Consider the following 56,681-nt stretch of genomic DNA (forward strand, 5'->3'; position numbering starts at 1 on the left):
ATCCGCTCCATCGCGTCGCCGTCGAGCCGGAGCAGCGTCTGGAGCTGCCCGAGCACCATCTCCTTGTTGTGCAGGCGGTCGGGAATGAGGTCGATGCGGAGCGAAACGCGATTGTTCGCAAGCGCGGTGCCATGGCGGTCGACGATCCAGCCGCGGCGCGGAGGCACCAGCGTCAGATTGACGCGATTGCTTTCCGATTCGAGGACATAGCGATCATTGTCGATCACCGAAATATAGGTCATGCGCGCCGCGAGCGCGACGCCGACCGCCGCCTGCGCTCCGCCGACGACGAGGGCGCGGCGGGTGAAGGTTATGCCTCTCCAGGCTTCGGTGATCGGCGGACTCTTCTTCTTCGGCATTGGCGGATTGGAACCAGTTTATCGGCGTTTCAGGCGGAAATTGTCAAACTTGCCGGTCAGGCGCATGAACAGCGGCACGAGCAGCGCCGAGATGATGATTTGCGGCACGACGAGGCCAAGCACCAGGCGGGTGTCCGCCTGCGGATGGGTGATCAGCGCCGCGAGCGACTGGATGATCGCGATCAGCAGCGCTGCGATCGCCCAATCGTGCAGAAAGCCGCGCCAATAGATGCGCTGCGACGAATAGGCGATCGCGATGCTGGCAAGCGTCCACAGCCCGACCGCGGTGCCGATCGGGGCGCCGCTGAACAGATCGTCCCACAGGCCGAGCGGCAAGCCGATCCACACCGGCCACATTTCGGAGCGCAGCAACTGCCAGCACAGGAAAAAGAGCAGGCCGAGCGGCGGCAGCACCGGCGAGTTGGCGATCAGCGGCAGCATCAGCGGCAGCGCCGAGGCGAACATCACGCTCGCTATCGGAACGATGCGCATCCGCCACAGCGATGCCGGTTCGCCGAGGCGCGGCCCCTTCTGTTTCATGGCGCGCTGGCGGGGGCGGGGAGGGGCGCGGGCGCGGGCCGGCCCTGGGCCTCGATATTGTCGGGCGTATAGGGGCGCAGCACCGCCACCGCATCGACTTTTCCGGGATCGGCGAGCGGGCGCGCGAGCGCGCCGTCGTGCTGGCGCCGCACGACGATCGCGACCGGGATGTTCGGCGGATAAAGCCCGCCGGTGCCCGAGGTCACGAGAATGTCGCCCGGCTTGAACGGGTTATTCGCGATGTTGAGCGTGCGGACGTCGAGGTCGCCGTTGCCGCGGCCGCTGGCGAGCGCCGGCAGCCCGTCGCGTGCGCGCCGGACGGGGACGATATTGTCGACGTCGGCAAGCAGAAGCACCTGCGACACCGACGGCCCGCTCGACAGGATGCGGCCGATCAATCCGTCGGCGCCGCGCACCGGTTGGCCCGCGGCGACGCCGAGATTGCGTCCGATGCTGAGCAGCGCGATACGCTTGGCGCTCGTCGAGGTCGAGGTGAGCAGATAGCCGTTGGCGAGCGCGGTCTTGTCGGTTTCCTGCAGTTTGAGCAGGGCCTTCAATTGGCGGTTCTCTTCCTGCAGCGAGCTGGTCGCGACGAGTTGGCGGCGGGTGTCGGCGAGTTCCTTGCGCAGCCGCCGGTTTTGCGTGCCCGCGCCGACATAGGCGCCAACACTGTCGTCGATGCCCGAGAGCGATCCGGTCACCGAACGCGTCACGCGTGCGATCGGTGCGGCGATTTCCTGGCTCGCCACGCGCAGCTGGGCGAAGCCGACGGGGTCAACGACCGAGAGGATCGCCAACAGCAGACCCGCCACCGCCCCCGTCACCGCGATGACATAGGCAGCGAACAGGCCATATTGGGCCTTTCGGGATTGCCCCGGACGTCGATGTGCCGGGCGGACCATGGTTAAACGCTACCGTCCGATCAGGCTTGCTGGAGCACGCCGCGGAAAGCGGGGTCTTCCATCGCGCGGCCGGTGCCGATCGCGACGCAGGTCAGCGGGTCTTCGGCGACGGTGACGGGCAGGCCGGTCGCGTCGCGCAGCAGTTCGTCGAGTTCGGCGATCAGCGCGCCACCACCGGTGAGCACGATGCCTTGGTCGACGATGTCGGCGGCGAGTTCCGGCGCGGTGTTCTCGAGCGCGATGCGCACGCCCTCGACGATCGTGCCGATCGGCTCGGACAAGGCCTCGGCGATCTGCGCCTGGTTGATCGAGATTTCCTTGGGCACGCCGTTGACGAGGTCGCGGCCCTTGATGTGGATCGTCAGGCCGGTGCCGTCGGCGGGGATGCGCGCGATGCCGAAATCCTTCTTGATCCGCTCGGCGGTCGATTCCCCGATCAGCAGATTATGGTGGCGGCGGACGTAGGAGACGATCGCTTCGTCCATCTTGTCGCCGCCGGCGCGGACCGAGGTGGTGTAGGCGAGACCGCGCAAGCTGAGCACCGCGACTTCGGTGGTGCCGCCGCCGATGTCGACGACCATCGATCCGATCGGCTCGGTCACCGGCATGTCGGCGCCGATCGCAGCGGCCATCGGTTCCTCGATAAGCCACACTTCGCTCGCGCCGGCGTTCGACGCGGCGTCGCGGATCGCGCGGCGTTCGACGCTGGTCGAGCCCGAGGGGACGCAGATCACGATTTCGGGGCTGCGGAACGCGTTGGGCTTGCCGCCGTGCACCTTGGTGATGAAGTGTTTGATCATCTGTTCGGCGACGTCGATGTCGGCGATGACGCCGTCGCGCAGCGGGCGGATCGCTTCGATGCTGTCGGGGGTCTTGCCCATCATCAGCTTCGCGTCGTCGCCGACCGCCTTCACCCGCTTGATCCCGTTCAGCGTCTCGACCGCGACGACCGAGGGTTCGTTCAGCACGATGCCCTTGCCGCGCACATAGACCACCGTGTTAGCGGTGCCCAGGTCGATAGCCATGTCTTGCGAGTTGAATTTAAGCCAGCGAGAAAAGAAGGACATCGATACTGCTTCCTGTCATCGAAGCCGCGCCCCTGACGGACACGCCCCCTGTCGTGATTTCACCCGCGCGTCCGGCCGGCGACAGCTACAATCAGGGGGAGATTCCGGCTCGTCCACGGGGGGTGGCTGGACAAAATGATCAGGGCTGTGCGGATGGGTCGCGATTTGCGTTCGACTGCGCTAGGAGAGCGGCCATGTCAATACGTCGCCTGCCGGAAAAGCTCGTAAATCGGATCGCAGCGGGTGAAGTGGTTGAAAGACCCGCCGCGGCGCTCAAGGAACTGGTTGAAAACGCCATCGACGCCGGTTCGACTCGCATATCGGTGCGAATCGCCGAGGGCGGGATTTCGCGCCTCGAAGTCGAGGACGACGGCTGCGGAATGGCCGCCGCCGACATGGCGCTCGCGCTCGAACGCCATGCGACCTCGAAGCTGCCGACCGACGCGATCGAGGATGTCATAACGATGGGCTTTCGCGGCGAGGCGCTGCCCTCGATCGCGAGCGTCGCGCGGCTGACGCTCGAAAGCCGCGTGGCGGGCGGCGACGGCTGGAAACGCGTCGTCGACAATGGCGCGGTGGTCGCCGAAGGGCCCGCCGCGCTCGCCAGGGGCACGCGCGTGCTGGTCGAGGATCTGTTCGCGCGCGTTCCGGCGCGGCGCAAGTTCCTGCGCAGCGGGCGGAGCGAATATGCCGCCTGCCTCGACGCCGTGCGACGGCTCGCGATGGCGCGGCCCGACATCGCTTTCGTGGTCGAGCATGATGGGCGCCGCGTGCTCGACGTGCAAGGCGGGCAGGATCGGCTTGCGCGCGTCGCGGCGCTGACCCAGCGCGAGCTCGCCGCGAACAGCATCGGGGTCGATCTCGATCGCGGCGAGGTGCATCTGGGCGGTGTGATCAGCCTGCCGACCTACAATCGCGGCATCGCCGACCATCAATATCTGTTCGTCAACGGGCGCCCGGTGAAGGACCGGCTGCTCGTCGGCGCGCTGCGCGGCGCCTATGCCGACCTGCTCGCGCGTGATCGCCATCCGGTCGTCGCGCTGTTCCTCGACGTGCCGACGAGTGAGGTCGACGTCAACGTCCATCCGGCGAAGACCGAAGTGCGCTTTCGCGACCCGCAGCTCATTCGCGGGATGATCGTCGGGGGCCTCCGCCGCGCGCTCGACGAGCATGGCTTCCGCAGCGTCCAGCGCCCCGCCGAGGCCGCGCTCGCCGCATGGCAGCAGGAACCGGTCGCGCCGCAGCCGCCGACCTTGTTCGCCCCGTATCTGGCACCCTCGCAAAGCCCGGCTGCGCCCATATTCGGCGCTGCCGATGCCGGGACGACGGCGCTGCTGCACGACCGCATCGTCGATTTCGCGCCGTCGCGCGATGCACTACCGATGGGCCGCGCCGAGCCTGCGGTCGCCCCGGTGCCCGGCGTCGAGGCGCATCCGCTCGGCATCGCGCGCGGCCAGATCGCGAAAACCTATATCGTCGCCGAAGCCGAAGACGGGCTGGTCATCGTCGACCAGCACGCCGCGCACGAACGGCTCGTGCTCGAACAACTCCGCCGCGGGATGAGCGGGCAGGCGGTGCCGTCGCAAGGCCTGCTGCTGCCCGAGGTCGTCGAACTCGACGAACCCGCATGCGACCGGCTCGAAGCCGCCGCGCCGCAACTCGCCGCGCTCGGCGTCGAGCTCGAACGCTTCGGCCCCGCTGCGGTGATGGTGCGCGCGACGCCGGCGATGCTCGGCGCGATCGACTGCCACAAGCTGGTCACCGACATCGCCGACGATCTCGCGGGCTATGACGCCGCGCTGGGGCTCAGCGAACGGCTCGAGCTCGTCGCCGCGACGATGGCGTGCCACGGGTCGGTGCGGGCAGGGCGAACGCTCAGCGTCGCCGAGATGAACGCGTTGCTCCGCACGATGGAGATCACGCCGCATTCGGGCCAGTGCAACCACGGGCGCCCGACGTGGGTGAAGCTCGCGATGGACGACGTCGAAAAACTGTTCGGGAGGAAATAGGATGGGGATCCGGATCATTGCTGCCGCATTGACGTCCATTGCGTTTGCCGCGTCCGTGTCGGCCGCGCCGCCGGCGAAGGAAGGGGGCTGTCCCGCCGCGCCGGTGCTGCCGGACGATCTGGTGGATTGGTCGCGCGATGCATCGGGCAAGACGATCTATGCCTATGGCGACGACCTCGGCGCCGACTGGTTGCCGCTCGGCGCGGCGCGGACCGCATTGCCGCTGCACAGGTTCGAAAGCCTGCGTTACGGCGTCGCCCCCGAGCGCAAGCCCGACGTTCACAAGTTCGGCGGCATGATCCCGATCGAAGTAAAGCGGGCGGGGCGGCTGATCGTCGCGCTCGACGCGGGTGCGTGGATCGACCTGGTGCGCGATGGCGCCGCCGTGAAATCGGTCACGCACGGCCATGGTCCCGCCTGTTCGGGCATCCGCAAGATGGTCGAATTCGATGTGACGCAGGGGCGCTACCAGCTCCAGATCGTCAACGCGCCGGCGGCTTCGATCCACGCGATGGCAGTGGTGCGTTAGGCCATTTTGATCCCGGCTACCCCGTTCTCGACCACCCCCGTCGCGCGCTTCGACAGCGTATTCACCGGCGTCGTCACCTTGTCGACCACCATGAAATGCGTCTGCCACGCCTCGCGGCCGACTTCGCATACGACATAGCCGCGCTGGTCGTTCGCGAATTTGAGTTCGGGGTTCAGCTTCAGCCAGTCGTCGGTGCCGCTGCGCTTGTCGCTGCCGTCGCCGCCGCTCGAAATCGAGGTCGCGACGAACTCGGCGCCGACGACCTTGTCTTGTCGCACGAGGTCCCCGCAGAAATTCTGGTGCTCGTCGCCGGTCAGCACGACGACATTCTTGAGCCCGCCGAACCGCGACAACATGCGTTCGCGCGGCGCCTCATAGCCCGCCCAGCTATCGAGGTTGAGGATCTTCTTGGGCTCGTCGGGCCGCCGCCGCCGGTCGAGCGACATCATCGTCACCTGCTGCGCCAGCGTGTTCCACGTCGCGCCGCCTTCGCCCAGATTGCGGTTCAGCCAATCCTCCTGCGCCTTGCCCAGCACCTCGGCCTTCTTGTCATAGACGCCCGGACAGGCGGGTTTGAAGCCGTCCTCGCACGGCTGGTCATCGCGATATTGCCGCGTGTCGAGCAGTTGCATCGCCATGAGGTCGCCGTAGCGAAGCTCGCGGTTCAGCGCGACCATGCCGCCGCGCGGCAGCATCGAGCGGCGCACCGGCATATGTTCGTACCACGCCTGCATCGCCGCCTGCTTCTTCAGCATGAAAACTTCGGGCGGGGCCGCGTCGGGGTCGTTACCGTCGAGCCCGAGCTTCCAATTGTCGATGTCCGACACCCAGTCGTTGCGGATCTCGTGATCGTCGAAGCTCGACAGGAAGGCGTGGGTGCAGCGCGCCGCCTGCAGGTCGATGTCGCCGAGCTGCTGCGCATAGGCGAGGCGGAAGTCGCCGAGGTCGATCAGGTTGCGGAACGCGTGCTTGCGCACCGGCCGGGTCGGAAGGCCGGCGTCGAACAGGTAATCCTGGCTATATTCATAGATGAAGTCGCCATAATGATAGACGAAGGCAAGGTCCTCGCGCGCGAGGTGGCGGTAGGCACCGAAAAAGCCCGCTTCGAAATGCTGGCAGCCGCAGACGCCGAACTTCAACGCCTCGGTAGGAGCGCCGACCCGGGGGAGCGTGCGCGCGCGGCCGCGCAGGCTGCGTTCGCCGCCCGCGGTGAAGCGGTAATAATAGGGACGGTCGGGCTGGAGTCCCGTGACCTCGACATGGACGCTATGCCCGAGTTCGGGGCGCGCGAGTTCGGTGCCCTTGGCGACCACATCGCGAAATCCGGTGTCGCTCGCGACCTCCCAATCGACGGGAAAGTTTGCCAGCGGCATCCCGCCGTGGCGCTCCATCGGTTCGGGGGCGAGGCGCGTCCAGATGACGAAGCCGTCGCTTGCCGGATCGCCCGCCGCGACGCCGAGGCTGAACGGGAACTCACGGAAGATGCCGCCCTCGGCGCGCAGGATCGCCGGGGCGGCAAGGCCGGCGAGCGTGGCCCCGGCGAGGAAGTGGCGGCGGTCGAACATGGCTGGGCTCCCTGGGGCGAATCGAAGCCCCTGATAGCCCAGCTATATGTTTCATCAATGACCGATAGGAGTGCGCCTCAGAACCACATCCGCGCCATCCACAGCGCCATCGCAATCATCATCAGATTCTCGGTGAGCGAAACGAAGCCCAGCGGCACCTTGCTGCTCCCACCGACGCACGCGCATTTGATGTCACGCTTGTCGATATAGACCGCCTTGAACACCGATACCGCTCCGATGCCGCCGATAAACAGCGCGACCGGGATCGACAGCCAGTCGAGCGCGTGTGCGGTCATCAGCACCCCCGCGAGCCCCTCGGCGAAGGGGTAGATGCTCGCATAGGGCACCCAGCGCTTGGCGAGCAGATCATAGTTCAGGAACATCGTCGCGAATTTGTCGACATCCTGCAATTTCAGCAGCGCCAGCACGATCATGCTGAACGAGATGAACCATTCGGCGGCGCGCAACGTAAAGGCGTTACCCTCGACCGCGAAGCTCGCGGCGAGCGCCATCAGCGCCGTCATCGCGAACAGCGCGATGACGGGGGTGTAGCTTGTGGCGTCGGGATCGGCGACCTTCAGCCCGAAATGACGGCGCAGGTCGTCATATCCCCCGATACGCTCGCCGTCGATGAATGTCTGCGGCGTCGTCTTGACACCATGCTCGGCCTTGAATGCGTCGGTCTCTTCGCGCGTTGTCAGCCAGCGGTCGTCGACCGCGAAGCCGCGGCTTTCGAGCAGATGTTTTGCCTTGAGGCCATAGGGGCAGATGTGCCCGGGCATGACCATGCGATGGAGGGTTGCCTGTTTCGTCATGCGCCCCATATAGCGTCCGTACCATGGTACGGAGTCAAGCAATGCAATTGACGATCGGAAAATTGGCAGCGGCGGGCGACGTTGGGGTCGAGACGGTGCGCTATTACCAGCGCCGCGGGCTGATAGATACGCCCGCGCGCAGCGGCGGCGACGGCTGGGGCGGCGGAATCCGCCGCTATGACGAGGATGACCTGCGGCGTCTGAAATTCATCCGTTCGGCGCAGGCGTCGGGCTTCACCCTCGACGAGATAGCCGAACTGCTGGCGCTCGAGGCGAGCGACGACCGCGTGCGGGTGCGCACGCTGGCGCGCCAGCGGATCGAGGTGCTCGACGAAAAGATCGCGCAGATGACCCAAACACGCGCCGCGCTCGCGCGGCTGGCCGACCAATGCGCGGCGAGCGACAAGGGACCGTGCCCGATATTGGCAGCGTTCGAGGCAAACTGAACCCCTTCCGCTTGTGGGAGGGGCAGCGAGACTTGCGAGCTTGCTCGCTAGTCGCAGCGGGGAGGGGGTGACGTCACAGGCCCTCCCCCGACCCCTCCCGCAAGCGGGAAGGGAGAGATTCAGCTGTGCAGGAAATGCATGACGTCGCCGTCGCTCACGACATAGGCCTTGCCTTCGGCGCGCAGCTTGCCCGCCTCGCGCGCCTTCGCTTCGCCGCCGAGCGTGACATAATCGTCATAGGCGATGGTTTCGGCGCGGATGAAGCCCTTCTGGAAATCGCTGTGGATCTCGCCCGCCGCCTCGGGAGCGGTGGCGCCGGTGTGGACGGTCCAGGCGCGCGCTTCCTGCGGACCGACGGTGAAGAAGGTGATGAGGTGGAGCAGTTCGTAGCCGGCGCGGATGACGCGGGCGAGGCCGGTTTCATGCAGGCCCATCTCTTCGAGGAACTCGAGCCGGTCGGCCATGTCCATCGTGACGAGCTCGCTCTCGATCGCCGCCGAAACGACCACCGCCTGCGCACCCTCGGCCGCCGCCTTGGCGAAGACCTTTTCGGAGAAGGCGTTGCCGTTCGCGGCACTGCCTTCGTCGACGTTGCAGACATAGAGGACGGGTTTCGAGGTCAGGAGCTGCGCGGTGCGCAGCACGCGGGCTTCCTCGTCGTCCTTCGGTTCGACGAGCCGCGCGGGCTTGCCGTCGCGGAGCAGGTCGAGCGCCTGCCGGAGCACCGATGCGGCGATCTTCGCTTCCTTGTCGCCCTGCGCCGCTTTCTTGGCGAAAGCCGGAACGCGCTTTTCGAGGCTTTCGAGGTCGGCGAGTAGCAGCTCGGTTTCGACCGTTTCGGCGTCGGCGACGGGGTCGACCTTGTTCTCGACATGCTGGATGTCGTCATCCTCGAAGCAGCGCAGGACGTGGACGATCGCATCGACCTCGCGGATATTGCCGAGGAACTGGTTGCCGAGTCCTTCGCCCTTCGACGCGCCGCGGACAAGGCCGGCGATGTCGACGAAGGCGAGCTGCGTCGCGATGATCTTCTTGCTGCTCGCGATTCCGGCGAGTTTCTCCAGCCGGTCGTCGGGCACCGCGACATTGCCGATATTCGGCTCGATCGTGCAGAAGGGATAGTTCGCCGCCTGCGCCGCCGCGGTTTCGGTCAGCGCGTTGAACAGGGTGGACTTGCCGACGTTGGGCAGGCCGACGATCCCGCATTTGAAACCCATAAAAACTCCGTGAGGTTCGGCCTGCCGTGAATGAGGGGCCGGTGTTGCTGCGCCCCCTAGCGCCAAGTCGCGCCCGATGCCAGTCTTTGCCGTTGCGCGCCGTTCAGACTTGGCGCTTTATCGCGCGAGCCATGACGAAACCCCGCCTTCTCGCCGCCGGCATGCTTCTGGCCTTTGGCGTGACCGCCGCCGTCGCCGCGCAGAGCCGGTTCGAGGAAGGCGTCTTCGCCGAACTCAACCGCTTCCGCAGCGATCCCGCGGGCTACGCCGACTATCTTGGCGACTATCGCCCGCGTTTCGAGGGCAAGCTGCTGATCGGCGAAGACGACAGCGAGATCGACATCATGACGCGCGAAGGCGTCGCCGCGGTCGACGAGGCGATCCGCGACCTGCGCCGTGAAAAACCACTGCCCGAACTTGAGTGGAGCGATCCGCTCGCCCGCGCCGCCGCGGACCACGTCGCGGTCCAGTCGCGCTCGGGGGCGGTGGGCCATTATACGCGGGGCAGCGGGCCCGGCGAACGGATGCGCGCGCGCGGCGGCGGCCCCTATGTCAGCGAAGTCATCACCTATGGCCATCACACGCCCGAAGGCGTCGTCGACCAGCTGCTGATCGACGACGGCGTGCCCGATCGCGGCCATCGCCACAGCCTGCTTCGCCCGGCGCACCGCTATGCCGGGATCGCCTGCGGCCGCCATCCGGTGCATCGGACGATGTGCGTGACGCTGATGTCGCAAACGCGCGACGGCTCTCCGCCGCCCCCGCCGAAGCGGGCGGCGACGAAGGCCGAGTAAGCGGGGCCAGCCGCGCGCGACCGGCCCCAAGCGTTGTCAGTTGCCGACCGGCTGGCTGTCGGTCCGCCGCACCACGATCGTCGACGATCGCGGCTGCTCGCCCGCGACCGGCCAGTCGCCAGTCGGGTGCTGGATGTTGACGAAGAAGGTCGTGAGGTCGGGCGTATAAGCCAGGCCCGTGATCTCGCAGCCGAGCGGCCCGACGAGGAAGCGTTTCGACTGCTTGTTCTGCTGATCGACATAGAACATCGCGTTATGGCCGAAGGCCTGGTCGATCGTCGTGCCGTCGAGGCCCGAATTGCCCGGAACGCTGTGATCGGTCTGCACCCACATGCGGCCCTCGGGGTCGATGCGCAGCCCGTCGGGGCTGGAGAAGGTGTCGCCTTCGATATCGCCGACGAGGTTGCTGCCGCCCGCCGCCAGCGCAGGATCGCCCGCGCTCAGGAAGATTTCCCAGCTGAACTTGGTTGCCAGCGGCGAATTGCCTTCCTCGCTGAACTTCAGGATATGGCCGTGCAGGTTGCGGATCCGCGGGTTGGCGGGGTCGGCGACGCGGCGGCCGCTGTTGTTGGTCAGCGTGCAGAACACCGCGCTGTTGTCGGGCGCGACGGTCAGCCATTCGGGGCGGTCCATCACCGTGCCGCCGGCGACGCGCGCCGCGCGCTGGCAATTGATCAGCACGTCGGCCTGATTGTTGAAATCGACCGTCGTCGGCGTCAGCGGCGTTTCGCTCTGGCTGACATTGCCCGGGTCCGAGGCGCCGGCGGTCAGGCCGTTCTCGCCGACGGCCAGCGCGCGCCATTCGCCCGTGCCGTCGCCGTTGAAGCGCGCCACATAGAGCGTGCCATAGTCGAGCAGGTCGGTGTTCGCCGCACGGTTCGTATCGCTATAGGCGCGGTCGGGGACGAATTTATAGATGCAGCCCGGGGTCGTGTCGTCGCCCATATAGAAAGCGACGCGGCGATCGGCATTCGCCATGAAGGCCACATTCTCGTGGTTGAAGCGGCCCATCGCGGTGCGTTTCGTCGGCTGGGCGAGTTCGCGTAGCGGGTCGATCTCGACCACCCAGCCATAGTTGGTTTCGGGCTGCGCCGGGTCGAGATAATTGTCCATCGTCTCTTCGCAGGTGAGGTAGGTGTTCCACGGCGTCCGCCCGCTCGAACAATTGTTGAGCATGCCCGTTATGCTGCCCGAGAGCAGCCCTGCGGCGGGACCGCCGGCGCGGTAGCTGCTGTTGCCCGTATAGCGGCGGTTATAGGTCGATCCCGCCTGCACGGTCCATTTGCCGTCGCTGCCCTTGGCGACCTCGACGACGCCGATGCCGACCGCCGACAGCGCGATGGCCTTCTGGTCGGCGCTCGCCGCCGCGGGGTCGTAGTCGTCCGCCATCAGGATGTTGAAGTCGGGATATTCATAGTTCATCGCGAGCAGGCCGCGGGTGTTGGCGTCGACGTCGGGGAGCGCGAAATATTCCATGCCGTCATGGCCGCCGCCCGCCCATTTCTCGGCGACCGCGGGGCTCGCGGGGAAACTGCCCGAATAGGCGGTGCCAGTTTCGACCGAATCGCCCGCTTTCAGTAGCACGTCGACGGTATAGCCCTCGGGCACCGTTACCCGGTCGTCCTGGTTCGCGGCGACCGCGGCAAAGGTGGCGGCGAAGCTCGGCGGCGGGGTCGGGGTGGGGGTCGGCGTCGGGGTCGGCGTCGGCGGGACGGTCACGATCGGTTCGCCATCGTCGTCACACGCCGCCAGCGCCATCGCGGGGATCACGGACAGGCCGAACAGGCCGTTCCGCAGCAGCGTGCGGCGCGTCGGATTTTCGGCGACGATCGCCTCGAGGCTGTCGGGGCCGGGAAGGCCGCCGGTTTCGCCACGATAAGGCGCACGGGCTTTGTCGGTAAGATGTGACATGCAGTTCCCCTGTTTTTCGGTTGAGCCCCGGGACTCGATTGTCCCGGTTTGGAGGTGGCGCACCGATTGCAGAGGATGATGTCAGCCGCGTTGCTCGAACGCGTCGGAATGCAATGACTTATATGACGGACATGTGACGGCGGTCGGGGCCGGCCGTGGGCGTGTAGGGTTGATCACCCCTGCAAGCGCAGCGCCAAGTCACTCTGGAAACGCACATCGTCGCCGTCGGCGAGCCATTTCGCTTCGGCGGCGATCGCGCCGAGCAGGTCGATGAGCGGCTCCATCTCGCTCTTGTGATAATTGCCGAGGACGTGGCCGGTCACGCGGTCCTTGTGTCCCGGATGCCCGATGCCGATGCGCACGCGACGGAAATCCTCGCCGATGTGGCTGATCATGCTGCGGATGCCGTTATGGCCCGCCGCGCCGCCGCCTTGCTTCACCTTGACCTTCATCGGCGCGAGATCGAGCTCGTCATAAAAGGCGGTGACGTCCTGCGGCGTCAATTTGTAGAAATCGAGCGCGGCGCGCACGCTGCGGCCGCTTTCGTTCATGAAGGTGCCGGGTTTGAGCAGCAGGATGCGCTGCGATCCGATGCGGCCTTCCTGGATCCAGCCCTGGAATTTCTTGGCGGGCGGAGGGAAGTCGTGGACTTCGGCGATGACGTCGGCGGCCATGAAGCCGACATTGTGACGGTGCATCGCATATTTGGGCCCGGGATTGCCGAGGCCGACCCAGAGCTGCATGATACTGCCTTTCCCGGGGTCTGTCGTTGGCGGCCCCCTTCCGCGTGGAAAGGGGCCGTCCGAACGATATTAGGCTTCGTCGCCTTCGGCGGCCGGAGCTTCGCCTTCGGCGGCAGCGCCTTCGGCAGCTTCGCCTTCGTCCTTCGTCGTGTCGCCGTCGCTCGACTTGAGCGCCGACGGGGCGACGATGGTGGCGATGGTGAAGTCGCGGTCGGTGATCGCGCTTTCGACGCCCTTCGGCAGGGTGACGTTGCTGATGTGGATCGAATCGCCGACGTCGAAGCCGGTGACGTCGATCGCGATCTCGTCGGGGATCTTGTCCGCGTCGCAGACGAGTTCGAGTTCGTGGCGAACGATGTTCAGCACGCCGCCGCGCTTCAGGCCGGGCGAGGCTTCTTCGTTCAGGAACGAGACCGGCACGGCGACCTGGACGGTCGCGCCCTTGGCGATGCGCAGGAAGTCGGCGTGGATCGGGCGATCCTTGACCGGGTGGAAAGCGACGTCCTTGGGCAGCGTGCGGATTTGCTTGCCGCCGACGTCGATCATCACGACCGAGTTCATGAAGTGACCCGTCATCAGCTGCTTCATCAGCAGCTTTTCTTCGACGTGGATCATCAGGGGTTCTTCCTTGCCGCCATAGACGACGGCGGGGACACGGCCTTCACGACGCAGTTCACGCGAGGCTCCCTTGCCTCCGCGTTCGCGCGTCTCGGCCGTCAGCACCAGCTGATCGCTCATAATATTTCTCCGAGAAACAGTTACACAGTTCCGCCACGCCTCCAGGGATGACCATGACGGAAGCCGCGGCGCTTAGCGGGGAAGCGGCGGAATTGCAAGCGCTACGGCGCTCATTGCACGCGCGTCACCGTCAGCCCGTCGGCCGCGACCAAAGCCGGCACGCCGTCGGAGCCAACCAGATGCCCGGCACCCACCGCCACGAGCACGGTCCCCGGCTGCGCCATCCGCCGCTCGATCCATGCGCTCCAGCGCCGGTTGCGGTCGGTGATAATCGCTTTGCGCGCCGCGGGCACGCTGTCGATATCCTCGTTGATCACTTTTTCGAGCGCCGCGACGTCGCCGCGGCCCCACGCCGCGGTCAGCGCGCCGACCTCCTTTACCGCACCCTCCGCTTCCTCGGCGGCGCGCGTCAGCAGGATGCGCTGGGTCTGCGGGTCGAGCGTTTCGAACAGGGTCAGCTGTTCGCGCGCGGTCTCGAAGCCTCCGATCGGCTTGCCCGCGGCCTTGAATTTTTCGGTGAGACCCGTTTCGACGCCGTCGGCCGGCGACAGGCCGGCATTTTGCGCGACGCGCTGGCCCATCAGGACCATCACCGCCCAATCGTCGAGTCCGTCCTCGCCGAAGCTGCGGCCGCTCGCTTCGAGCGCGCGAAAACCTGTCAGGGCCTTGCCCGAGAGGCGCGCTTCGATTGCAAGTGGTGTGTCGCGCGGCGCGAGTTTCCGGAACATCTCGCCCGCGGCCGCGAGTTCGGCGGGCGGCAGCTCCAGCATCAGCGCGTCGGAGGCCTCGATCGCGCTCGCCACCCGGCCCTCGTCCCAATCTGTGCCGCGCGGCAGCGCGTGCATCGTGCCGAGAATATAGATTTTCGTGTCGGCATCCTCGACCAGCCACATCGCCGGCCGCGCTTCAGGCCCCGCCTCGGCGGTCCCGCAGGCGGTCAGCAGCAATGGCGAAAGGGCCGCCGCGATGCGGCGACCCCTTCGTCCGGATCGAGACGCCGGTCGCCTCAATATTCGACTCGTTTCACCATGAGGCCGCGTTCCTTGAGATAATCCTGCACGCTATGCTCGCCCGCGAGATGCCCGGCGCCGACCGCGACGAACACGGTCCCCGGCTGGTCCATCCGTGCCTCGAGCTGGCCCGCCCAGCGCGCGTTGCGATCCCAGAGCAAGGTCTTCGCGAGTTCGGGCGTCGCCGCCAGGCTCTCGTTCATCGCGGTGGCGAGGCCGTCCGGGTCGCCCTTTGCCCACAGCAGCACCATCTTGTCGAGCTGCGGCCCCAGCTTGTCGAGGTCGTCCACCACCGCGTTGAGGAAGGCGACCTGTTGCGTTTCGGGCAGCGTGTCGAAGAAGCCGAGCTGTTCAGGGAGCGTTTCGAGCCCCGCCACCGGCTTCCCCGCCGCCTTTGCAAAACCGGTCAGCAGCTTTTCGGCGCCCTGTTCGGGATCATAGCCAAGCTTGGTCAGCGGCAGCACCGACAAGGTGATCGCGGGGAACCAGGGTTCGAACATGTCGAACTGCGCGGCGGGCAAGCCGACGCTCGCCATCGCGGCCTGATAGGCCTTGAGCTCTTCGGGATCGAGCCGCGACGACAGCGTCTTGCCGCTCTGGTCGATCGCCAACGGCATCATCACCTTGGCCACTTCGGCCTGATCCTCGGGCATCACTATTTCGAGCATCAGCTGATCGGATTTGTCGAAGGCGGTCTTCACCGCTTCGTCGAACCAGCCGAGCCCGGGCTTCAGCACATGGACGGTGCCGAACAGATAGATCGTCGTATCCTCGTCCTTCACCACCCACAGCGCGGGGTCGGCGTCGGTTGTGGCGGCTGGCGAGGTCTGCGTCTCCGGTTCGGCCGCGACGCTTTTCCCGGGGACCAGTGCGCACTGCGCCAGCGGAATGACCGCGCAACTGGTGGCGAGCGTCTTGAACCATTTTGTCATGGGAGAAGCCTTTCTTTGTTTATGTTTATCTTTGTTTATGTTTAGCGGTTGGTTGGAAAGTGAAAAGGGAGCTCAACGGAACTTGAGCCAGAAATAGACCGCGGCGTTGGCGATAACGGCGAACAGGACAAGCAGCATGGCATCGACCGGGGGCAGGATGCTCGCGCGCGCCAACGCCCACCACGCGGGAGCGGGAATGATAAAGGCGTAGAAACCCGCGAGCCCGGCCCACAAATAGGCTCGCTCTTCGTGGTCGTCGATGACGCGTTGATAGAAAAAGGCGGTGACTGCGAGACCGCCGATCCACAACAGCGCAAGGATGATGGCAATCGTCGGCGACAGCGCACTGTTGCTGAAAAAGGGGTCGCCGCCAACTTCGACCCGGCCGCTGTGCAGCAGCGTTGCGGCGAGGGCGCCGATCAATCCGGCTCCGATCAGGCTGGCCCAATAGAGCCGCTTGCGCCGCGACCAGTCGCGCCAGAAGGCGCCGACGCGGCGCAAGTAAAGTCCCATCGCGACGGCGCCGGCGAGCACCACCAGCCCCGCCCCGAGCGGCGTGGGCATGATCGGATGGCCTGCCCCGGCGGTCCCGTCGAGATAGCCCGCGACGAACGCGGCCAGAAAAATGGTCGCAAGGCTTATCGCGATCGGCCAGCCGATGCCGGGACGCTTGCCAGACGCTTCGCCAGTCTCACGCATCGTCGCGGTGTCCTTCGAAACCATCATCGAAAATCTCCTCGATCGGCATGGCGAACAGCCGTGCCAGTTTGAACGCGAGCGGCAGCGAGGGGTCGTATTTTCCCGTTTCGATCGCATTCACCGCCTGCCGCGAGACATCGAGCCGGTCGGCAAGCTCCGCCTGGCTCCAGTTTCGCATCGCGCGCAGTACTTTGAGCTGGTTGTTCATCGACCAATCCGTCACGCGTCCCTGACCGAATGTCAGGTGTTATTGACTAAATGACATGAGTCACTGACCGTGTCAACAAGACCTGACATTTTGCGATGCGCGGTGGCGGGGAGGGCGCGAACGCGCGTAGCAACGGCTTGACCCTTTGCCGTCGCTGGGCCAATGCGGCGGCGATTTTTTGCACCTGCGAAGGGATTGCGGCCGTGGCCGACGGGGCGGACAAGACACCACTCAGCTTTCAGGACATGATCCTGACGCTGCATAATTACTGGAGCGCGCGCGGCTGCGCGATTTTGCAGCCCTACGACATGCGCGTGGGGGCCGGCACGTTTCACCCCGCGACAACGCTGCGCAGCCTTGGTCCCGAGCCGTGGAACGTCGCCTATGTCCAACCGAGCCGCCGTCCGACCGATGGCCGCTATGGCGAGAACCCGAACCGCCTCCAGCATTATTACCAATATCAGGTCATATTGAAGCCGTCGCCCGCCGACCTGCAGGAACAATATCTGGGCAGCCTCGCCGCGATCGGCATCGATCCGCTGCTCCACGACATCCGCTTCGTCGAGGACGATTGGGAATCGCCCACGTTAGGCGCGTGGGGGCTGGGCTGGGAAGTCTGGTGCGACGGAATGGAAGTCACCCAGTTCACTTACTTCCAGCAGATGGGCGGCTTCGACTGCAAGCCCGTCGCGGGCGAGCTGACCTACGGGCTCGAACGCCTCGCCATGTATATCCAGAATGTCGACAATGTTTACGACCTGCGCTTCTCCGACGCGGTCGGCGATGTCGCGGCGGTGAGCTATGGCGACGTGTTCCTTGAAAACGAACGCCAATTCTCGAAATGGAATTTCGAGGTTGCCGACACCGACAGTTTGTTCGCGGGCTTCAAGGCCGCCGAAGAAGAGTGCAAGCGCGCGATCGCGGCGAACGTCCCGCTCGCCGCCTATGATCAGGCGATCGAGGCGAGCCATCTCTTTAACCTGCTCCAGGCGCGCGGCGTAATCAGCGTGCAGGAACGCGCCAATTATATGGCGCGCGTCCGCGACCTCGCGAAGGGCAGCTGCAAAGCGTGGATCGACAGCCAGTCCGAGCGCTGGACCCAAAACCATCCGGGGTGGACGCTGTGACCGACTTTCTTCTCGAACTGCGCAGCGAGGAAATCCCGGCGCGGATGCAGGCCGGCGCGCGCGCTGAACTGGAAAAGCTGTTCCGACAGGAATTGATCCGGCGAGCTTTTGAAGTCCCCAAGGACGGTTTGACTATCTGGTCGACGCCTCGACGTCTCACGCTGATTGCCCGAGGTCTTCCTGACCAGACCGATTCCGCCACTGTTGAAGTCAAAGGGCCTAAAGCCGACGCCCCCGCACAAGCGTTGGAAGGCTTTTTGCGTAAGCATAACACGACGCGCGATCAGTTAACTGAGCGGAATGGCATTCTGTTTCTGGATAAGGTCGAGCCCGGCTTGGCGATGACCGAGGTTCTCGCCGAGGCGATCCCCGCGATCGTCCGCGGCTTTGCCTGGCCCAAGTCGATGCGCTGGGGCAAGGAGAGCGCGAGCAGCGAAAGCCTGCGCTGGGTGCGCCCGCTGTCGGGCATCGTCGCGATCTTCGGCGAAGAGCTTGTTGCGTGTGAAGTTAGCGGGATTTTGGCGGGTTTCGCGACGCGCGGCCACCGCTTCCACTGCCCGGGCGAGATCACCATCGGCTCTGCATCGGACTATGCCGAGAAGCTGCGCGCCTGTCATGTCATCGTCGACCATGAGGAACGTCAGGCGATCATCCGCGACGGCGCTGCGAAGGCCGCGGCCGACGCCGGGCTGACGCTCGTCGAGGATGAGGGGCTGGTGATCGAGAACGCCGGCCTCACCGAATGGCCAGTGCCCTTGCTCGGCCGCTTCGACGAAGCGTTTCTGGAGGTGCCGCCCGAGGTCATCCAGCTGACGGCGCGCGTGAACCAGAAATATTTCGTCGTGAACGGCGCCGACGGCAAGCTCGCGAACGGTTTCGTCTGCACCGCGAACATCGACGCGAAGGATGGCGGCGCGGAGATCGTCGCGGGCAACCGCAAGGTCCTCGCCGCGCGCCTGTCCGACGCGCGCTTCTTCTGGGAACAGGACCAGAGGAAGACGCTCGCCGAGCACGCTGAGAAGCTCGCGAACATCACCTTCCATGAAAAGCTCGGCACCGTAGCCGACAAGGTCGAGCGCGTCGCGAAGCTCGCCGAATGGCTGGCGAGCGAAGGCATCGTCCCGAACTGCGACCCCGCGCTCGCGCGGCAGGCGGCGGAGCTGGCAAAGGCCGACCTCGTCACCGAAATGGTCGGCGAATTCCCCGAATTGCAGGGCCTGATGGGCGGCTATTACGCCCGCGCCGAAGCCCTGCCGCAATCCGTTGCCGACGCGATCCGCGACCATTACAAACCGGTCGGGCAGGGCGATGACGTTCCGACCGCGCCGGTGACGGTGGCCGTGGCGTTAGCGGATAAGCTGGATACTCTCTTCGAGTTTTATGCGATCAATGAAAAGCCGACGGGTTCGAAGGATCCGTTCGCTCTTCGCCGAGCGGCGCTTGGCGTGCTGCAAATCCTCACGACTAACAGCTTGAGACTGCCTCTGCTCGATCCCATGACTGTTGTGAGTCGGCGTCTTGTGACCGGTAACCCCAAACAGATTCTGGTGTTCGAAGATGGCTTCAGAACCGCGCTACAAGATCGAAATGCTGAGGGGTTTTCCGCGCTCAGCAGCTTGCTGCTGCAAGGTCAGGGCTTTGCGCTTCTCGACTTCTTCGCTGACCGCCTGAAAGTCCAGCAACGCGAGGCCGGCGTTCGCCATGACCTCATCGACGCCGTGTTCGCGCTCGGCGGTGAGGATGATCTTGTTCGTCTGCTCGCACGCGTGAAGGCGCTGCAGGCCTTCATGGCGACCGAGGACGGTACCAACCTGCTCGCGGGTTACAAGCGTGCGGCGAATATCCTGAAGCAGGCGGGCGAGGTGAGCGGCGCCGCCGCCGCGACGCCGCCGACCGACGCCGACGCAGCTTTGCTCGCCGCGCTCGATGCCGCCGAACCCGCCGCCTCCGCTGCGGTCGCCGAGGAGCGCTTTACCGACGCGATGGCCGCGCTCGCGTCGCTTCGCGCTCCGATCGATGCTTTCTTCGACGGCGTCATGGTCAACGACCCCGACGAGGCGGTCCGCGCTTACCGTCTCGGCCTGCTGTCGCGCTTCACCGGCGCGGTGCATGGGGTTGCCGATTTCTCGAAGATCGAGGGATAGGCGCGGCAGCGCGCGGGAAGGGGTGCCATGAACGAAACGCATCTCGTCTGGATCTTCGCAGTCGGTTTTCCGCTGTTCTTTGTCGCGATGTGGCTGCTCGTCACGCGCGTCCTCTCGTTCGTGGGGTGGTCGAAATATCTGCCCGCCTTTGCGTGGAATCACCCGATCCCCGCCGATGCGCGGCGTTTTTCGTGGACGACGATGGTTATCGGCAGGTTCCCCGGCGGGGTCAGCTACAAGAATGCGATGAACGTCTGGCTCGACCAGCGGGGCATCTATCTTCGTCCGCCCGTCTTCTTTCGCCTCTTCCACCCGCCGCTGCATATCGGCTGGGAGCAGATCGCGTCGATCGAGCCGCGCAAGGCGCTGTGGATCAAGGCCTGCTCGCTCGCCTTTCGCCGCGACGTACCGATCCTGACTTTCGGCGGCGGCGCGGGGCAGGCGATTTTCGATCATTGGCAGGCCCGTCATGGAGGCAGGCCAGCCTGACACCGCTAAAGCAAAACTGAGTCGACCCGGTCGCGGTTCGACCCTATTTCCCCGCCCACCTCCTCCCCGGGGCAGCAGGAGCATATGATGACGAAGATGGTGCATTTGTTCGGCGGCGCGGCCACGACGGCCGAGCGCTCGAAGGAATTGCTGGGCGGCAAGGGGTCGAATCTCGCCGAGATGGCCTCGATCGGCCTGCCGGTGCCCCCGGGCTTTACGATCACCACCGACGTCTGCACCGCTTATTATACCAACGGCGAACAGTTTCCGGCCGGGCTGGTCGAGGATGTCGCCGCGGGTATCGCCCACATCGAAGGCATCACCGGCAAACGCTTCGGCGACGCCGCCGACCCGCTGCTCGTCTCGGTGCGCTCGGGCGCGCGCGTTTCGATGCCGGGAATGATGGACACCGTCCTCAATCTCGGGCTCAACGACGCGACCGTCGTCGGCCTGTCCGAAGCCTCGGGCGACCCGCGCTTCGCGTGGGACAGCTACCGCCGCTTCGTCCAGATGTATGCCGACGTCGTTATGGGCCTCGACCATGCCGAGTTCGAAGAGGCGCTCGAAATCGCGAAGGAAGACAAGGGCTTCTACCTCGACACCGAGATGTCGGCCGAAGACTGGCGGGCGCTGGTCAAGGAGTATCAGGCGATCGTCGAGCGCGAGACTGGCGCGCCCTTCCCGCAGGAACCGAACGACCAGCTGTGGGGTGCGGTCGGTGCGGTCTTCGCGAGCTGGGAAAGCGACCGCGCGAAAGTCTATCGCCGCCTGAACTCGATCCCCGGCGAGTGGGGCACCGCGGTCAATGTGCAGGCGATGGTGTTCGGCAATATGGGCGACACCTCGGCAACGGGCGTTGCCTTCACGCGCGACCCCGCGACCGGCGAGCGCGCCTGGTACGGCGAGTGGCTGATCAACGCGCAAGGCGAAGATGTGGTCGCGGGCATCCGCACGCCGCAATATCTGACCAAGATCGCACGCGAGACCGCGGGCGCCAAGCCGGCGTCGATGGAAGAGGCGATGCCCGAGACCTTCGGCGAACTCGGCCGCGTCTTCGACACGCTCGAAACGCATTATCGCGACATGCAGGATATCGAGTTCACCGTCGAACGCGGGACTTTGTGGATGCTGCAGACGCGTTCGGGCAAGCGCACCGCCAAGGCGGCGCTGCGCATCGCGGTCGAAATGGCCGCCGAGGGGCTGATTTCGGAAGAAGAAGCCGTCGGCCGCGTCGATCCGGGCGCGCTCGACCAGCTGCTCCACCCGACGCTTGACCCGAATGCGCCGCGCGACGTGCTGACCAAGGGGCTCCCCGCGAGCCCCGGCGCGGCATCGGGCATGATCATGTTCGACGCCGACAGCGCGGAAAAGGCGGCAGGCATGGGCGAGGCGGTGATCCTCGTCCGCGTCGAGACCTCGCCCGAGGACATCCACGGCATGCACGCGGCGAAGGGCATTTTGACCGCGCGCGGCGGTATGACCAGCCACGCCGCGGTCGTCGCACGCGGCATGGGGCGCCCCTGCGTTTCGGGCGCGGGTGGATTGTCGATCGACGGCGCCGCGCGCGTGCTGCGCGTCGGCGGGCGTGAGCTGCGCGAGGGCGATATCCTGACGCTCGACGGCTCGACCGGCGAGGTGATGGCGGGCGAGGTTCCGACCCTGCTCCCCGAACTGGTCGGCGATTTCGGTACGCTGATGGGTTGGGCCGACAAGGTGCGCCGCATGAAGGTGCGCACCAACGCCGAAACGCCGCAGGACGCACAGGTCGCGCGCGATTTCGGTGCCGAGGGCATCGGGCTCTGCCGCACCGAGCATATGTTTTTCGACGCCGCGCGCATCACCGCGGTACGCGAGATGATCCTCGCCGACAGCGAGGACGGCCGGCGTGCCGCGCTCGCCAAGCTGCTTCCCGAGCAGCGCGGCGACTTTGCCGCGATCTTCGGCGTGATGGCGGGGCTGCCGGTGACGATCCGCTTGCTCGATCCGCCGCTCCACGAATTCCTGCCGACGCGCGAGGAGGATTTCGCAGACGTCGCTGCCGCTGCGGGGGTGGGGATCGAGGCGCTCAAGGCGCGCGCCAATGAGCTGCACGAATTCAACCCGATGCTCGGCCATCGCGGGTGCCGCCTCGGCGTCACCTATCCCGAAATCTACGAGATGCAGGCGCGCGCGATCTTCGAGGCGGCGTGCGACGTCGCCGCCGAAACCGGCGCTGCGCCGATCCCCGAGGTGATGATCCCGCTCGTCGCGACGCGCCGCGAATTCGACCTGATGAAGGCGGTCGTCGATGCCCAAGCCAAGGCGGTGTTCGCCGAAAAGGGCCGCGAGATCGCCTATCTTGTCGGTACGATGATCGAACTGCCGCGCGCCGCGCTGATGGCGGGCGAGATCGCCGGGTCGGCGGAATTCTTCAGCTTCGGCACCAACGATTTGACGCAGACGACGATCGGTATCAGCCGCGACGACGCCGGCCGCTTCCTGACCCAATATGTCGACAAGGGCATCTTCGTCACCGACCCCTTCGTCAGCCTCGACGTCGAGGGCGTCGGTCAGCTGATCGAACTGGCGGCGGAGCGCGGGCGCGGTACGCGCGCGGGCATCAAGCTCGGCATCTGCGGCGAGCATGGCGGCGACGCCCCGAGCATCCACTTCTGCGAAAAGACCGGCCTCGATTATGTCAGCGCCTCGCCCTACCGCGTGCCGATCGCGCGGTTGGCGGCGGCGCAGGCGGCGCTGAAGGCGAAATAGCGCGCCCTTGCATGACGGGATGATTGTGGCCGGGGGACGCTTCTCCCGGCCACGGCAGCAACGCGAAAATGGTCCGCGGGCGCTTGCGGTTTCGAATCATCGCCGCGCGTAGGGCGCGGCTTGTGTCCGCCGACGGCAAATCATGCGCATAGGCAAGATAGGCGGTATCGCGCCGACCCGGCTGCGATTGCGGAGCTCCGCGGAAATCGTTCCCTGAACGCTCTCCGCAACCAATAATCCGGCCAAGCGGTCATAAAGCTGAAATAGGGGGTTGCGCCCCCGGGCACTGGCCCTTAAAGGCGCCTCTCCACGCACCCGTAGCTCAGCTGGATAGAGCATCAGACTACGAATCTGAGGGTCGGGCGTTCGAATCGCTCCGGGTGCGCCATTCCCTCCTTCCGGCCAGTGGCTGGACAGGTATCGGGAATTTTCCTCCGAAGATCGACGAATTCTTAAAGCTGCTTCTCGCGGCGGATTCTGCGCTGCTCGCGCTTGTAAACCGACATGGGTCAAGGGGCCTGGGGGCGCCTGATCATCAGTGTTGCAGCAACTTAACATGGGTGAATGTCCGCGCGGCGCGTAACGCGCATCTGGTCTCTCGAATCCAAGGGGGACGCATGGGGCTGGCTGAAATCGTAAACGCGCTGCTGACCCCGCGGGAGCGGCTGGTCTGGGAAGCCAGCTTGGCGCGCAACGCGCGCGATTATATGAAGGGCGCCGACCTCGCCCGCGAAGGCGAAAAGCCCATGGCGCTGCGGATCGTTTTGGCGGGCTGGGCACAAAAATATAAGCAGATGCCCGACGGCCGGCGGCAAATCCTGGGAGTGGTCCTGCCGGGCGAGCTCTGCGACCTCGATCTCTTCACCGTCGCGCGCACCGATCATTCGATCGCCGCGGTGCGCCGCCTGTCGGTTGCCGAGATCGGAAGGGCGGACGCGCAGCGGCTTTTCGAGCAATGTCCGAATCTGGCGTCGGCGCTGTGCTGGGCCGCGATCCTCGGCGCGGCGGTGCAGCGCGAATGGACGATCAATATCGGGCAGCGAAGCGCGCTCGAGCGCGTGGCCCAGCTTCTTTGCGAAATCTATGTGCGACAGCACGACATCCCCTCCGTCGGCGGCGGCTCATGCGACTTTCTGCTGACTCAGGGACAGATGGCGGAAGCGATGGGCCTGACGCAGGTGCATGTGAACCGTATCGTCCAGCAACTGCGTCTTCGCTGCGCGGTGGAGATACGCAATATGCGGCTGGAAATTCCGGATTTCCAGCAGTTGGCAGCTTTGGCATCGTTCAACGCAACCTATCTTCATCTGGGCGAAGCAGCCACATTGGTCGAACGGGTAAGGATGCTGTTCCTGTCGGACTTCGACAGGCCCGACCGGCGGAACGGCGACGGTGCGATTTTGCCGACTATCTGACGGTGACAAAACTCGTCGCGTCGACCAAATCGGCGGGGGGCTGAAATGCAAGAAGGGCCCTGCCTTGCGGCAGAGCCCTTCAGTCCTCTTGTATATGGCTACGCAAGAGGATGCTCATTAACCGCCCGGGTCGCAGGTCGGCGTATGCGAAGCGATTATTAGCCGAGATGCGGCCGTTCGCCTGCAACATAGATTATAGCCGGCGCGAAAAGGCAGCGGCGAGGCAAGGGAGAGGCGTTCAAATGGAGGCCTTCCAGCTTCCTTTGCCGGATGGCGCCGCATGCCATTTCGCAGGGTGGCACGAAATTGCCGAAAATGGGAGTGGCGGAGCGGGAGGGATTCGAACCCTCGATACGCTTTTGACGTATACTCACTTTCCAGGCGAGCGCCTTCGACCACTCGGCCACCGCTCCGCATGCACCCCGGTCGTTTCGTGCGAAGCACGAAGCGTGAATCGGGTGCTCAACCAATTCGCACTGGAAGGGGCGCCCTAATCGCTTGGCAGGGCTTTCGCAAGCCGATTGGGCGTGGCAGACATCGGCCATGAAACATCTGTTGCTGGCGGCAACCGCAGCCGCGTCGTTCACCCTTCCCGTCACCGCTTCGGAGCCGGCTCCGACCCCCTCACCCGGCGAAATCGCCGCGGCGGCGCCGGCGAGCGACTGGATCGCCATCGCGCCATCCGACCTGTTGGTGATGGACCTTGCGCCCGATGCAAAGGGCAAGCCGCGGCGCGTCGTCATCCAGTTGACGCCCGCGCCGTTCAGTCAGGGCTGGATCGGCAATATCCGCAAGCTTGCGGCCGCGCACTGGTGGGATGGGACGAGCATCAACCGCGTGCAGGACAATTATGTCGTGCAATGGGGCGATGCGACCGAGAAAAAGCCGCTGCCAGAGGGATTGGCGGCGGTGCCCGAGAGTGAGTATGTCGTCAGCCGCACGGGCGCCGCTGGATGGGACGCCGCGAGAGCGATGAAACGTTCGGCGCCGATCATCTCAGACCCCTATGCGTCCAGTCAGGCGCTTTGGGGTTGGCCGGTCGGGCGTGGCAAGGATGGCGAATTATGGCCCGTCCATTGCTATGGCGCCGTTGGCGTGGGCCGCAATATGTCTCCTGATACGGGGTCGGGGGCAGAACTTTATACTGTTATCGGCCACGCACCGCGCCACCTCGATCGCAACATCGCTGTCGTCGGCCGCGTCATCGGCGGGATCGAGCATCTGTCGAGCCTGCCGCGCGGGACCGAAGCGCTCGGCTTCTATAAAACCGAGGGCGAGCGCACGCCCATCGCGTCGATCCGCATCGCGAGCGAATTGCCCGCTGCCGACCAACCCAAATTCGAATATCTGTCGACCGAAGGCGACAGCTTCGCGCGCTATGCCGATGCGCGCGCCAACCGGCGCGATCCCTTCTTCATTCGCCCCGCGGGCGGCGCCGACATCTGCAATATCCCGGTCCCCGTGCGTCCGGTCGCCGCGAAATAGGACCGGTGGAGGATTTTACGGTCACAACGCCGCTTTGGCGTTGGCAATCGGCGACCGCGCCCGCCGCCTGGTTCTTCGTGACGATCGCCGGCGATGAAGCCGACGGGATTCGCATGGCCGCGTTGACCGGGCAGTGGCTGGACGGGCGAAAAGGTTTCGGTTCGGCGCGCGTCGAAGCGAGAATCGGCGACACCCGATGGAGAACGTCGGTGTTCCCGCACAAGGAAAGCGGCGGCTGGCTGCTGCCGGTCAAGGCGATGGTGCGCAAGGCGGAGGGCCTTGCCGAGGGCGACGAGGTGACCGTGACGGTCAGTCTTTAGGCGGCGTTTCGGCCTTTGCGTCGCGGGCCTGCGCCTTGCGCTTGCGCAGATTGGCCCGCAACGCTTCGGCTAGGCGGCTTTCGCGCTCCAAGTCGGCGGGGGAGGGTGTTTTGGTCACGAACGCGGCCATGCCCGCGAAATCGCCGCATCGTCAAGCCTCACGTCTTGACACGCGAGGGACGCCCCGCCATAGGCCGCGCCTGCCCAGCGAACATGCGTTGGCGGGCGGTCCGGTTGCTGCTGTAGCTCAGTGGTAGAGCGCGTCATTGGTAATGACGAGGTCGACAGTTCAATCCTGTCCAGCAGCACCATTTTCCCACATTCGAGACGAGCAGCGCGTCAGATTCTGGCGGCGAGCAGCCAGTCGTGGAACAGCTTGACCGCCGGCTGGCGGAGCGCGCGCGGGCGGCACACGAACCAGTAGCTGTACGGGCTGTCGACATCGAAGTCGAACAGGCGGACGAGGCGCGGGTCGTGCGCGTCGTCGAAGTGGTGGCCGTGCATGAATGCAACGCCGATGCCCTGTGCGGCCGCCTCCAGCATCAGCGGACCCGAATCGAAATAGTCGGTCCCGGCGGGCTCGAGATAAGGCATGCCGATCGCCTTCTTCCACTCGAGGAAGGTCTCGGGCATTTCCCTGTGGAGCAGCACGGTCATCCGCTGCATTTGTTCGGGCACGGTTATCGGGCGGTCGCCGTCGGCCAGCGTCCGCGAGGCGATCGGGAACACCTTGTCCTGATCGAGACGCGCGGCGTAAAGCATCGGATCGATCGAACGGGCGAGCGCGATCGCCGCGTCGATGCCTTCGCCGAGGCGCGCTTCGCCGTGCGACATGGTGTCGATATCGATATGCAGTTCGGGATGCTGGCGCCTCAGCTCGGGCAGGCGCGGGAACAGCCGCTGCTGGGCGAACAGCGGCAGGACGTTGAGATGGAGGCGGAGTGAAGCGTCGGGGCTGCCGGCCTGGCCGATCACCGCGCGCAGTTCATCGACAAGCGGCGATAACTGCTCGTGCAGCGCCCGCCCGGTCTCGGTGAGGCTGAGCCCGTGGTGATGGCGGTTGAACAGCGGGCGCCCCACCGCATGCTCGAGCGTTTGGATGCGGCGCGACAGCGCGGGCATCGACAGGCCGAGTTCGATCGCCGCCGCCTTGACCGTGCCGTGGCGGGCGACCTCGAGAAAGGCTTCCATGCTGCTGAGGGGAGGGAGGCGTGGCATAGCGGTCGCCGATGATGACATGAGCCCGGCCGACATGCCAGAATTTTGTGCAGTGCGTCATAGATTGACCGAGAAGCGGGGTCGCAAATCGGGAACGACAACCTATGTTTCGCATTCTGACCTTTTTGAGGGAGACGCGCATTGGCCGACGCAGCGGTGAAAGAAAAACAGGTGAAACTGCAGGTGGCGAATTCGCGCGCCGAGGAAAGCGGCGGCGGCATCGCCCGCATTCCGCGCTCGGCGATGGCCGAACTCGGCGTGACCGAGGGCGATATCATCCAGATCAGCGGCAAGCGGCAAACCGCGTCGCGCATCGTCGCGCCCTATGCCGAGGATGAGGGGCTGGAGGTCATCCGGCTCGACGGCTTGCAGCGCGCCAATGCCGGTGCGGGCGCGGGCGATATGGTGATCCTGAGCCGCGTCGAAACGCGCCCCGCGACCCGCGTGGTGTTCGCGCCAGCGCAGGAAAATCTTCGGCTTCAGGGCTCGGCGAACGCGCTGAAGCGCAGCTTCTTTGGTCGCCCGGTCGTTGCGGGCGACACGGTCGCGACCGCGGGGCAACAACGACTGCCGTCGGGCGACATGCCGCCGCAGCTCCGCCAGATGCTCAACGCGCCGGCCTATGCGCTCGCCGAAGTGCGCCTGCTCGTCGTCTCCGCGATCCCCAAGGGTGTCGTCTTCATCGACGAGAATACCGAAATCGAACTGCTTCCCGAATATCAGGAGCCGCACGACGCGCGCCGCACCGACGTCACCTATGACGATCTCGGCGGGCTGGGCGAGACGATCGACCAGCTGCGTGAGATGGTCGAGCTGCCGCTGCGCTATCCCGAACTGTTTCGCCGCCTGGGCGTCGACCCGCCGCGCGGGGTGCTGCTCCACGGCCCGCCGGGAACGGGCAAGACGCGGCTCGCGCGCGCGGTCGCCAATGAAAGCGAAGCGCAATTCTTCCTGATCAACGGGCCCGAGATCATGGGCAGCACCTATGGCGAGTCCGAAAAGCGGCTGCGCGATATTTTCGAGCAGGCGGCCAAGGCGGCGCCGTCGATCCTGTTCATCGACGAGATCGATTCGATCGCGCCGAAGCGCGGGCAGGTGCAGGGCGAGGCGGAAAAGCGGCTCGTGGCGCAGCTTCTGACGCTGATGGACGGGCTCGAACCGCGGACGAACCTGGTGGTCATCGCCGCGACCAATCGCCCCGACGCGATCGACGAGGCGCTGCGTCGTCCCGGTCGTTTCGACCGTGAGATCGTGATCGGCGTCCCCGACGAAAAGGGGCGCCGCGAGATATTGGGGATCCACACCCGCGGCATGCCGCTCGCCGACAATGTCGATCTGGACGAGCTGTCGCGCACGACCTTCGGCTTCGTCGGTGCCGATATGGCGGCGCTGACGCGCGAAGCGGCGATCGAAGCCGTTCGCCGGATCATGCCCAAACTCAATCTCGAGGAAGGGACGATTCCGCCCGAGGTGCTCGAGGAATTGCGCGTGACGCGCGAAGACTTCAACAATGCGCTGAAACGCGTCCAGCCGTCGGCGATGCGCGAGGTGATGGTGCAGGCGCCCAAGACGCGCTGGAGCGACATCGGCGGCCTCGACGCTGCGCGCGACAAGCTGATCGAGGGGATCGAGCTGCCGCTGAAGAATCCAGCGGCGTTCCGGCGCCTTGGCATCCGTCCGGCCAAGGGCTTCCTGCTCTATGGTCCGCCGGGGACCGGCAAGACCCTGCTCGCAAAGGCGGCAGCGCGCGAATCGGACGCCAACTTCATTTCGATCAAATCGTCGGATCTCTTGTCGAAATGGTATGGCGAGAGCGAACAGCAGATCGCGCGCCTGTTCCAGCGCGCGCGCGCCGTCGCGCCGACGATCGTCTTCATCGACGAACTCGACAGCCTCGTCCCCGCGCGCGGCAGCGGAACCTCGGGTGAGCCGCAGGTGACCGAGCGCGTCGTCAACACGATCCTCGCCGAGATGGACGGGATCGAGGAGATGCAGTCGGTGGTCGTGATCGGCGCGACGAACCGCCCGAACCTGATCGACCCGGCGCTGCTGCGCCCGGGGCGGCTTGACGAGCTCATCTATGTCTCGGTGCCGAACGCCGAGGGACGCCAGCGCATCCTCGAAATCCAGACGGCGAAGATGCCGCTTGCGAGCGACGTCGACCTTGGCGTTCTTGCCCAAAAGAGCGATCGCTTCACTGGCGCCGACCTCGAGGATCTGACGCGGCGCGCGGGGCTCGCCGCGCTCAAGCGTTCGATGGGCAGCGAGACGGTGACGATGGAGGACTTCGAGACCGCGCTCAAGGACACGCGCGCGTCGGTGACCGAGGCGATGGAGCGCGATTATGAAAAGATCCAGGGCGAGATCAAGCAGGCCGCGATGAGCGTCGACCCGATCGGCTTCTTCGCGCCCGGCATGCTCAAGCCGGTTCGCGAGCGCAAGCATGAGGAGCCGAAGGACTAGCTTCGCCGGAATTCAGCCTTGGGGCTGGCCCGGCTTGAGCGCCGACCAGCCCCACAGGAGCAGCCAGCCACAGAAGCCCGCCATCAGGCCATAAGCCACCATCGGATGCCAATTATAGAGCAGCACGCCGATTGCCGGCGACACGATATAGGCCGATCCGTTGATCGAAGCGGTCATGCCGGCGACGCTGCCCTGGTCGCGGCGCGGCACCGATAGCGAAGCGCCCGCCGTAAAACCCGGGCGGAACAGCCCGAAGCCGAGCGAGGCGAGGGCAAAGCCGATGATAATACCGTGAAAATCATGCGACAGGCCGGTCAGCACGGTGCCGAGCCCTCCGAGCGCCGCGCCGCAGAGCACTGCGGTTCGCGGCGACATTTTGAGCAGGGGGATCAAGCCCCATTGCGAAAGCAATGTCGCGAACGCACCGGCCATCAGCACGATCCCCGTCATCGCGGCGCCTTCGTCGGGGCGCAGGCGAAGATTCAGGCGGTCGAGGATCAGGAAGCCGATCACCCCGAGCATCATCGCTTGCGCCTGTCCGCCGTGGAAGCCGGCGAACAGCCACGGACGCACGCGCTTGTCGGTCCAGCGCAGCGCTGGCGGTGCGACCTCGGGCTGATCGAGGATCTGCTCTTCGGCCTCTTCGGTGGCGGTCTGCGGCGAGGCGCCGGTGGTGGGATAGGACATGATCGCGCCGCGCGCCGCGAACCGCGGGACGTCGTCGGGCAAGCGCCAGCGCAGCGCAATGAGCACGCCGATGCCGATCAGCGCAAAGACGAGCAGCGGTCCGGCAAGACCGACGACCGGCAAGATGAAGAAGGGCGCGATGGCGGGGCCGATGACGGTACCGAGCCCGAACGAGGAGGATACGAGCGACAGCGCCTGCGTGCGCTGTTCGGGGTCGGTGCGCGCGGCGACATAGGCCTGCACCGCGGGCGGCGCGGCCGAACCGAGCCCGCCGTAAAGGCTGCGGAACAGCGCAAAGAGGATGAAGGTCGTTCCCGCCGCCAGCCAGCCTTCGAGGCCCGACCACAGCACGAAGCCGCACAGTGCCATCGACGAAAGGAAACCGATGACGCCGAGCGCCATCAGCGCTTTGCGCCCGCGCTTGTCCGACTGGCGCGCCCAATGCGGTGCGGTGAGCACCCAGAGCAGCGCCGACCAACTGAAAGCGAGGCTGACCCATACGTCGGGGATGTGCAATTTGGCGCCGATGGCGGGCAGGATCGACTGCATCGCGGTATTGCCCGCCGCCGCGACCAGCATCACCGCAAAGAGCACCGCCATGCGATCGGAGGGGATGGAATGCGATGCCGTCGCCATGTCCGCTCCCCCCTTGTTCGTTGATGGTTTCGCCTTTGATAACGCGGCTTCTCCCTACACGCGAGCGCTCCGCTGTCCAGAGTCAAGACAGACTCTTTCCTTGCGCGACCGTCATGATTTTGCCACGCCTTTGCCAACCGCAACAACGCGAAAGCCAACATGACCAATCCGCGGGCGCAGGCCCAACAAACGAAAGCCCCGCTGGGCCGCCGGCTGCGCGAGGGCCTCAAACGCTTTTTTGGACCATGGGGCATGTTCGTCCGTGGCTTCATCAAGCATCCGGTCATGGTGGGATCGATCGTGCCGTCGTCGCCGACGCTGATCCGCCACATGCTGAAGCCCGTCGACTGGAAGAACACGAAGCTGTTCGTCGAATATGGCCCCGGCGTCGGGACCTTCTGCCGCCCCGTGCTCGAACGGATGGCGGGCGGAGCGACGCTGATTGCGATCGACACCAATGAGGATTTCATCGACTATCTTCGCAAGGACATCCGCGACAGCCGCTTCATCGCGGTCCACGGGTCGGCGGCCGACGTCGAGGAGATCATCCGCGCGCACGGCTTCGAACATGCGGACTATGTCCTGTCGGGTCTGCCATTCTCGACGCTGCCCGCCGGCGTCGGCCCGGCGATCGCCGCCGCGACGCATCGGGTGCTGCGTCCGGGCGGCGCCTTCCTCGTCTATCAGTTCCGCGCCCGCGCGCGCGATTTCCTCGCGGTGCATTTCAACCGCATCGACAATGCGTTTGAATGGGTCAATGTCCCGCCTTGCTTCCTCTTCTGGGGCTGGAAGGACTAAACTTCCGGGTCGGGATCGCCGAGCCCGAAGTTGAGTTTCCGCGACACGGTATAATCGACCACGCCGACGACGAACCAGGCGAGCGTCCAGCGCAGCCGCGTCAGCCAGTTGCCGCGCGCCTTGTGCGATTGCGGCGTGATGATCTCGCAGTCGGGCCGCAACTGGCCAAGGAAATTGCGCATCTTTTCGGCGAAACCCGCATCGGCGATCCGCACCATCACCTCGACGTTAACGAACAGGCTGCGCACGTCGAAATTGGCCGACCCGATATAGACGACATCGTCGATGACGATCAGCTTCATGTGCAGCCGGCATGGCCGATATTCCCAGACGTCGGCGGTCTTGCGCAGCAGGTAGCCATAAAGCAGCCGCGACGCGCCCATCGTCGCCGGATTGTCCGACTTGCCGGCCATCACGAAACGCGCGCGGCCACGCCGCGCGACGCGGCCTAGCCGGCGCAGCATGCCCTGACCCGGCGAGAAATAGGCCATCGCCATGTCGAGTTGCCGTGCGTTCTCTAGATCGGCCCGCACCGCGCGCGCCCACGGCGAGAGCCGCTGCGTCGGACCACCGACGAGCCATGAGACCGGACCCCCGTCGACCGGCCATTCGCGGATCAGCCGCCGCAGGGTCAGCACCTTGCCGTCGTCGTTGACCGTATAGTCGTGGATTTCCTCGAACCACCGCGCGGCCCGGACGATGTTCGGCCCCTTCACGATCATCCCGATGTCGAACCAGCAGTCGCTGCGCGGCGGGCTCAGATAGTCGTCGGCGATGTTAAATCCGCCGGTGACCGCGATATGGTCGTCGATCAGGATCAGTTTCTGATGGTTGCGGATCAGATAGGTCGACCGCCAGCGGCGCGAGAAGAAGGTGACGCTGCCGCCCACTTCGCGCAGCGGGGCGAACAGACCGTCCGGCGTATCGCCCGATCCGAAACTGTCGATCACCGCGCGGACCCGGACGCCGCGCTTCGCCGCGCGCAGCAACGCATCGAGGATACGCCGGCCCGCGCCATCACCCTCGAAAATATACATGATCAGATCGATGCTGTGCGCCGCGCCGTTGATCAGGTCGAGCAGCCGCGTCAGCCGGTCGCCGCCGTCGAAGAGCAGTTCGAGCCGGTGGCCCGCTACATCCGCCGTCAAGCTCTGGTGCAGGTCGGCGGGGGGGCAGGCATCGGTCATCAACCGCTCATAGGCTGGTGGCCGCAAGGGCCGCAAGAGCGCCGCTTTGGTTGACATCGGCGGGCCTCCCTGCTAGCGCGCAGCGCTTGCCGCCATGCCCCAAAGGCTGGTCTCTCCGATATCTAAGGAAACAACATGGCCCGCGTTACCGTCGAGGATTGCGTCGACAAGATTTCCAACCGCTTCGACCTGGTTCTGCTCTCCGCGCACCGCGCGCGTGAAATCTCGGGCGGTTCGGAGCTGACCGTCGACCGCGACCGCGACAAGAACCCCGTCGTCGCGCTGCGCGAGATCGCCGAACAGACCGTTCGCCCCAAGGATCTGCAGGAAACGCTCGTCGGTTCGATGCAGAAGGTTGTCGTCGACGATGACGATACGCCCGATGAAATCAGCTCGATCAGCCGCTCGGCAGAAGCCCTGCGCCTGACCGCCGCGGCTCCGCCGCGCAGCCCCGCAGGCGGCGGCAGCGACTTCGAATAAGCACGGCTTGCACGAATCACCAGGAGGGTCGCGGGAAACCGCGGCCCTTTTGTTATGGAAGCTTGGTGAGCTCGGCGATGCGGATCGCTTTCGACGCAAGCATCGGGTCGAGGATTTGCCGGATACGATGCGCGCGCTGCGAACCGACGGTGATGTTGAACAGGCTGTTGGCGATCACATCGGCGATCTGGACGCCGTCGCTGCGGCGGCTGTCGGCGAGCGACGCGCGGCCCCATTGGCCGAGCCCCGCCTGTATCTCTTCGCGGACGTGTGCGAGTATCTTGGGGTCATAACGTCCGTCGTCTATCACGACGTCGGTGCACACGCCGCCCGTTTCGGGCAGCCAGCGCCCGATCGCAAGATTGAGCAGTCCGGCATAGAGCGCGAGATCGCTCGGCAGGGTGCCGCCGGGATTCTGGGCGAGCTTGTTACGCTCGGCAACCGCGACCCATGCTCGGCCGCCGGCGCGGTCGAAGAGTTCCAGCAGATAGGCGCGCTCGACGAGGCTGATGCGGCTGCCCTTGAGCTCGCCGCGTAGCCCCGTGACGGCGCGGAACCTGTCATGGATTTCGGTCGCGACATGAGGCGTCAGCATCACCGCGGAGAAGGTCATCGCGCCCGCGTTGAGCCCGCCCGATTCGTCGCAATAGATCGTCATCCCGAGGGGTTACCGCACGCGTCCGAAAAAGGCGACCGTGCGGGTCTGGCCGGGCGCGATCGGGTCGGGCCACTTCCAGCGAACATGGGTGACGTCAGCTTCGGTCGCTGCGCGCGGCGTCGCCCCTTCCACCGGCACCGATAATTCGGAAAGAGGTGCAAATTGCTTGCCGCCGTCGACCGAGACGCCGAATCCCGCCTTGTCGTCCGTGCCGTCGAACATCAAGGCTTGCGGGATCGGGTTGGCGATCACGACGTCCGACGCGGGCTCCGCGCCGTTATTGGTGAAAGCGAGCGAGATGCGCACCCGGTCGCCCGGAACGACGACGTTAGGCGTGAGATACGTCTTGGTTGCGGGCTCGCCGTCCTTGCCGGCGGTCAATTTTTCGAGTTCGACCTTGCTTGTCAGTGCGCCCGTGTTCTGCGCCAGCGCGGGCCGGGCGCCGATCGCCAGAAGCGCCATCGCGGCCAGAATGCCCCACCTCTTGCCCGTCATCGCTTCCTCCCTTGGTCCTTGCCGCATCTTTGGCTTATCAGGCGGGGCAGGGATAGCGTTTCTTCATCAGGGCATCGAAGGCCGAATAGATGCTGACCTTCCTGCGCACGGCGGCCGGATAGCTGCGCAGGTGCGAGAGCCATTGATCGGGGGTGAGGCTGCCCGATTCGGGCGGACAACTCGTCGTCTTGCGGCCGGCGCGGCGTTCGGCGTCGATCCGCGCCTTGTAGCGTTTGCCCGCCGCGACGACTTCGCTCTTGAGCTGGTGGCCTTGCGGCGTCGCGAGCGCGAGCGGACCGAGCCGTTCAATCGAAGCCGCGCGGGCCAGAAACGCCGCCACGCTCATGTCACCCGGCGCCATGGCGCAGAGGAGGGGAGCGGCGAGCAGGAGAGGCAGGATGCGCGCATGGTTCGCGTTGATCATGCGCCGCAAGCCGCCCTCCGCCAATGAATGATCGCCTGAAACGATGGGGCTAGGCCGAAACCTAGGCCCCCTGCGGATTGGCGTCGCCGAACGGGCGCGGCTTGCGCTTGATCTGCGGCAGGCCGCCGGCATGTCCCGAAACCGGGGTGCCGCGCTTGTCGGCATCGTCCTCGCGGCCGATATCCTCGCCCTTGATCGCGCGCTTCGATTCCTCGCCCGACAGCGTCTCATATTCGAGCAGCGCGGCGGCGAGCAGATGCAGCTCGTCGAGATGGTCGGTGAGCACCTTGCGCGCGACATTCTCGCCTTCCTCGACGAGGCGGCGGACTTCGGCGTCGATCAGCTTGGCGGTCTCTTCGGACATGTTCTGCGCACGCGACACGCTGTGGCCAAGGAAGACCTCGTCCTGATTGTCGCGGTAGCGCAGCCAGCCCAATTTTTCGGACATGCCATATTCCATGACCATCGAGCGTGCCATGTCGGTCGCCTGCTGGATGTCGTTCGACGCGCCGGTGTTGAGCTCGTCCTTGCCGTAGATCAGCTGTTCGGCGATGCGGCCGCCGAAGCAGAGCGCGAGGCGCGCCTTCATCTGCTTCATATTGGTCGAATAGCGGTCGCGTTCGGGCAGGTTCCACGTCACGCCCAACGCGCGGCCGCGCGGGATGATCGTGACCTTGTGGAGTGGATCATTGCCCTCGACGTGCAGCGAGACGAGCGCGTGGCCGGCCTCGTGATAGGCGGTCGCTTTCTTTTCGTCCTCGGTCATCACCATCGAGCGGCGTTCGGCGCCCATCAGCACCTTGTCCTTGGCTTCCTCGAACTCGTTCGAGGCGATCAGGCGCTTGCCCTTGCGCGCCGCGAGCAGCGCCGCTTCGTTGCAAAGATTAGCCAGATCGGCGCCCGAGAAGCCCGGCGTGCCGCGCGCGATGCGGCGCAGGTCGACATCGGGTGCCAGCGGCTTCTTGCGGGTATGGACTTCGAGGATCTTCTGGCGGCCCTCGATGTCGGGGCGCGGCACGACGACCTGGCGGTCGAAGCGGCCCGGACGGAGGAGGGCGGGGTCGAGCACGTCGGGGCGGTTGGTCGCCGCGACGATGATGATGCCTTCGTTCGCTTCGAAACCGTCCATCTCGACGAGGAGCTGGTTGAGCGTCTGCTCGCGCTCGTCGTTGCCATTGCCGAGGCCGGCGCCGCGGTGGCGGCCGACCGCATCGATTTCGTCGATGAAGACGATACACGGCGCGTTGCGCTTCGCCTGTTCGAACATGTCGCGGACACGGCTTGCGCCGACACCGACGAACATTTCGACGAAGTCCGAGCCCGAAATGGTGAAGAAGGGCACGCCCGCTTCACCCGCGATCGCGCGGGCGAGCAGGGTCTTGCCGGTGCCGGGCGAGCCGACGAGCAGCGCGCCCTTCGGAATCTGGCCGCCGAGCTTCGAGAATTTTGTCGGATCCTTCAGGAATTCAACGATTTCTTCGAGTTCCTCGCGCGCCTCGTCGATGCCCGCGACGTCGTCGAAGGTCACGCGGCCCTGCTTTTCGGTGAGCATCTTGGCGCGCGACTTGCCGAAGCCCATCGCGCCCGAGCCGTTGTTCTTCTGCACCTGGCGAAAGACGAAGAAGGCGATGCCGAGGATCAGGAGGAAGGGCAGCGACTGGACGAGCATATACATCCAGAAATTCGGCACTTCGGCCGCTTTCCCGTCATATTTGACGCCATTGTCGTTGAGCATTTTCAGAAGTTCGGGATCGCGCACGACGTTGGCGGTAAAGCGGTCGCCGTTCGACAGCGTGCCCGTGACCTTGTCTTCGGAGAGGACGACGTCCTTGACGCTGCCTTCCTCGACCTTCTGGCGGAATTCCGAATAGGCGAGCGGGCTGCCCGCGGGCTGCGCGGCGCCGCCGAACATCGAGGCGACAAGGAGCATGGCGAGCAGGATGCCGCTCCAGATCATCACGCTCTTCATCCAGGGGTTGCCCTGCGGTTCCTTGTCGTCCTGCATTCGGATTCGTCCTCAACGGCGCGGTGCTGCGCTCCTATCTGCACAAGATAGGATAATCGGGTTAAATGACAATGAGGCAATCAGGGCTTTTTAGGGACTTTCCGCCGCGGCGCCGCGGAAATGCGCCAGATCGTCCCTTCGAGACCGCGCACGGCGTCGATCAGCAACGCGCCGACCATCGCGCGGCGGCCCTCGTGCATCGCGGCGATCACCCCGTCGAGCGAGGCGCCACGCAGGACCAATTGCGGCGTGTTGGCGCGCAGGCGCTGCGCGACGATGCGGCGGAACATCTCGGGCGGATAGCCCTCGTCGCGGATCACCGCGATGTCCGATGCGTCGGGCCAAGACGCGATCAGCCGCTCGACCGCCCAGTCGAGCGCCTCGTCGGCCTCGGCGAGCCAAACCGCCGACCTTGCCGAGGCGACGGGGTCGAGCGCGGTCTGCGATCGCAGCGCATGGCGCAGCCGGGCGCGGTCGAAGCGGTCGTCGCTGTTCGACGGATCGTCGACGAAGGGCAGGTCGTTGTCGAGCGCGACCTGCACGAGATCGCTCCGCCGCCAGTCGAGCAGCGGGCGCAGGACCCGGCCGTTTTTAGCGCGAATCGCGGCGAGGCCGCCGACGCCGCTCGACCGGTTGAGGCGCATCACGATCGTTTCGAGCTGATCGTCAGCGTGATGCGCGGTGACGATATGGTCGAGCGCGTTCGCGTCGCGCCATTGTTCGAGCAGGCGGTAACGTTCGGTCCGCGCCGCCGCCTGCTGCGATCCCGTGATCGGCGCCTGCGGGCGCAGCGTCGAATGCGGGATGTGCTCGCGCGCGCAGAAACCCGCGACCATCCGCGCTTCGTCGTCCGACCCCTTGCGCAGGCCGTGATCGACCGTCGCCGCCCAGACCTGTCCGGGCAGCAGGCTGGTCATCAACCAGAGGAGCGCCATGCTGTCGGGGCCGCCCGACACCGCGACGCCGTAATGGAGCCGGTGCCAGTCAGGGCCGAGCAGCGCCGCGATGCCGCCGGCGAGCCGGCCGGCGACGTCGCGATCAGCAGCCTGCTTTTGCTTTTGCGGCGGCAGCATCGGTGCGGACATCCTGTGGCGCCTTGTCGCCATAGACTTCGTCGAGCTCGCGGAACGCCTTGCAGGCGTCGGCCTTGCGCCCGAGCTTGTCGAGCGCGATGCCCATATAGACGAGGCTGTGCGGCGCGCGCGGGCCGCTCGGGCGGTCCTTGTAATTATTGTAGAAGGCGACCGCGGCCAGGCTCGGCTTCCCTTCGTCGAGATAGGCGCGGCCGAGCAGATTCTGCGCAAAGCTCGCATAGCTGCTCTTCGGCCATTTTTCGGCGACCGTCTTCAGCTGCGTCTGGGCTTCGGGATAGAGCTTCGCGTCCCACAGGCGATAGCCATAATCATAGGCGTCCTTGGTCTCGTTGCCGGTCGACGGCACTTCGACCTTTTTGACGAGCGCGAGCCGTGCCGCGTCGGGGGCGCCGGGCTTTGCCGCGAGCTTGCCGGCGGGCTTTTTCGTCGGCGTCGCGTTGGCAGTTGCGGGTGCCTTTACCACGGGGGCGAGGCTCGCGGGGGTCGCAGTCGGGTCGCCCGCCGCCGGATCGACCGCTGCGGGATCGGCAAAGCGTTTGTCCATTTCGGCCTTGTAGGCGGTGAACGCCTTCTCAAGCTCGCGCAGCTGGAACGCATTTTGTTCGGTCTGTCCGGTGAGCGTCTGCAGCTGGGCTTCGAGCGCGTCGACGCGCGCGGTCAGGTCGATCACCGGGGCGTTGGTGCGCGAGCGTTCGCCCGGCGTATTGTCGGGCGCGATCTCGCCTTCGAAAAAGGTCGGGCTGCCGCCCGGGAAGACCGAGCGCTGGACTGCCCGCATTTCCTTTTCGAGCCGCTCGACGCGTTTGCCGATATTGTTGTCCTGCGCCGCCGCCGGCATGGCGGCCGCAAGCGCGATCGTTGCGGTTCCGAGAAAAGTGATCTGACGCATCATCATCTGCCGTTAGGTTCCCACTGATTAACCAATGGGACGTCCATAACGCGGCAATCGGCGCCAGCGCAAACCCATTTCAGCGCGACGCGGTTCGAACCGGCCCGATTGACCAGCCTTTCCGGCCGAGCCGCGCGTCGGGTCAGCCCTTGGGGCGCGGCCCCGCGGGCGTTGCGGCACCGCTGCCCGCGGTATGCGTGACAAGATCAGCGGGTTTCAGCGAAACGCCCTTCACCAGCGTGTCGGCGGGCCCGATCGACCCGACGTCGCGGCCGCCGACGGTGACTTTCAGTGCCTGGGGGATGCTCGTGCGTAGCGTGAATTGTTCGATATAGGCGGGTGGCACCTGATAGACCTCGCCCGCTTCAAGCGTGCGCCAGTTCTCGGTCTTGCCCGTCGCATCGTCGAAGCCGATCCAGACTTCCGACAGCCCGGTCAGCACGACCGGCGCGTTGGCCGCTACGGCGGCAGCACCGGCCTTGGTTGCCGGCGTCGCGGCGGCGTCGCTCTGCGGCGCTTCTGATTCGTCGGCGGCGCGGTTCTGGGCCGCGATCAGCGCCTCGTCGGGCTCGACCGAAAGGAAGCGCCAGACGCCATAGGCCGAAGCGAGAAGCAGCGTAACGATGACCAGCGTCCAGGTCAGCCGTGCGGTTGGCAAACGCGCGGGATCGGTCGGCTCATAGGCTTCGTAGAGCGGCCGCGAACCATATTCGTCGTCTTCGAGTTCCTGACGCACCGCGGCGCCGATCTCGGCCTCGGGCAAGTCGACGGCGCGGGCGTAGGCGCGCGCGAAGCCGGTGACATAGGTTCGGCCCGGAAGTTCCGAAAAATCGGACTTTTCAATCGCGGCGAGATGGCGCTGAGTGATGCGCGTCCGCGTCGCCACGTCGGCGAGCGACAATCCCGCCGCCTCCCGCGCCAGCCGAAGCCGATCGCCGGTGCGCGTGATCGCCAACTCGCCCTGTTCGGGGGCGACGTCCTCATCCGTCATTGCTGTCTCCGTGCCGGCCGTTGACCCAGGTTCGACCGTGTCACCCGTTCATCGCATTGACGGCGCGAGAAAGTCAAATGGAGTTCGGTAAATGGCCGGCTGAAAAGAAAGGGATTTGGGTTTTTTGTGCGGGGCTTGGGTCGGCTGCGCGGCGGCGCGAGAGTTTGCGAATTCTAGCGAACGGACGCGAAGTATCGCGGTCTCAATCATCACTTGTCGGAAAACTGCTCGTTGCCGATAAATGCGAAGCCAAACCCGTCGCGCACCGATAAATAGCCGATTATTCCTATCAAGTCGGAATAATGATCGAGGAAAGTGGCAGGACTCTCGTCGTCGCCAAGCGGATAAAAGAGGATTTCGTCGCCGTACACTCGCAATACAGACCCCGGGGTAACACCGCCATGTGCTTCGAGTGCTTTCGCATAGGCGTCCAGGCTTTCGAAGTTAGCGCGCTCCGGCAAAGCTTCCAGCAGCCCCTTTTCCTGAAGGCGGGCCTTTAAGCTCGCCAGCATCTCCGGGCGGGCCAACTCCGCCGTATAGTCGCTGTAGGCTTTATACATCTCCCGATCTTCGAACGTGACTATCTCGTAACCGGCAGCATTCTTGATGCACTCGAAGTGGTCGGCGGTCGCGTTGGCGGTCGGTCGGATAACGATTTCAATGCTTTGGAGATAATCTTCATAGCGGACAGATACGCCTCCGATGTCTAATCCGCACTGGGCGAGCCGCTGTTCAATTACCTGTTCGTGCGATGGCGGCGGTTCGGCGGGCATATCGATCATCATAGCGTTCCCCGCGATATGGTTTTCGTTCGGGTTGGTTTAACCTCCTGCCCCGGCATCTACAATCGGGCGTTTCGAGGAGAAAGTGACGGGTTTCGGTCGTGATGCGCTGGACAGCGAAGCCGCTGTTTCCAACGTTCGTCATTCCCGCGAAGGCCGGAACCCCCGCGAGCCAGCGTTGCTACTGGGTTCCCGCTTTCGCGGGAATGACGAAGTGAAGGAATGGCGACTACCGGGTCGATTCCAGTCTTTCGTCATCCCGGACCTGATCCGGGATCCATTTCCTCACCGCTGGCTTTAATGGACCCCAGATCAAGTCCGGGGTGACGATGCAAGAGACCGGAGCAACAGGCCAACAGTATCCCTCACACCCTAAAGCACATATTTGCTGAGGTCGGTGTCGCCCACCACATCGGCGAGCTGGCTGTCGACATAGGCGGCGTCGATGTCGAGCATGGTGCCGCCCGCGTCCTCGGCGGTGAAGCTGATTTCCTCGACCAGCCGTTCCATGATCGTCTGGAGACGGCGCGCGCCGATATTCTCGACCTTTTCATTCACTTGCGCCGCGAGCTTCGCGACGCGTGCGATGGCGTCGTCCGTGAAGTTCAGCGTCACGCCCTCGGTGCCGAGCAGCGCCGCATATTGTTCGGGAAGACCGGCCTTCGTCTCACTGAGAATGCGGACAAAATCTTCTTCGGAGAGCGCACCGAGCTCGACGCGGATGGGAAGGCGGCCCTGGAGTTCGGGAAGCAGGTCGCTGGGCTTGGCGACGTGGAAGGCGCCGGATGCAATGAAGAGGATATGGTCGGTCTTCATCGGACCATATTTGGTCGCGACGGTCGTGCCCTCAATCAGCGGCAGAAGGTCGCGTTGCACGCCCTCACGGCTCACCGAGCCACCGCGTACGTCGCTGACTGCGATCTTGTCGATCTCGTCGAGGAATACGATGCCATTGGCTTCGGCATCGGCGAGCGCGACGCGCGCGACATCGTCCTGGTCGAGGCGCTTGTCCTGTTCCTCCTCGATCAGCCGCGTCGCGGCGTCGATGACCTTCAATTTGCGGCGCTTCTTGGGTGGGCCGCCCATCGCCTTGCCGAGCATGTCCGACAGGTTGATCATGCTCATCTGCCCCGGCTGGCCGGGCAATTCGAACGACATGGGGGCGTCGGCGACCTCGATCTCGATTTCGCTGTCGTCGAGATGGCCTTCGCGGATGCGCTGGCGGAAGCTCTGGCGCGTCGCTTCGCTGGCGCCCTTGCCCGTGAGCGCGTCGAGCAGCCGTTCCATCGCGGCCTCTTCGGCGGCGGCGCGCACCGCTTCGCGGCGACGGTCCTTTTCGAGCCGCACCGCTTCCTCGACGAGGTCGCGCGCGATCTGCTCGACATCGCGACCGACATAGCCGACTTCGGTGAACTTGGTCGCCTCGACCTTGATGAAGGGCGCATCGGCGAGCTTGGCGAGGCGGCGCGAAATCTCGGTCTTGCCGCAGCCGGTGGGGCCGATCATCAGGATATTCTTGGGGCTGACTTCGTCGCGCAGGTCAGGCGAAAGCTGCTGGCGGCGCCAGCGGTTGCGCAGCGCCACCGCGACCGCGCGTTTCGCGGCGGTCTGGCCGATGATATGCGTGTCGAGCGCGGCGACGATCGCCTTCGGGGTCAGGTCTTTGTTCATATGTCGGAGAGGTCCAGCAGAAAGAATTTCATGTGACGGCTAGATGGGAAGGGGGCGGACCAAGTCAAGCCGGGCAGCGGAAACCGGCGAACAGCTGCTGGTGCGACGCGACGATGCGCGCGATGCGCTCGGGCTGGGGCTCGGCTTCCCATATATTGCGTTCGTAGCTGCCGCCGATGACGATCCCGTCGGCGCGCGGGAACATATAGCCCGCTTCGCCGGTGAAGGCGTAGCGGACCTCGGGCTGGGGGATGAGGATAGCAAGCTGGCCGCGGATCGGGATCAGTTCCATGTCGCCGAACAGATCGCGCGCGCCGAGCCCGGTGCAGTTGAAGACGAGGGTTTCGGGGAGCGACGCGATCTCGGCGGGCGACGCGAAGCCGCGCACCGCGATGCGTCCGCCCGCACCCTCGATATCGCGCATCATCTGGCGGAGATAGCGGCCGGTCTCGACGTAGAGCGTGTCATATTGCCAGAGCCGCTCGACCGGGAAGGGGTGCTCTTCGGGGCGAAGCGCGCGTGCGGCGGGCGGGAAGGTCGAAAGCTTGGGCTCCTCGGGCGTGCCTTCGGAATAGGTGGTCAGCCAGCGCACGCCATAATCGTCGCCGACCATGATCTGGAACCGCAGCCAGCTGTAATCGAGCGCCGCGGTGAATTGCCGCCGCCATTCGGGGGTCACGGCGTCGGCCTTGAACAGGCCGAAAGGGTGGAATTGGCCGCCGGCGATGTTCGAGGTGGTGTCGGGGGGCAGCGCCTTGGCGTAGACGGTGACGCGAAAGCCCGCCTCCTGCAGCAGCCGCGCGGTCGACAGGCCGACGATGCCCGCGCCGATCACCGCGACGGGGCCGGCGTGGCCGGGAACACCCATTTCGACCGCGAGCTTCGCGGTGCCCCAACTCATCGTGATGCCCGAGCCGCCATGGCCGTAATTGTGGACGAGCCGCTTGGCGCCGAGCGTATCGGCGCGAACGACGAAGCCGCCGGGGCGATAGGGGCGGAGGCCGGCAAGGGTGCGGATGACGCGGTCGGGCGACGCCTTGACGGGCATCAGGCACGATGCGGGCGTGCGCGCTGTGGTCGTCCCGCAGCCCGGAAGGGCGAGCGCGGCGGAGGCGGCGACGAAATGGCGGCGGGGGAGGGTTTGAATCACCCCGCGACCATAGTGGCTTAGCCCTTGATGTCGATGGTCTCGGACGTGAACTGGTCGTTGGTGTAGACGCAGATGTCGGCGGCGACCTCCATCGCCTTCTTCGTCAGCACCTCGGGGTCCTTTTCATAGTCGGCGAGCGCGCGCGCGGCCGAGAGCGCGTAATTGCCGCCCGAGCCGATCGCCGCTATCCCGCCCTTGGGTTCGAGCACGTCGCCGTTGCCGGTGATGACGAGCGTGACCTCCTTGTCGGCGACGATCATCATCGCTTCGAGGTTGCGGAGATATTTGTCGGTGCGCCAGTCCTTGGCGAGTTCGACCGCGGCGCGCAGCAACTGGCCGTTGTGGCGCTCGAGCTTGGCCTCGAGGCGTTCGAAGAGGGTGAAGGCGTCCGCGGTCGCGCCCGCGAAGCCGCCGATGACGCTGCCGTCGTGGAGGCGGCGGACCTTGCGGGCGTTGGGCTTCATCACCGTCTGGCCCATCGAGACCTGGCCGTCGCCGATGATGACGACCTTGTCATCGCTGCGGGCGGAGAGGATGGTGGTTCCGTGCCAGGGCGCGGCACTTTGCGCATGGGGATTGGTCATGCGGCGGGATATGGGCGATGGGCGGCGGGGCCGCAAGGGGAGGGCGCTTCAGTCCTGCGCTGCGAGATGTTCGACGATTGCCTTCACCTCCTGCGCGCGGTCCTTCGGAACGATCAGGATGTCGTCGCCGTGGGTCACGACGATCAGATCGGATATGCCAACGACGGCGACGCGCCTCCCTTCGCAGGCGCGAAGGTAATTGCCCGTCGCATCGACCGCGATGACCTTGCCGATACGGACGTTGCCGGTTTCGTCCTTGGCGCCGAGATCATGCAGCGCCGCCCAGCCGCCGACGTCCGACCAGCCCGGATCGACGGGCGCGACGACGACGCGCTCGGCGCCTTCCATCACCGCATAGTCGATCGAATCCGATGGGCTCGACAAAAAGGCACCGGCGTCGGGATGAACTTGCGCGCCATCAATATGCGCGCCGTCCATCGCGGCAGCACAGGCGGCAGCCATCGCCGGCTGTTGCCGTTCCAACTCGGCGAGAAATCGATCGGCGCGCATCAGAAAGATACCGGCGTTCCAGTAATGCCCGCCCTCGGCGAGCATCGCCTCGGCCCTGTCGCGCGGCGGCTTTTCGACAAAGCGCAGCACCGCATGGACACCGGGAGAGCCCGCCACCGGATCGCCCGCCGCGATATAGCCATAGCCCGTTTCGGGATGCGAAGGCGCTATGCCGAAGGTAGCTAGCGCGCCTGCATCCCCCGCTGGCCGTGCCGCCTCGATCGCGTCGAGAAACGCCGCAACATTGGTCATCACATGGTCCGCGGGCATGACGAGGATCATCGCGGCGGGATCGTCGGCAACCGCAGCCAGCGCGGCGAGGGCGATCGCCGGCGCTGTGTTGCGCGCCGCTGGCTCGACGATGATCCGCGCGTCGCCGATGCCGGCCGCGGCCAGATCGGCCTCGACATGCGCGATATGCCCCAGGCCGCAAACGACGAGCGGCGCAGCGAAGCGGCCGCGGTCCTTCGTGCGCTCGACCGTTTGCAGGAACATGCTGCCGCCGCCGGTAAGCGGCTGGAACTGTTTGGGCGCCGTGCTCGTCGAAACGGGCCAGAGGCGCGTGCCGGAGCCGCCGGAAAGAATGACGGGGACGATGATATTCATGGTGGACCTTTTGCGGGGCGGATCAGGCAGGCCAGCTCAGCAGCGCGCGGGCGCCGGGCGCCAGGACGATACCGTCGGCGCGGCGGCAAGCAATGCATTCGCCGAGTTTCACCGGCTCGCCGCCAATCGTGCAGCCCTTTGACAAGGGCGTGAAAATATAGTCGGCGCTACCCTGCGGCAACCAGCCTTCGGCCTCTGGACCCGTGAGGTGCAGGAGGTGAAAATGCGGGCCGTCGACGAGTGGGCGGTTTTCGCTCGGGTCGACCCTGCGATCGCGGGCATCGGGGCGCGGCGCGGTCTCGGATACGGCGAGACCGGCATCGAGATGCAGTTCGCGCGGCCGGCCATAGTCATAGAGGCGATAGGTGCAGTCGACATTCTGTTGCACCTCGACGACGGTCAGCCCCGCGCCGATCGCGTGGATCGTTCCCGCCTGATTATAGACGAAATCGTGGGTATGCGCAGGGCGCCAGTCGACCATATCGACGATAGATCCGTCGAGCGCCGCGCCGCGAAGCGTCTCGCGCGTCGTGGTGATGTTCAGTCCCACCCCAAGCTCGGCGCCCGGTTCGGCGTCGAGGACGAGCCAACATTCCTCCTTGCCGCGCGGATAGCCTGCGGCCGCTGCGGCTCCGTCATCCGGATGGACCTGAATCGACAGGCGCTCGGACGTGAAGAGGAATTTGACCATGATCGGCGCATCGTCGCCGGCGGGGTGCGCGAACCAGATTTCGCCCACGCGGCGATCACCGAAATCGCCAAAATCGCGAGGAATGTCGACACGCCCCCATGGCTTGTCGACGATGATCGTTTCGAGGCGGGTAAACATGGCGCCACCATGTTGGGCCGGCCGTCGGGCGTCAAGGGTGATCGGTCAGGCTGCGCGATTGAAACGGTTGCCGTTTCCGCCGTTCGGCTGGTCGAGCCACAGCCCACGCGTATCATAGACGATCTTGTCGCCGCGTTCCTCGATCGGAATCGACTTGAACAAGTCGTGATCGACGAGGACGATAAGGAGGTCGCAGCCGGCGAGCGCGCTGTCGAGGTCGATCAGCTCGGCGCCGGTGCCCGCGAATTCCATCGGCAGGCCGCGCGCATAGGGTTCGACGATCTCGATCTGCTTGCCAAAGCGGCGCGCAAGCGCGGCGGCGACCTCGACCGCGGGGCTTTCGCGGAAATCGTCGATGTTGGGCTTGAAGGCGAGGCCGAGGCACGCGACGCGCGCCTTCGGATGCTGCGACACGAGCATTTCGGCGGCGCCGATGACATGCGCGGTCTTGGCAAGATTGACCTCGCGCGCGGTGCGGATCAGGCGGCTGTGTTCGGGCGCACCATGGACGAGGAACCAGGGGTCGACCGCGATGCAATGGCCGCCGACGCCGGGGCCCGGCTGGAGGATGTTGACGCGCGGGTGGCGATTGGCGAGGCGGATCACCTCCCATACATCGACGCCCATATGCTCGGCCATCATCGACAGTTCGTTGGCGAAGGCGATGTTGACGTCGCGGTAGCTGTTTTCGACCAGCTTGACCATTTCGGCGGCGCGCGCCGAGGTGGTGACGCAGGCGCCCCGCACGAACTGGCGGTAGAAGGTCATCGCGCGGCGCGCGCAGCGCGGGGTGATGCCGCCGATGCAGCGGTCGTTGTCGACAAGCTCGACGAGGATGCGCCCCGGAAGCACGCGCTCGGGGCAATAGGCGACGAAGATGTCGGCGGCGCCGGAGCAGGCGCCGGGAACCTTGAGATCGGGGCGCAGATCGGCGAGCAAAGCCGCGACCTTTTCGGTCGTGCCGACAGGCGAAGTCGATTCGAGGATGACGAGATTGCCCGGTTGAAGCTTGGGCGCGATCGCGCGCGCGGCCGACAGGACGTGGCCGATGTCGGGGCGGTGCTCCTCGTCGTGCGGGGTCGGCACCGCGATGACGAAGACGTCGGCGGGCGCGACCTCGGTCGAGGCGATGAGCGTGCCGCGCGACACGACGCCCTGCACGAGCCCGTCGAGATCGACCTCCTCGATATGCACCTTGCCGTTGTTGACCGTGTCGACGACATGCTGGCTGACGTCGACGCCGGTGACCTTGTTGCCCGAGCGTGCGATCAGCGCCGCGGTGGGCAGGCCGATATAGCCGAGGCCGAGGACGGTGACCGTCTGTTCGCTATCAATGGGCACGCGCAACAATCTCCGATATTCGTTCCGCCGCGCGGCCGTCGCCGAAGGGATTATGGGCGCGGGCCATGGCGTTATAGGCGCTTTCATCGTCCAAAAGGCTGAAAATTTCCGAAACGATGCGATTTTTGTCGGTGCCGACGAGCCGCGCGGTGCCCGCCTCGATCCCCTCGGGACGCTCGGTGGTCTCGCGCATCACGAGCACGGGCTTGCCGAGCGAGGGCGCCTCTTCCTGTACCCCGCCGCTGTCGGTGAGCACGAGGGTGCTCATCCCCAGCAAGCGGACGAAATGCGGATAGTCGAGCGGGTCTATCAGCGCGACATTGGAAAGATTGCCGAGGATCGGTTCCATCGCGCTACGGACATGCGGGTTGGGATGGACCGGGAATATCACCGCGACGTCGTCGCGCGCCGCTATCCCGGCGATCGCATCGGCGATGGCTTTCATTCCGTCGCCGAAATTCTCGCGGCGGTGCGAGGTGACGGCGATGATCCGTTTGCCGGAAAAGCGCGCGGCCAGCTGATCGAGACCGGAAGCGAGCGCGGGCTCCTCGTCGATCCGCGCCTTGGTCGCGAGCAGCGCGTCGATCACCGTGTTGCCGGTGACGTGGATGCGCTCAGCAGGCACATTTTCGGCGCGCAAGGCGGCGGCGGCGGTTTCGGTCGGCGCGAAATGGAGATCGGCGACCGCGCCAGCGACCTTGCGGTTCACCTCTTCGGGCCAGGGATGATAGATGTTGCCGCTGCGCAGCCCTGCCTCGACATGGCCGACGGGAATCTTGCGAAAATAGGCGGCGAGCGTCGCCGCCATCGTCGTCAGCGTGTCACCGTGGACGAGGATGCGGTCGGGCTTCTCGCGGTCGAACGTCTCGCCAAGACCTGTAACGAGCCGGGCAAGCAGGGCGTCGAGCGACTGGTTCGGCGTCATCACATCGAGGTCGAAATCGGCGTTGATGCGCGCGATCGCGAGCACCTGGTCGAGCATTTCGCGGTGCTGGGCGGTCACGCAGACGCGCACTTCCACTGCGGTTTGCCGTTGCAATGCGTGGACGACGGGGAACATCTTGATTGCTTCGGGTCTGGTGCCGAAAACGGCGAATATCTTCGTTCGTGTGACCATTTGATCAAGATTTCCTGTCGTGTCGGCGGCCGCCAGCATGTCGGACGAATGCGCGCCGGTTACCCCGCGCTAACCAATATTATCTTCGAATCTCTTAAGGGCCGTGCGCCGGGGATTTTTTGGTCGGCGCGACCATATAGTGCAACCTTGGTTCGGGAATGCGAGTATGTTGTCATCGGTATCGGTGATCGCTAGAGGGAACGCGGACGCGGCTCCTGCGGCGCCGGTTGGTCCTTTCCTCAGAATATTCGTTTGATCGGTCGATTTTCCATGTTCTGGAAGCGTAAAAGCAAGGCAGGTCCGCTAGGTGAGCAGGGGCACCATGCGATACCCGAAGGGCGACGCGTATACGCGATTGGCGACATCCATGGTCGCAATGATCTGTTCGGACAGATAATCGACTTGATCCGCGCCGATCATGAAGCCCGCGGCCCTGCCGAGCTGACAATCATATTGCTGGGTGATCTGGTGGACCGGGGCCCTGACTCGGCGTCGGTCGTGGAACGTGCGCTGGAGTTGAAACGGGAGTTTCCCGACACGCGCCTTTTGATCGGCAATCATGAGGAATGTTTTCTTGCCGCGCTGACGGGCGATGTTCGCCGCTTGCGATATTTCATGCGGATCGGTGGAGATACGACAATCCGAAGCTATTGGGGCGACGATGAAGGGTTCGAGATGGCAAGCTTTGACGAGGTAGCGGAACGCCTCCCCAAGCTGGTCCCCTCGCACCATGTCGATTTTCTTGGAAACGGCGAGGACCTTATAGAAATAGGGGACTTCGCCTTCGTTCATGCCGGCGTGCGTCCGGGCGTCCCGCTTGAAAAGCAGGATCGGGCCGATTTGCGTTGGATACGTGATGATTTTCTGGACCACATGGGTGACCATGGCAAAATGATCGTCCATGGACATACGATAACAGCCTATCCCGATGAGCAGGCGAATCGCCTGGGAATCGATACGGGCGCGTTCAAAAGTGGGACGCTGGCCGCGCTTGGCCTGGAAGCCGATGCGCGGTGGTTTCTTTTCGCTCGCGACGCAGATGCCCGGTCTGGATAAGTGCGGTGCGGACATCGAGACGTGAAGGGGTGGCGTGGAATATCGTTTCGACTGTTGCTTTTTCATTTCCACTGTACGGCAATAGACTAAGGGGTGTCCCAGTTTCGCGAGGGCAATGAAGTCCAGGGATAAGATGAAAAATTGTGAAAATTGCTATCGTTAAAAAACTATCCGAATCCCGGCAGAATGTCGCTGTCTGGATCCCTGTCGCTTTCCTTGTATTCGTCTTCCTTCTCGGGGGCGGATCGCGCAGCGACGTTGCTTCGCTGCCCCTGTTGCGGGCCGTTTCGGTGGTCGTTGCCGCATGGGCGCTTTTGAAGCTCGATCCTGCGGACTGGCGGCGGATTCGCGTGCCGATAACGCTGTTGACCTTGCTTGCGGCATGGATGGCGATTCAATTGATCCCGCTGCCATCGTCGACGTGGCAGGCACTTCCTGGCCGTGAAGTCACGGCGCAAATCGACGCGTTATTGGGGCAGTCCGACCTGTGGCGGCCATTGAGCCTGACCCCCGGCCAGACGTGGAATGCCTTGCTGGGAATGACCGTCCTATTCGCCGGTCTGCTCGTTGCCGCGCGTCTTGGAGCGGATGATTATCCGCGCATCATGTTCGCGATTGTCATACTGGGATGCGCAAGCGCCCTGCTTGGTTTTTTGCAGGTTCTCGGCGGTAGCGGCAGTCCGGCCTATCTCTATCGGATAACCAATGATGGCGCGATGGTGGGCCTTTTCGCCAATCGCAATCATCATGCGATCTTCCTGGCCTGCGTCACGCTGGTCGCGGCGATGCTCCTGCGAGACGAACTGATGCGCAAGCGCAAGCGCAACGCCGTCCGCGCCGGGTTGCTGACGGCCGTCGTTTCCCTCACGATTTGTACGGTATTGATCGGTTCCCGCGCAGGACTCGTTGCGACCGTCGTTACCTTTGTCGTCAGCTACGCGATCATTTTGTCGGCCTGGCTCGCCAAGGGTGGTTATGCGCGAGCGGAAGAACCTCGGCGTCGATTCCTGTCGTGGCGGCGACTTGTTTTGGCCTTGCCGCCGGTTCTGTTGGCCCTGAGCGTGGCGGTGGTTCTCGCCTTGTCGAACCGGGTCACGTCGGTCACGCGCTTGGCCGGCGAGGCCGTGGCCGATGATATGCGCATCCTGGCCTGGCCGACCATAGAGACCATGATCGGAAAATTCTGGTTGCTGGGTAGCGGTTTCGGGTCCTTTCCGGACGCGTATCGGATATTCGAACCCGATGCGTTGCTGCAGCCAAGCTATTTCAACCACGCGCATAATGATTGGGCCGAGCTGATCATCACCGGGGGGTTGCCCTTTGTGCTGTTGACCCTCGCCGGCCTGTTTTGGCTTGTGCGACGCATCGTGGCTCAAGGTGCGCGGAACCTGGTCAAGGGGTATCGCGGCGACCTTCGCCTTCCGGTGGCGGTCATTCTGGCCGTGTTGATGATGGCGAGCTTCGTCGATTATCCTCTGCGCGTGCCTTCGCTTCAGGTTTTTGCGATCCTGATGACGGTTCTGTTGTGTTGCCCTTCGGCAGCAAGCAGGACGGTGCCCGAATAGGCTTGCGAGCAGGCGGTTCGCGCTTCTATAGCCCGCCTTCCCGAAGAATGCAGGATCGACCGGCTTTTCCATGATCAGATTTCGATACAGTTTGATGCTCGTTGCGGCGACGCTTGGGGCGTGCGCCAAGGACGGCCCGCCGGTCGCCAGCACGCCGGGTAGCCCGGTTCAGCTTCTCTCCGAATTGCCCGAGCCGGAAGCGCCGGACGTGGTTCGTTCGACGCGTCTCGCCTATATCGGGCCCTTTACGGAACTGCGGGTTGAGGTGTTCGGCGTGCAGGATATGCAGCGCGACATTTTGACTGACGGGAAAGGGAATTTCTCCTTTCCGCTCGTCGGGACCATCGCCGCGGCCGGCAAGACGCCAGATATCGTGGCGGGAGAAATTCGCGACAAGCTGGCCGGAAGATACGTCCGCGACCCGCAAGTGACGGTGAACTTCAAGGCGTCGAACAATCCGCTGGCGTTGCAATCGATGTCGGTAACGGTCGATGGCGAGGTGAAACGTTCCGGCTCCTACCCCGTCGTGGGGCGCTTGACGCTGATGCGCGCGGTCGCGCAGGCGGGCGGTATTACCGAGTTTGCCAAGCTGGAAGATGTCGTGGTCTTCCGTGACGTTGGCTCCAAGCAATATGTGGCAATTTATAATCTGGAAGCGATTCAGCGCGGCAATTATCCCGATCCGGAAATTTTCCCGAACGATGTCGTCATCGTCGGGGATTCGCCGCAGCGACGGATGTTCAAGGACGTGCTCCAGACGGCGCCGGCCTTGCTTTCGCCGATCATCTTGCTTTTCAGAGAATTTTAAGCGGGAACTGGCTCTATATGAACGAACTGATCAACGGTCGCCAGGCTAACCCGCCGGTCGATCCGATGTCCTCTCAATATGACACGACGTCGGAACGGGGTTATTCTTCGGGCATTTCGCCTGTCGAGCATGTGCTGCTTGCTGCCGCCAATCATCGAAATTGGGTGATCGGCATCATAACCGGCGCCTTGCTGCTGGGGCTGCTTGCGACATTTCTCGCCACGCCCCAATTTTCCTCGACTGCGCGCATCGAAATTCTGACGGATTCTCCGATTGCCACCAATGTCGAAGGGCAGCGCGACCGCGTGCTCATCAACGAAGTGGCATTTTACAACACGCAATATTCGCTGTTGGAGTCGGAGTCGCTCGCGGAGCGGGTGGTGCGTGCCGGCAATCTGACGGCGGACAAGGATTTTGCCGCGGCATTTGGTCTGGAAGATCCCGAAGCGGGGATGACGAGCGCGGAGCGGCGGGACCTCACGCGAGGGGCGGCCCAGATTCTTCTCAACAGTCTCAGCGTGACACCGGTTCGCAATTCCAGTCTCGTGGATGTCAGCTTTTCCACCCCTTCGCCCCAGCTTTCGGCGAAACTGACAAATCTTTGGGTGACACAGTTCGTTCAGTCCACGATCGACCGCAGATTTGCGGCGACGTCGGATGCGCGCCAGTATCTTGAAGGTCGTCTTGCGCGGCTTCGGGAAAATCTGGAAGCCTCGGAGCGGGCGTTGATCAACTATGCAACGAACAAGGGCATTGTCACCATTTCAACGGAGACGGACACGTCCGGGCGCACCAGCAACCGGACGCTCGTCGCATCCGACCTTGCCGAGGTCAGCTCGGCGCTGGCCAGAGCGCGCGAGATGCGCATCACCGCCGAGGCGGAGTTGGGGAACTCGGTTACCGGTAGCGCCCAGATCAATGCGCCGACCATCAGCGGCCTGAGGCAGCGACGAGCGGAAATCGGGGCGGAATTGGCGCGCCTCAGAACCCAGTTTGGCGAAGATTATCCAGCCATCGTCTCGCTCCGCGCGCAGTTGGCGAACCTCGATCGCAGTCTCAGCGCAGAAACGACGCGATCCTCTCAGAGCAATCGCGAGGCATATAATGCGGCCGTTCGGCGTGAGCGCGAGCTGCAGGGCGAACTCGATGCGCTGACGAATAAATATAATACCCAGCAGCGTGAATCGATCCAGATGGCCATTCTTCAGCGCGAGGTGGATTCCAACCGCCAGCTCTATGAAGGATTGCTGCAGCGCTCCAAGGAAATCGGTGTGGCCGGCGTCGGCCCGAACAACATCTCGATCGTGGACAGCGCGAAGCCGGCAAAAGCTCCCTCCAGCCCGAGCCTTCCGTTCAACGTCGCGTTGGCCCTTTTGCTTGGCGTCGGATTGGCGTCCGCTGTCGTGTTCCTTCTCGAGAAGATGGACAGTTCGATCCGTGATCCGCAGGAGGTCGTCAGCCGCTTCGAACTGCCGCTGCTCGGCGCGATTCCGGAGCTTGTCGATCGAGATGTGGCCGACGCGATCCTCGACAAGAAATCGCCGATTTACGAGGCGTATTTCTCGTTGATGACGAATCTGTCGTTTCTGACTGACCATGGTGCGCCACGATCGATCATGTTGACTTCGTCGCGACCCAAGGAGGGGAAGAGCAACTCCTCGCTCAGTCTCGCCACCGTCCTTGCGGCTACCGGGAAATCGGTCATTCTGGTCGATGCGGACGTGCGAAATCCGTCTCTCAACCGCTATCTCGACATTCCCAACAAGCGGGGGCTGAGCCACTATCTTTCGGGTGACGACGATCTGGACGGCATGATCGCGCCTTTGGACGCCTTCGGTTTCTCGATCGTGACGGCGGGCAAGACGCCGCCGAATGCGGCCGAGCTTTTGGGCGGCGACCGTATGGGTAAGCTGATCGAGACCTTGCTGACTCGCTACGATCATGTCCTGGTCGATTCGCCGCCGCTGCTCGGCCTCGCCGATGCGCCGTTGATCGCTCGCCGGGTCGAGGGTGTCGTTTTCACCATTGAAGCGAACTCGACGCGAAATCGCGAGATCGGGACCGCTTTGACGCGTTTGCGGATGTCGGGAGCACGTCTGTTCGGCGCGATCGTGACCAAGGTGGGCGCCCGTAACCAAGTTTATGGTTATGGCTACGGCTATGGTTATGGTTATGTCTATGGATCTGACAAGGATGCGGCCTGATGGGCGCGACAGGCCGGGCGCAATAGAGCCGTGAGCATTTTTCGGATATCCTATTGGGTGATTGCGCTGGCGCTGGCGCTGTTTGTCGGATTGACGAGCTTTTCGATCACCAATCGGTCGAGCTCGCCAGGGGCCGCCTATGCGCTCGGCCTGCCTTCGGCTGCGGCCGCCGGCACGAATGTGGCTGCCGCCAGCTTCGCGAGGCGCCAGAGCGAGAACCCGAAGGTCCGTCCCAACCGGACGGAACGCAGGCTTGCGCTCAGGGCATTTCAGGTCGAGCCTCTGTATCCGGTGGCCCTCAGCCTGTTGATCGCCGCGCAGCCCGAAACGGAAGGCCGGCGGCGCCAATCGTTGCTGGACCTTGCCAGCAAGCTGTCGCGACGCAATTCCTATGTCAGTATAGAACAGTTGAAGTCCGCCGCGCTTAGCGACGACAATCCGGGTTTTTTCCTGTGGTTGTCGCGGCTCGTGCTGACCGACAATGATCTGCGCCCCACCTATATTCGGGCAATGGCCGACGGCACCGCCCGCCCCGGGGCGGCAAAAGCGCTGGCTCCGGTTCTCGGCCCGAAACCCGCATGGGCGGAAGACTATTGGGAAGCCGTCGTTCAGCGACGCTCCAGCCTGGTGAATGCCGCCGAGCTGCGGATTACCTTGGCGAACGCGCCTTGGAATCAGACCAAGGTCACCCGCACCGACAGGACCCTGTCAGTAGGCCTCGCCACGATTGGAGAATTTGAAACCGCGCGCCGGCTAAGCGCCGAGCTAACGGGTCGATCGCGAGCTGCGAAGACCGGCAATCTCGTCCAGAACAGCGATTTTTCCCGCACTCCACTTTTGCCTCCGTTCGACTGGCAGCTCGCGACCACGGGTAGCCTGGGAGGCTCGATCGATCCCGGCGCAAAAATTCTGTCTGTTTCCGCCATTGGCGGCGCACGCGGTAGCGCCGCTCGACAGTTGGTCCGCCTGCTTCCGGGAAGCTATCGGCTCGATTGGTCGCTGGTCAGCGACATGCCGTTGCCGGCGGAGGCATTGTCCGCGCGCATCGAGTGCGCCGAAGTGGGGGTGAAATCGATTCCCATCGAAGCAATTCCGATGGTTGCAGGCAAACAGACACGCACCGTGGAAATCCCTGATGGCGCATGTAGCTGGTACTGGCTGTCGCTGTTCGTGACGCTCGCCGACGACGCGCAAGGCATCGACGCCTATTTTCGTGCGGTATCGCTGGCTCCTGCAAAAGGGGACGGCGATATTGTCGAAGATGCCAGGACGCCGTCCTGACCGTTAGAAGGGATAAGGCCCGTGGAACCGGCTCTCCGGAGCCAAGGCGTTCATCCCTTACGGTTCGCTAGCCTCCCTTCGCTGCGGACAGGATTTTTGGGTTTTGCGATACAGCGATAGGCCGGCCAGGCCGTGCGTAAAGATCGCATTTTCGGGAATTGAGGAATCGCGAGATGGACCAATATCATGCATGCTAGCGTCAAAAGCATAGGTAAGAGACTGATCCCATTGCGGGTCAGGGTATGGGTCGCAAACTATCTCGCGCGGCGTCTCACGCTAAAGCCGATCGCTCCGCGACAATGCCCCATTTGCGACTTCCAAGGCTGGTTCGACCGTTTTGGCCGGCCACCGCGCCTCGACGCGCTATGTCCCCGTTGCGGCAGTCTGGAACGGCATCGGCTCCTCTTCCTGGCGATGACGCGGGGGGCGGTTACCGAGGGCATCGACGAGGCGACGGACCCGGTGTTGCATTTCGCGGCGGAGCCGCAACTCGAACGGATTTTCCGCGCGCGGTTCGGCAACTACAAAACCGCCGATCTTTTCGAAAAGGCCGATCTGAAAATAAATATGGAGGATATGGATCTTCCGGACGGAAAGTTCCGGTTGATCATTGCCAACCATGTTCTGGAACATGTGGATGATTTCAAAGCCTCCTCCGAAATCGCACGCATCTTGTCCGACGACGGCATATTGGTCGCAATGGTTCCGATCGTCGAAGGATGGGAAACGAGCTACGAGAATCCCGAAATTACCGACGAGACCGGGCGGTGGCTGCATTTTGGTCAGGGGGATCATGTCCGATATTACGGTCGCGACTTCAGCAGCCGCATCGAGCGGGGCGGACTGAAGCTCAAGCATGAAATCACCGCGGAAGGAAAAGACGTCGTGACCTATGGCCTCGTCAGAGGTGAAAAGGTCTTTGTTTTCGGGAAAAAATAGT

At 64.6% G+C, this 56,681-nt stretch carries 53 protein-coding genes and 3 tRNA genes (1 of these 56 cut by a window edge); 22 read left to right on the forward strand and 34 right to left on the reverse strand.

Translation table 11 applies throughout. The features are described 5' to 3' along the window. The 4 genes in view from mrdA to VFG17_RS21170 are tightly spaced (at most 20 nt apart) and all read right to left on the reverse strand, a layout consistent with a single transcriptional unit that may run on beyond the window. Positions 1-359 carry the 5' end (the start) of a penicillin-binding protein 2 gene (gene mrdA, locus VFG17_RS21155; protein ID WP_325031337.1) on the reverse strand. The gene continues 1,549 nt to the left of window position 1, outside the view, so the window shows 359 of its 1,908 coding nt (coding positions 1-359); it begins with the start codon at positions 357-359; its stop codon lies beyond the left edge, outside the window. A gap of 18 nt (positions 360-377) precedes the next feature. Continuing rightward, positions 378-899 (reverse strand): rod shape-determining protein MreD, encoded by a 522-nt coding sequence (locus tag VFG17_RS21160; RefSeq protein ID WP_325031338.1) that lies wholly within the window; start codon positions 897-899, stop codon positions 378-380. Next, positions 896-1,801 carry a rod shape-determining protein MreC gene (gene mreC, locus VFG17_RS21165; RefSeq protein WP_325031339.1) on the reverse strand — a complete coding sequence of 302 codons (906 nt, stop codon included), beginning with the start codon at positions 1,799-1,801 and terminating at the stop codon, positions 896-898. Before mreC ends, VFG17_RS21160 begins: the two co-directional genes overlap by 4 nt. A gap of 20 nt (positions 1,802-1,821) precedes the next feature. Continuing rightward, positions 1,822-2,868 carry a rod shape-determining protein gene (locus VFG17_RS21170; protein ID WP_037557053.1) on the reverse strand — a complete coding sequence of 349 codons (1,047 nt, stop codon included), beginning with the start codon at positions 2,866-2,868 and terminating at the stop codon, positions 1,822-1,824. Between the two features lie 194 nt (positions 2,869-3,062). Here VFG17_RS21170 and mutL point away from each other — a divergent pair, with 194 nt between their 5' ends. Continuing rightward, complete coding sequence (mutL, locus tag VFG17_RS21175; protein ID WP_325031340.1) at positions 3,063-4,877, forward strand: DNA mismatch repair endonuclease MutL; 1,815 nt, start codon at positions 3,063-3,065, stop codon at positions 4,875-4,877. 1 nt (position 4,878) lies between these two features. Continuing rightward, the gene (locus VFG17_RS21180) at positions 4,879-5,406 is read left to right on the forward strand and encodes a homogentisate 1,2-dioxygenase (protein WP_325031341.1); all 528 of its coding nucleotides are present in this window, start codon (positions 4,879-4,881) and stop codon (positions 5,404-5,406) included. Here the strand turns inward: VFG17_RS21180 and VFG17_RS21185 are convergent. Next, positions 5,403-6,971 (reverse strand): alkaline phosphatase D family protein, encoded by a 1,569-nt coding sequence (locus tag VFG17_RS21185; protein ID WP_325031342.1) that lies wholly within the window; start codon positions 6,969-6,971, stop codon positions 5,403-5,405. The two genes, VFG17_RS21180 and VFG17_RS21185, sit on opposite strands and share 4 nt — an antisense overlap. A gap of 77 nt (positions 6,972-7,048) precedes the next feature. Next, positions 7,049-7,795 (reverse strand): glutaredoxin family protein, encoded by a 747-nt coding sequence (locus tag VFG17_RS21190; RefSeq protein WP_414712977.1) that lies wholly within the window; start codon positions 7,793-7,795, stop codon positions 7,049-7,051. A gap of 32 nt (positions 7,796-7,827) precedes the next feature. Between VFG17_RS21190 and VFG17_RS21195 the strand changes: the two genes are divergently transcribed. After that, the gene (locus VFG17_RS21195; RefSeq protein ID WP_325031344.1) at positions 7,828-8,232 is read left to right on the forward strand and encodes a MerR family transcriptional regulator; all 405 of its coding nucleotides are present in this window, start codon (positions 7,828-7,830) and stop codon (positions 8,230-8,232) included. 119 nt (positions 8,233-8,351) lie between these two features. Here VFG17_RS21195 and ychF read toward each other — a convergent pair whose 3' ends face one another. Further along, complete coding sequence (ychF, locus tag VFG17_RS21200; protein WP_325031345.1) at positions 8,352-9,449, reverse strand: redox-regulated ATPase YchF; 1,098 nt, start codon at positions 9,447-9,449, stop codon at positions 8,352-8,354. 131 nt (positions 9,450-9,580) lie between these two features. On the opposite strand from ychF, the gene VFG17_RS21205 reads away from it, so the two are divergent. Beyond that, complete coding sequence (locus VFG17_RS21205; RefSeq protein ID WP_325031346.1) at positions 9,581-10,243, forward strand: CAP domain-containing protein; 663 nt, start codon at positions 9,581-9,583, stop codon at positions 10,241-10,243. A 36-nt stretch (positions 10,244-10,279) separates the two neighbouring features. On the opposite strand, the gene VFG17_RS21210 is transcribed toward VFG17_RS21205, so the two are convergent. The 7 genes from VFG17_RS21210 to VFG17_RS21240 all read right to left on the reverse strand — a co-directional run bounded on the left by VFG17_RS21210 (position 10,280) and on the right by VFG17_RS21240 (position 16,484). Continuing rightward, on the reverse strand, positions 10,280-12,154 hold the full coding sequence (locus VFG17_RS21210; RefSeq protein ID WP_325031347.1) for a PhoX family protein: 1,875 nt from the start codon (positions 12,152-12,154) through the stop codon (positions 10,280-10,282). A gap of 173 nt (positions 12,155-12,327) precedes the next feature. After that, entirely contained in the window at positions 12,328-12,897 is a 570-nt protein-coding gene (pth, locus tag VFG17_RS21215) for an aminoacyl-tRNA hydrolase (RefSeq protein WP_325031348.1), read from the reverse strand. A 69-nt stretch (positions 12,898-12,966) separates the two neighbouring features. Further along, positions 12,967-13,635 carry a 50S ribosomal protein L25/general stress protein Ctc gene (locus tag VFG17_RS21220; protein WP_325031349.1) on the reverse strand — a complete coding sequence of 223 codons (669 nt, stop codon included), beginning with the start codon at positions 13,633-13,635 and terminating at the stop codon, positions 12,967-12,969. Between the two features lie 110 nt (positions 13,636-13,745). Next, the gene (locus tag VFG17_RS21225; protein WP_325031350.1) at positions 13,746-14,582 is read right to left on the reverse strand and encodes a TraB/GumN family protein; all 837 of its coding nucleotides are present in this window, start codon (positions 14,580-14,582) and stop codon (positions 13,746-13,748) included. A 59-nt stretch (positions 14,583-14,641) separates the two neighbouring features. Next, positions 14,642-15,577 carry a TraB/GumN family protein gene (locus tag VFG17_RS21230; RefSeq protein WP_325031351.1) on the reverse strand — a complete coding sequence of 312 codons (936 nt, stop codon included), beginning with the start codon at positions 15,575-15,577 and terminating at the stop codon, positions 14,642-14,644. Positions 15,578-15,649: 72 nt separating this feature from the next. After that, complete coding sequence (locus VFG17_RS21235; RefSeq protein WP_325031352.1) at positions 15,650-16,303, reverse strand: hypothetical protein; 654 nt, start codon at positions 16,301-16,303, stop codon at positions 15,650-15,652. Beyond that, positions 16,269-16,484 (reverse strand): helix-turn-helix transcriptional regulator, encoded by a 216-nt coding sequence (locus VFG17_RS21240; RefSeq protein WP_325031353.1) that lies wholly within the window; start codon positions 16,482-16,484, stop codon positions 16,269-16,271. The genes VFG17_RS21235 and VFG17_RS21240 overlap by 35 nt, the downstream gene beginning before the upstream one ends. A 245-nt stretch (positions 16,485-16,729) precedes the next feature. Here VFG17_RS21240 and VFG17_RS21245 point away from each other — a divergent pair, with 245 nt between their 5' ends. The 6 genes from VFG17_RS21245 (at position 16,730) to VFG17_RS21270 (ending at position 24,407) form a co-directional block, all read left to right on the forward strand. Then, positions 16,730-17,611, forward strand: coding sequence for a glycine--tRNA ligase subunit alpha (locus tag VFG17_RS21245; protein ID WP_325031435.1), 882 nt, complete (start codon positions 16,730-16,732; stop codon positions 17,609-17,611). Then, positions 17,608-19,755, forward strand: coding sequence for a glycine--tRNA ligase subunit beta (glyS, locus tag VFG17_RS21250; RefSeq protein ID WP_325031354.1), 2,148 nt, complete (start codon positions 17,608-17,610; stop codon positions 19,753-19,755). Before VFG17_RS21245 ends, glyS begins: the two co-directional genes overlap by 4 nt. Before the next feature lie 27 nt (positions 19,756-19,782). Continuing rightward, positions 19,783-20,244: a hypothetical protein gene (locus tag VFG17_RS21255; protein WP_325031355.1), complete on the forward strand. Its 462-nt coding sequence runs from the start codon at positions 19,783-19,785 to the stop codon at positions 20,242-20,244. Between the two features lie 87 nt (positions 20,245-20,331). Next, positions 20,332-22,992, forward strand: a complete 2,661-nt coding sequence (gene ppdK / locus VFG17_RS21260; RefSeq protein ID WP_325031356.1) for a pyruvate, phosphate dikinase — start codon at positions 20,332-20,334, stop codon at positions 22,990-22,992. 311 nt (positions 22,993-23,303) lie between these two features. After that, positions 23,304-23,380, forward strand: a tRNA-Arg gene (locus VFG17_RS21265). Continuing rightward, a complete protein-coding gene (locus VFG17_RS21270) occupies positions 23,373-24,407 on the forward strand; it encodes a Crp/Fnr family transcriptional regulator (RefSeq protein WP_325031357.1) in 1,035 nt (344 codons plus the stop codon). The genes VFG17_RS21265 and VFG17_RS21270 overlap by 8 nt, the downstream gene beginning before the upstream one ends. Before the next feature lie 322 nt (positions 24,408-24,729). On the opposite strand, the gene VFG17_RS21275 is transcribed toward VFG17_RS21270, so the two are convergent. Beyond that, positions 24,730-24,820, reverse strand: a tRNA-Ser gene (locus VFG17_RS21275). A 130-nt stretch (positions 24,821-24,950) separates the two neighbouring features. On the opposite strand from VFG17_RS21275, the gene VFG17_RS21280 reads away from it, so the two are divergent. Beyond that, on the forward strand, positions 24,951-25,892 hold the full coding sequence (locus VFG17_RS21280; protein ID WP_325031358.1) for a peptidylprolyl isomerase: 942 nt from the start codon (positions 24,951-24,953) through the stop codon (positions 25,890-25,892). A gap of 5 nt (positions 25,893-25,897) precedes the next feature. Beyond that, a complete protein-coding gene (locus VFG17_RS21285; protein WP_325031359.1) occupies positions 25,898-26,212 on the forward strand; it encodes a DUF1905 domain-containing protein in 315 nt (104 codons plus the stop codon). Here VFG17_RS21285 and VFG17_RS21290 read toward each other — a convergent pair. Further along, positions 26,202-26,342 (reverse strand): hypothetical protein, encoded by a 141-nt coding sequence (locus VFG17_RS21290; protein WP_325031360.1) that lies wholly within the window; start codon positions 26,340-26,342, stop codon positions 26,202-26,204. The genes VFG17_RS21285 and VFG17_RS21290 overlap by 11 nt on opposite strands. 106 nt (positions 26,343-26,448) lie before the next feature. Here VFG17_RS21290 and VFG17_RS21295 point away from each other — a divergent pair. Then, positions 26,449-26,523: transfer RNA gene (locus VFG17_RS21295), tRNA-Thr, on the forward strand. A 28-nt stretch (positions 26,524-26,551) separates the two neighbouring features. On the opposite strand, the gene VFG17_RS21300 is transcribed toward VFG17_RS21295, so the two are convergent. Continuing rightward, positions 26,552-27,430 (reverse strand): LysR substrate-binding domain-containing protein, encoded by an 879-nt coding sequence (locus tag VFG17_RS21300; RefSeq protein WP_325031361.1) that lies wholly within the window; start codon positions 27,428-27,430, stop codon positions 26,552-26,554. A gap of 141 nt (positions 27,431-27,571) precedes the next feature. Between VFG17_RS21300 and VFG17_RS21305 the strand changes: the two genes are divergently transcribed. Next, the gene (locus tag VFG17_RS21305; RefSeq protein ID WP_325031362.1) at positions 27,572-29,893 is read left to right on the forward strand and encodes a CDC48 family AAA ATPase; all 2,322 of its coding nucleotides are present in this window, start codon (positions 27,572-27,574) and stop codon (positions 29,891-29,893) included. A 12-nt stretch (positions 29,894-29,905) separates the two neighbouring features. Here VFG17_RS21305 and VFG17_RS21310 read toward each other — a convergent pair whose 3' ends face one another. Continuing rightward, positions 29,906-31,216, reverse strand: a complete 1,311-nt coding sequence (locus VFG17_RS21310; RefSeq protein ID WP_325031363.1) for an MFS transporter — start codon at positions 31,214-31,216, stop codon at positions 29,906-29,908. A 159-nt stretch (positions 31,217-31,375) separates the two neighbouring features. Here VFG17_RS21310 and VFG17_RS21315 point away from each other — a divergent pair, with 159 nt between their 5' ends. Beyond that, positions 31,376-32,014, forward strand: coding sequence for a class I SAM-dependent methyltransferase (locus VFG17_RS21315; protein WP_325031364.1), 639 nt, complete (start codon positions 31,376-31,378; stop codon positions 32,012-32,014). Here VFG17_RS21315 and VFG17_RS21320 read toward each other — a convergent pair. Next, the gene (locus VFG17_RS21320) at positions 32,011-33,258 is read right to left on the reverse strand and encodes a phosphatidylserine/phosphatidylglycerophosphate/cardiolipin synthase family protein (RefSeq protein WP_325031365.1); all 1,248 of its coding nucleotides are present in this window, start codon (positions 33,256-33,258) and stop codon (positions 32,011-32,013) included. The genes VFG17_RS21315 and VFG17_RS21320 overlap by 4 nt on opposite strands. 78 nt (positions 33,259-33,336) lie before the next feature. Between VFG17_RS21320 and rpoZ the strand changes: the two genes are divergently transcribed. Continuing rightward, positions 33,337-33,681, forward strand: a complete 345-nt coding sequence (gene rpoZ, locus VFG17_RS21325) for a DNA-directed RNA polymerase subunit omega (RefSeq protein ID WP_325031366.1) — start codon at positions 33,337-33,339, stop codon at positions 33,679-33,681. A 52-nt stretch (positions 33,682-33,733) separates the two neighbouring features. On the opposite strand, the gene VFG17_RS21330 is transcribed toward rpoZ, so the two are convergent. From VFG17_RS21330 to wecB, 15 genes are all read right to left on the reverse strand, one after another. Then, on the reverse strand, positions 33,734-34,339 hold the full coding sequence (locus VFG17_RS21330) for a DUF3800 domain-containing protein (RefSeq protein WP_325031367.1): 606 nt from the start codon (positions 34,337-34,339) through the stop codon (positions 33,734-33,736). A 9-nt stretch (positions 34,340-34,348) separates the two neighbouring features. Then, entirely contained in the window at positions 34,349-34,834 is a 486-nt protein-coding gene (locus VFG17_RS21335) for a hypothetical protein (protein WP_325031368.1), read from the reverse strand. Between the two features lie 37 nt (positions 34,835-34,871). Next, positions 34,872-35,258: a hypothetical protein gene (locus VFG17_RS21340; protein WP_325031369.1), complete on the reverse strand. Its 387-nt coding sequence runs from the start codon at positions 35,256-35,258 to the stop codon at positions 34,872-34,874. A gap of 61 nt (positions 35,259-35,319) precedes the next feature. Next, positions 35,320-37,263: an ATP-dependent zinc metalloprotease FtsH gene (gene ftsH / locus VFG17_RS21345; protein WP_325031370.1), complete on the reverse strand. Its 1,944-nt coding sequence runs from the start codon at positions 37,261-37,263 to the stop codon at positions 35,320-35,322. A gap of 80 nt (positions 37,264-37,343) precedes the next feature. Beyond that, a complete protein-coding gene (gene tilS, locus VFG17_RS21350; protein ID WP_325031371.1) occupies positions 37,344-38,348 on the reverse strand; it encodes a tRNA lysidine(34) synthetase TilS in 1,005 nt (334 codons plus the stop codon). Next, positions 38,302-39,252, reverse strand: coding sequence for a tetratricopeptide repeat protein (locus tag VFG17_RS21355; protein WP_414712978.1), 951 nt, complete (start codon positions 39,250-39,252; stop codon positions 38,302-38,304). The genes tilS and VFG17_RS21355 overlap by 47 nt, the downstream gene beginning before the upstream one ends. Before the next feature lie 136 nt (positions 39,253-39,388). Next, a complete protein-coding gene (locus VFG17_RS21360) occupies positions 39,389-40,237 on the reverse strand; it encodes a helix-turn-helix domain-containing protein (protein ID WP_325031373.1) in 849 nt (282 codons plus the stop codon). Between the two features lie 209 nt (positions 40,238-40,446). Continuing rightward, positions 40,447-41,019: a hypothetical protein gene (locus tag VFG17_RS21365; RefSeq protein ID WP_325031374.1), complete on the reverse strand. Its 573-nt coding sequence runs from the start codon at positions 41,017-41,019 to the stop codon at positions 40,447-40,449. 372 nt (positions 41,020-41,391) lie between these two features. Further along, positions 41,392-42,690, reverse strand: a complete 1,299-nt coding sequence (hslU, locus tag VFG17_RS21370; RefSeq protein ID WP_325031375.1) for an ATP-dependent protease ATPase subunit HslU — start codon at positions 42,688-42,690, stop codon at positions 41,392-41,394. 64 nt (positions 42,691-42,754) lie between these two features. After that, positions 42,755-43,840 (reverse strand): FAD-dependent oxidoreductase, encoded by a 1,086-nt coding sequence (locus VFG17_RS21375; RefSeq protein WP_325031376.1) that lies wholly within the window; start codon positions 43,838-43,840, stop codon positions 42,755-42,757. A gap of 17 nt (positions 43,841-43,857) precedes the next feature. Next, positions 43,858-44,424: an ATP-dependent protease subunit HslV gene (gene hslV / locus VFG17_RS21380; protein ID WP_325031377.1), complete on the reverse strand. Its 567-nt coding sequence runs from the start codon at positions 44,422-44,424 to the stop codon at positions 43,858-43,860. A gap of 48 nt (positions 44,425-44,472) precedes the next feature. Further along, positions 44,473-45,540, reverse strand: coding sequence for a mannose-1-phosphate guanylyltransferase/mannose-6-phosphate isomerase (locus VFG17_RS21385; protein WP_325031378.1), 1,068 nt, complete (start codon positions 45,538-45,540; stop codon positions 44,473-44,475). A 22-nt stretch (positions 45,541-45,562) separates the two neighbouring features. Then, a complete protein-coding gene (locus tag VFG17_RS21390; RefSeq protein WP_325031379.1) occupies positions 45,563-46,369 on the reverse strand; it encodes a class I mannose-6-phosphate isomerase in 807 nt (268 codons plus the stop codon). A gap of 45 nt (positions 46,370-46,414) precedes the next feature. Next, positions 46,415-47,710 carry a UDP-N-acetyl-D-mannosamine dehydrogenase gene (gene wecC, locus VFG17_RS21395; protein WP_325031380.1) on the reverse strand — a complete coding sequence of 432 codons (1,296 nt, stop codon included), beginning with the start codon at positions 47,708-47,710 and terminating at the stop codon, positions 46,415-46,417. Then, positions 47,700-48,827, reverse strand: coding sequence for a non-hydrolyzing UDP-N-acetylglucosamine 2-epimerase (wecB, locus tag VFG17_RS21400; RefSeq protein ID WP_325031381.1), 1,128 nt, complete (start codon positions 48,825-48,827; stop codon positions 47,700-47,702). Before wecB ends, wecC begins: the two co-directional genes overlap by 11 nt. Positions 48,828-49,097: 270 nt before the next feature. Between wecB and VFG17_RS21405 the strand changes: the two genes are divergently transcribed. The 6 genes from VFG17_RS21405 (at position 49,098) to VFG17_RS21430 (ending at position 56,680) form a co-directional block, all read left to right on the forward strand. Beyond that, complete coding sequence (locus VFG17_RS21405; RefSeq protein ID WP_325031382.1) at positions 49,098-49,883, forward strand: metallophosphoesterase family protein; 786 nt, start codon at positions 49,098-49,100, stop codon at positions 49,881-49,883. Positions 49,884-50,026: 143 nt separating this feature from the next. Continuing rightward, complete coding sequence (locus VFG17_RS21410; protein ID WP_325031383.1) at positions 50,027-51,448, forward strand: O-antigen ligase family protein; 1,422 nt, start codon at positions 50,027-50,029, stop codon at positions 51,446-51,448. A 70-nt stretch (positions 51,449-51,518) separates the two neighbouring features. After that, positions 51,519-52,256 carry a polysaccharide biosynthesis/export family protein gene (locus VFG17_RS21415; protein ID WP_325031384.1) on the forward strand — a complete coding sequence of 246 codons (738 nt, stop codon included), beginning with the start codon at positions 51,519-51,521 and terminating at the stop codon, positions 52,254-52,256. A 17-nt stretch (positions 52,257-52,273) separates the two neighbouring features. Continuing rightward, on the forward strand, positions 52,274-54,460 hold the full coding sequence (locus VFG17_RS21420) for a polysaccharide biosynthesis tyrosine autokinase (protein WP_325031385.1): 2,187 nt from the start codon (positions 52,274-52,276) through the stop codon (positions 54,458-54,460). A gap of 30 nt (positions 54,461-54,490) precedes the next feature. Then, positions 54,491-55,741 carry a hypothetical protein gene (locus VFG17_RS21425; protein WP_325031386.1) on the forward strand — a complete coding sequence of 417 codons (1,251 nt, stop codon included), beginning with the start codon at positions 54,491-54,493 and terminating at the stop codon, positions 55,739-55,741. Between the two features lie 186 nt (positions 55,742-55,927). Next, positions 55,928-56,680: a methyltransferase domain-containing protein gene (locus tag VFG17_RS21430; RefSeq protein ID WP_325031387.1), complete on the forward strand. Its 753-nt coding sequence runs from the start codon at positions 55,928-55,930 to the stop codon at positions 56,678-56,680. Position 56,681 lies beyond the last annotated feature (1 nt).

The organism is Sphingopyxis sp. (assembly GCF_035686825.1).
Lineage (GTDB): Bacteria > Pseudomonadota > Alphaproteobacteria > Sphingomonadales > Sphingomonadaceae > Sphingopyxis.

Bases quoted from the DNA above. Each gene is read 5' to 3' on its own strand.
- VFG17_RS21415 (WP_325031384.1), top strand. From the start codon at position 51,519: ATGATCAGATTTCGATACAGTTTGATGCTCGTTGCGGCGACGCTTGGG.
- rpoZ (WP_325031366.1), top strand. From the start codon at position 33,337: ATGGCCCGCGTTACCGTCGAGGATTGCGTCGACAAGATTTCCAACCGC.
- VFG17_RS21315 (WP_325031364.1), top strand. From the start codon at position 31,376: ATGACCAATCCGCGGGCGCAGGCCCAACAAACGAAAGCCCCGCTGGGC.
- VFG17_RS21180 (WP_325031341.1), top strand. From the start codon at position 4,879: ATGGGGATCCGGATCATTGCTGCCGCATTGACGTCCATTGCGTTTGCC.
- VFG17_RS21360 (WP_325031373.1), bottom strand. From the start codon at position 40,237: ATGACGGATGAGGACGTCGCCCCCGAACAGGGCGAGTTGGCGATCACG.
- VFG17_RS21245 (WP_325031435.1), top strand. From the start codon at position 16,730: ATGATCCTGACGCTGCATAATTACTGGAGCGCGCGCGGCTGCGCGATT.
- VFG17_RS21310 (WP_325031363.1), bottom strand. From the start codon at position 31,216: ATGGCGACGGCATCGCATTCCATCCCCTCCGATCGCATGGCGGTGCTC.
- mutL (WP_325031340.1), top strand. From the start codon at position 3,063: ATGTCAATACGTCGCCTGCCGGAAAAGCTCGTAAATCGGATCGCAGCG.
- ftsH (WP_325031370.1), bottom strand. From the start codon at position 37,263: ATGCAGGACGACAAGGAACCGCAGGGCAACCCCTGGATGAAGAGCGTG.
- VFG17_RS21385 (WP_325031378.1), bottom strand. From the start codon at position 45,540: ATGAATATCATCGTCCCCGTCATTCTTTCCGGCGGCTCCGGCACGCGC.
- hslU (WP_325031375.1), bottom strand. From the start codon at position 42,690: ATGAACAAAGACCTGACCCCGAAGGCGATCGTCGCCGCGCTCGACACG.
- VFG17_RS21185 (WP_325031342.1), bottom strand. From the start codon at position 6,971: ATGTTCGACCGCCGCCACTTCCTCGCCGGGGCCACGCTCGCCGGCCTT.
- VFG17_RS21255 (WP_325031355.1), top strand. From the start codon at position 19,783: ATGAACGAAACGCATCTCGTCTGGATCTTCGCAGTCGGTTTTCCGCTG.
- VFG17_RS21160 (WP_325031338.1), bottom strand. From the start codon at position 899: ATGAAACAGAAGGGGCCGCGCCTCGGCGAACCGGCATCGCTGTGGCGG.
- hslV (WP_325031377.1), bottom strand. From the start codon at position 44,424: ATGACCAATCCCCATGCGCAAAGTGCCGCGCCCTGGCACGGAACCACC.
- VFG17_RS21290 (WP_325031360.1), bottom strand. From the start codon at position 26,342: ATGGCCGCGTTCGTGACCAAAACACCCTCCCCCGCCGACTTGGAGCGC.
- VFG17_RS21355 (WP_414712978.1), bottom strand. From the start codon at position 39,252: ATGATGATGCGTCAGATCACTTTTCTCGGAACCGCAACGATCGCGCTT.
- VFG17_RS21405 (WP_325031382.1), top strand. From the start codon at position 49,098: ATGTTCTGGAAGCGTAAAAGCAAGGCAGGTCCGCTAGGTGAGCAGGGG.
- VFG17_RS21235 (WP_325031352.1), bottom strand. From the start codon at position 16,303: ATGATGGTTTCGAAGGACACCGCGACGATGCGTGAGACTGGCGAAGCG.
- VFG17_RS21220 (WP_325031349.1), bottom strand. From the start codon at position 13,635: ATGAGCGATCAGCTGGTGCTGACGGCCGAGACGCGCGAACGCGGAGGC.
- VFG17_RS21365 (WP_325031374.1), bottom strand. From the start codon at position 41,019: ATGATCGATATGCCCGCCGAACCGCCGCCATCGCACGAACAGGTAATT.
- VFG17_RS21205 (WP_325031346.1), top strand. From the start codon at position 9,581: ATGACGAAACCCCGCCTTCTCGCCGCCGGCATGCTTCTGGCCTTTGGC.
- wecB (WP_325031381.1), bottom strand. From the start codon at position 48,827: ATGGTCACACGAACGAAGATATTCGCCGTTTTCGGCACCAGACCCGAA.
- VFG17_RS21240 (WP_325031353.1), bottom strand. From the start codon at position 16,484: ATGAACAACCAGCTCAAAGTACTGCGCGCGATGCGAAACTGGAGCCAG.
- VFG17_RS21420 (WP_325031385.1), top strand. From the start codon at position 52,274: ATGAACGAACTGATCAACGGTCGCCAGGCTAACCCGCCGGTCGATCCG.
- VFG17_RS21390 (WP_325031379.1), bottom strand. From the start codon at position 46,369: ATGTTTACCCGCCTCGAAACGATCATCGTCGACAAGCCATGGGGGCGT.
- VFG17_RS21430 (WP_325031387.1), top strand. From the start codon at position 55,928: ATGCATGCTAGCGTCAAAAGCATAGGTAAGAGACTGATCCCATTGCGG.
- VFG17_RS21340 (WP_325031369.1), bottom strand. From the start codon at position 35,258: ATGATCAACGCGAACCATGCGCGCATCCTGCCTCTCCTGCTCGCCGCT.
- pth (WP_325031348.1), bottom strand. From the start codon at position 12,897: ATGCAGCTCTGGGTCGGCCTCGGCAATCCCGGGCCCAAATATGCGATG.
- ychF (WP_325031345.1), bottom strand. From the start codon at position 9,449: ATGGGTTTCAAATGCGGGATCGTCGGCCTGCCCAACGTCGGCAAGTCC.
- VFG17_RS21335 (WP_325031368.1), bottom strand. From the start codon at position 34,834: ATGACGGGCAAGAGGTGGGGCATTCTGGCCGCGATGGCGCTTCTGGCG.
- VFG17_RS21210 (WP_325031347.1), bottom strand. From the start codon at position 12,154: ATGTCACATCTTACCGACAAAGCCCGTGCGCCTTATCGTGGCGAAACC.
- VFG17_RS21330 (WP_325031367.1), bottom strand. From the start codon at position 34,339: ATGACGATCTATTGCGACGAATCGGGCGGGCTCAACGCGGGCGCGATG.
- VFG17_RS21190 (WP_414712977.1), bottom strand. From the start codon at position 7,795: ATGGGGCGCATGACGAAACAGGCAACCCTCCATCGCATGGTCATGCCC.
- VFG17_RS21280 (WP_325031358.1), top strand. From the start codon at position 24,951: ATGAAACATCTGTTGCTGGCGGCAACCGCAGCCGCGTCGTTCACCCTT.
- VFG17_RS21300 (WP_325031361.1), bottom strand. From the start codon at position 27,430: ATGCCACGCCTCCCTCCCCTCAGCAGCATGGAAGCCTTTCTCGAGGTC.
- VFG17_RS21170 (WP_037557053.1), bottom strand. From the start codon at position 2,868: ATGTCCTTCTTTTCTCGCTGGCTTAAATTCAACTCGCAAGACATGGCT.
- ppdK (WP_325031356.1), top strand. From the start codon at position 20,332: ATGACGAAGATGGTGCATTTGTTCGGCGGCGCGGCCACGACGGCCGAG.
- VFG17_RS21230 (WP_325031351.1), bottom strand. From the start codon at position 15,577: ATGACAAAATGGTTCAAGACGCTCGCCACCAGTTGCGCGGTCATTCCG.
- VFG17_RS21320 (WP_325031365.1), bottom strand. From the start codon at position 33,258: ATGTCAACCAAAGCGGCGCTCTTGCGGCCCTTGCGGCCACCAGCCTAT.
- tilS (WP_325031371.1), bottom strand. From the start codon at position 38,348: ATGTCCGCACCGATGCTGCCGCCGCAAAAGCAAAAGCAGGCTGCTGAT.
- mreC (WP_325031339.1), bottom strand. From the start codon at position 1,801: ATGGTCCGCCCGGCACATCGACGTCCGGGGCAATCCCGAAAGGCCCAA.
- VFG17_RS21195 (WP_325031344.1), top strand. From the start codon at position 7,828: ATGCAATTGACGATCGGAAAATTGGCAGCGGCGGGCGACGTTGGGGTC.